General features: G+C 70.6%; 54 protein-coding genes and 2 tRNA genes (2 of these 56 only partly in view). 21 read left to right on the top strand and 35 right to left on the bottom strand.

Going from position 1 to position 55,126, the window contains the following annotated elements; all coding sequences use genetic code 11:
* Nucleotides 1–348 carry the 5' portion of a TetR/AcrR family transcriptional regulator gene (locus ACWH95_RS13160; protein WP_136037014.1) on the bottom strand. It extends 240 nt beyond the left edge of the window, so 348 of the gene's 588 nt are visible here — the first part of the coding sequence; the start codon lies at nucleotides 346–348; its stop codon lies off the left edge, out of view.
* 93 nt (nucleotides 349–441) lie between these two features.
* Here ACWH95_RS13160 and lipB point away from each other — a divergent pair, with 93 nt between their 5' ends.
* Both lipB and lipA read left to right on the top strand, forming a co-directional pair.
* Entirely contained in the window at nucleotides 442–1,095 is a 654-nt protein-coding gene (gene lipB, locus ACWH95_RS13155) for a lipoyl(octanoyl) transferase LipB (RefSeq protein WP_454120792.1), read from the top strand.
* On the top strand, nucleotides 1,092–2,081 hold the full coding sequence (gene lipA / locus ACWH95_RS13150; protein ID WP_454120791.1) for a lipoyl synthase: 990 nt from the start codon (nucleotides 1,092–1,094) through the stop codon (nucleotides 2,079–2,081). Before lipB ends, lipA begins: the two co-directional genes overlap by 4 nt.
* A gap of 20 nt (nucleotides 2,082–2,101) precedes the next feature.
* Here the strand turns inward: lipA and ACWH95_RS13145 are convergent, their stop codons facing one another.
* Genes ACWH95_RS13145 through smc form a run of 3 tightly spaced genes read right to left on the bottom strand, consistent with a single transcriptional unit; the run spans nucleotide 2,102 to nucleotide 7,102 of the window.
* The gene (locus ACWH95_RS13145; RefSeq protein ID WP_136034560.1) at nucleotides 2,102–2,602 is read right to left on the bottom strand and encodes a DUF2004 domain-containing protein; all 501 of its coding nucleotides are present in this window, start codon (nucleotides 2,600–2,602) and stop codon (nucleotides 2,102–2,104) included.
* Between the two features lie 43 nt (nucleotides 2,603–2,645).
* On the bottom strand, nucleotides 2,646–3,518 hold the full coding sequence (gene ftsY, locus ACWH95_RS13140) for a signal recognition particle-docking protein FtsY (protein WP_136034558.1): 873 nt from the start codon (nucleotides 3,516–3,518) through the stop codon (nucleotides 2,646–2,648).
* 35 nt (nucleotides 3,519–3,553) lie between these two features.
* Nucleotides 3,554–7,102 carry a chromosome segregation protein SMC gene (gene smc / locus ACWH95_RS13135; RefSeq protein ID WP_454120790.1) on the bottom strand — a complete coding sequence of 1,183 codons (3,549 nt, stop codon included), beginning with the start codon at nucleotides 7,100–7,102 and terminating at the stop codon, nucleotides 3,554–3,556.
* Nucleotides 7,103–7,652: 550 nt separating this feature from the next.
* On the opposite strand from smc, the gene ACWH95_RS13130 reads away from it, so the two are divergent.
* The 4 genes from ACWH95_RS13130 (at nucleotide 7,653) to ACWH95_RS13115 (ending at nucleotide 11,261) form a co-directional block, all read left to right on the top strand.
* On the top strand, nucleotides 7,653–7,937 hold the full coding sequence (locus ACWH95_RS13130) for a hypothetical protein (RefSeq protein WP_454120789.1): 285 nt from the start codon (nucleotides 7,653–7,655) through the stop codon (nucleotides 7,935–7,937).
* A 131-nt stretch (nucleotides 7,938–8,068) separates the two neighbouring features.
* Complete coding sequence (locus tag ACWH95_RS13125) at nucleotides 8,069–9,148, top strand: N-acetyltransferase family protein (RefSeq protein ID WP_454120788.1); 1,080 nt, start codon at nucleotides 8,069–8,071, stop codon at nucleotides 9,146–9,148.
* 98 nt (nucleotides 9,149–9,246) lie between these two features.
* Nucleotides 9,247–9,942, top strand: a complete 696-nt coding sequence (locus ACWH95_RS13120) for an ABC transporter ATP-binding protein (protein WP_136034550.1) — start codon at nucleotides 9,247–9,249, stop codon at nucleotides 9,940–9,942.
* Entirely contained in the window at nucleotides 9,939–11,261 is a 1,323-nt protein-coding gene (locus ACWH95_RS13115; protein WP_136037008.1) for an FtsX-like permease family protein, read from the top strand. Before ACWH95_RS13120 ends, ACWH95_RS13115 begins: the two co-directional genes overlap by 4 nt.
* Nucleotides 11,262–11,263: 2 nt before the next feature.
* On the opposite strand, the gene mutM is transcribed toward ACWH95_RS13115, so the two are convergent.
* From mutM to ACWH95_RS13085, 6 genes are all read right to left on the bottom strand, one after another.
* Nucleotides 11,264–12,130 (bottom strand): bifunctional DNA-formamidopyrimidine glycosylase/DNA-(apurinic or apyrimidinic site) lyase, encoded by an 867-nt coding sequence (gene mutM, locus ACWH95_RS13110; protein ID WP_454120787.1) that lies wholly within the window; start codon nucleotides 12,128–12,130, stop codon nucleotides 11,264–11,266.
* Complete coding sequence (gene rnc, locus ACWH95_RS13105) at nucleotides 12,123–12,815, bottom strand: ribonuclease III (RefSeq protein WP_136034544.1); 693 nt, start codon at nucleotides 12,813–12,815, stop codon at nucleotides 12,123–12,125. Before rnc ends, mutM begins: the two co-directional genes overlap by 8 nt.
* Before the next feature lie 10 nt (nucleotides 12,816–12,825).
* Nucleotides 12,826–13,035, bottom strand: coding sequence for a 50S ribosomal protein L32 (rpmF, locus tag ACWH95_RS13100; protein ID WP_050721097.1), 210 nt, complete (start codon nucleotides 13,033–13,035; stop codon nucleotides 12,826–12,828).
* Between the two features lie 2 nt (nucleotides 13,036–13,037).
* Complete coding sequence (locus ACWH95_RS13095) at nucleotides 13,038–13,532, bottom strand: YceD family protein (protein ID WP_136034620.1); 495 nt, start codon at nucleotides 13,530–13,532, stop codon at nucleotides 13,038–13,040.
* A 114-nt stretch (nucleotides 13,533–13,646) separates the two neighbouring features.
* Nucleotides 13,647–14,144 (bottom strand): pantetheine-phosphate adenylyltransferase, encoded by a 498-nt coding sequence (coaD, locus tag ACWH95_RS13090; protein WP_136034542.1) that lies wholly within the window; start codon nucleotides 14,142–14,144, stop codon nucleotides 13,647–13,649.
* Between the two features lie 30 nt (nucleotides 14,145–14,174).
* On the bottom strand, nucleotides 14,175–16,349 hold the full coding sequence (locus ACWH95_RS13085) for an ATP-dependent DNA helicase RecG (RefSeq protein WP_454120786.1): 2,175 nt from the start codon (nucleotides 16,347–16,349) through the stop codon (nucleotides 14,175–14,177).
* Nucleotides 16,350–16,410: 61 nt separating this feature from the next.
* On the opposite strand from ACWH95_RS13085, the gene rsmD reads away from it, so the two are divergent.
* Complete coding sequence (gene rsmD, locus ACWH95_RS13080; protein ID WP_454120785.1) at nucleotides 16,411–17,025, top strand: 16S rRNA (guanine(966)-N(2))-methyltransferase RsmD; 615 nt, start codon at nucleotides 16,411–16,413, stop codon at nucleotides 17,023–17,025.
* On the opposite strand, the gene thiL is transcribed toward rsmD, so the two are convergent.
* On the bottom strand, nucleotides 16,995–17,990 hold the full coding sequence (gene thiL / locus ACWH95_RS13075) for a thiamine-phosphate kinase (RefSeq protein ID WP_136034536.1): 996 nt from the start codon (nucleotides 17,988–17,990) through the stop codon (nucleotides 16,995–16,997). The two genes, rsmD and thiL, sit on opposite strands and share 31 nt — an antisense overlap.
* A 23-nt stretch (nucleotides 17,991–18,013) precedes the next feature.
* Between thiL and ACWH95_RS13070 the strand changes: the two genes are divergently transcribed.
* Nucleotides 18,014–18,496 carry a DUF3515 domain-containing protein gene (locus tag ACWH95_RS13070; RefSeq protein ID WP_454120784.1) on the top strand — a complete coding sequence of 161 codons (483 nt, stop codon included), beginning with the start codon at nucleotides 18,014–18,016 and terminating at the stop codon, nucleotides 18,494–18,496.
* A 19-nt stretch (nucleotides 18,497–18,515) separates the two neighbouring features.
* On the opposite strand, the gene ACWH95_RS13065 is transcribed toward ACWH95_RS13070, so the two are convergent.
* The 6 genes from ACWH95_RS13065 to leuC are packed head-to-tail and all read right to left on the bottom strand — an operon-like array spanning nucleotide 18,516 to nucleotide 24,861.
* Nucleotides 18,516–19,598, bottom strand: a complete 1,083-nt coding sequence (locus ACWH95_RS13065) for a D-alanine--D-alanine ligase family protein (RefSeq protein ID WP_136034531.1) — start codon at nucleotides 19,596–19,598, stop codon at nucleotides 18,516–18,518.
* Nucleotides 19,504–20,637 carry an NAD(P)H-dependent glycerol-3-phosphate dehydrogenase gene (locus tag ACWH95_RS13060; protein WP_454120783.1) on the bottom strand — a complete coding sequence of 378 codons (1,134 nt, stop codon included), beginning with the start codon at nucleotides 20,635–20,637 and terminating at the stop codon, nucleotides 19,504–19,506. The genes ACWH95_RS13065 and ACWH95_RS13060 overlap by 95 nt, the downstream gene beginning before the upstream one ends.
* Nucleotides 20,627–21,382, bottom strand: a complete 756-nt coding sequence (locus ACWH95_RS13055) for a lysophospholipid acyltransferase family protein (protein WP_136034526.1) — start codon at nucleotides 21,380–21,382, stop codon at nucleotides 20,627–20,629. The genes ACWH95_RS13060 and ACWH95_RS13055 overlap by 11 nt, the downstream gene beginning before the upstream one ends.
* Nucleotides 21,383–21,387: 5 nt before the next feature.
* Nucleotides 21,388–22,755 (bottom strand): UDP-N-acetylglucosamine 1-carboxyvinyltransferase, encoded by a 1,368-nt coding sequence (gene murA, locus ACWH95_RS13050; protein WP_136034524.1) that lies wholly within the window; start codon nucleotides 22,753–22,755, stop codon nucleotides 21,388–21,390.
* A gap of 60 nt (nucleotides 22,756–22,815) precedes the next feature.
* Nucleotides 22,816–23,412, bottom strand: a complete 597-nt coding sequence (leuD, locus tag ACWH95_RS13045; protein WP_136037000.1) for a 3-isopropylmalate dehydratase small subunit — start codon at nucleotides 23,410–23,412, stop codon at nucleotides 22,816–22,818.
* A gap of 3 nt (nucleotides 23,413–23,415) precedes the next feature.
* Nucleotides 23,416–24,861, bottom strand: a complete 1,446-nt coding sequence (gene leuC, locus ACWH95_RS13040) for a 3-isopropylmalate dehydratase large subunit (RefSeq protein WP_247638724.1) — start codon at nucleotides 24,859–24,861, stop codon at nucleotides 23,416–23,418.
* A gap of 187 nt (nucleotides 24,862–25,048) precedes the next feature.
* On the opposite strand from leuC, the gene ACWH95_RS13035 reads away from it, so the two are divergent.
* Both ACWH95_RS13035 and ACWH95_RS13030 read left to right on the top strand, forming a co-directional pair.
* Nucleotides 25,049–26,344, top strand: coding sequence for an O-acetylhomoserine aminocarboxypropyltransferase/cysteine synthase family protein (locus tag ACWH95_RS13035; RefSeq protein WP_136034517.1), 1,296 nt, complete (start codon nucleotides 25,049–25,051; stop codon nucleotides 26,342–26,344).
* Nucleotides 26,341–27,654: an LLM class flavin-dependent oxidoreductase gene (locus tag ACWH95_RS13030; RefSeq protein ID WP_454120782.1), complete on the top strand. Its 1,314-nt coding sequence runs from the start codon at nucleotides 26,341–26,343 to the stop codon at nucleotides 27,652–27,654. Before ACWH95_RS13035 ends, ACWH95_RS13030 begins: the two co-directional genes overlap by 4 nt.
* Nucleotides 27,655–27,670: 16 nt before the next feature.
* On the opposite strand, the gene ACWH95_RS13025 is transcribed toward ACWH95_RS13030, so the two are convergent.
* On the bottom strand, nucleotides 27,671–28,678 hold the full coding sequence (locus ACWH95_RS13025) for a TerC/Alx family metal homeostasis membrane protein (RefSeq protein WP_136046047.1): 1,008 nt from the start codon (nucleotides 28,676–28,678) through the stop codon (nucleotides 27,671–27,673).
* Between the two features lie 256 nt (nucleotides 28,679–28,934).
* On the opposite strand from ACWH95_RS13025, the gene ACWH95_RS13020 reads away from it, so the two are divergent.
* The 4 genes from ACWH95_RS13020 (at nucleotide 28,935) to ACWH95_RS13005 (ending at nucleotide 32,516) form a co-directional block, all read left to right on the top strand.
* Entirely contained in the window at nucleotides 28,935–29,492 is a 558-nt protein-coding gene (locus ACWH95_RS13020; protein ID WP_454120781.1) for an RNA polymerase sigma factor, read from the top strand.
* A complete protein-coding gene (locus ACWH95_RS13015) occupies nucleotides 29,489–30,637 on the top strand; it encodes a DUF4349 domain-containing protein (protein ID WP_454120780.1) in 1,149 nt (382 codons plus the stop codon). Before ACWH95_RS13020 ends, ACWH95_RS13015 begins: the two co-directional genes overlap by 4 nt.
* An 89-nt stretch (nucleotides 30,638–30,726) precedes the next feature.
* The gene (locus tag ACWH95_RS13010) at nucleotides 30,727–31,275 is read left to right on the top strand and encodes an ArsR/SmtB family transcription factor (protein WP_206251335.1); all 549 of its coding nucleotides are present in this window, start codon (nucleotides 30,727–30,729) and stop codon (nucleotides 31,273–31,275) included.
* The gene (locus tag ACWH95_RS13005) at nucleotides 31,275–32,516 is read left to right on the top strand and encodes an MFS transporter (RefSeq protein WP_454120779.1); all 1,242 of its coding nucleotides are present in this window, start codon (nucleotides 31,275–31,277) and stop codon (nucleotides 32,514–32,516) included. Before ACWH95_RS13010 ends, ACWH95_RS13005 begins: the two co-directional genes overlap by 1 nt.
* Before the next feature lie 60 nt (nucleotides 32,517–32,576).
* On the opposite strand, the gene ACWH95_RS13000 is transcribed toward ACWH95_RS13005, so the two are convergent.
* Nucleotides 32,577–32,649: transfer RNA gene (locus ACWH95_RS13000), tRNA-Glu, on the bottom strand.
* Nucleotides 32,650–32,801: 152 nt separating this feature from the next.
* On the opposite strand from ACWH95_RS13000, the gene ACWH95_RS12995 reads away from it, so the two are divergent.
* Both ACWH95_RS12995 and ACWH95_RS12990 read left to right on the top strand, forming a co-directional pair.
* Nucleotides 32,802–33,440 carry an MBL fold metallo-hydrolase gene (locus tag ACWH95_RS12995; RefSeq protein ID WP_454120778.1) on the top strand — a complete coding sequence of 213 codons (639 nt, stop codon included), beginning with the start codon at nucleotides 32,802–32,804 and terminating at the stop codon, nucleotides 33,438–33,440.
* Between the two features lie 68 nt (nucleotides 33,441–33,508).
* Nucleotides 33,509–33,979 (top strand): GNAT family N-acetyltransferase, encoded by a 471-nt coding sequence (locus ACWH95_RS12990; RefSeq protein WP_247638887.1) that lies wholly within the window; start codon nucleotides 33,509–33,511, stop codon nucleotides 33,977–33,979.
* On the opposite strand, the gene pepN is transcribed toward ACWH95_RS12990, so the two are convergent.
* The 4 genes from pepN to ACWH95_RS12970 form a co-directional block, all read right to left on the bottom strand.
* Complete coding sequence (gene pepN, locus ACWH95_RS12985; protein WP_247638718.1) at nucleotides 33,976–36,459, bottom strand: aminopeptidase N; 2,484 nt, start codon at nucleotides 36,457–36,459, stop codon at nucleotides 33,976–33,978. The genes ACWH95_RS12990 and pepN overlap by 4 nt on opposite strands.
* Nucleotides 36,460–36,665: 206 nt before the next feature.
* Nucleotides 36,666–37,700: a DNA topoisomerase IB gene (locus tag ACWH95_RS12980; RefSeq protein ID WP_378822755.1), complete on the bottom strand. Its 1,035-nt coding sequence runs from the start codon at nucleotides 37,698–37,700 to the stop codon at nucleotides 36,666–36,668.
* Between the two features lie 78 nt (nucleotides 37,701–37,778).
* Nucleotides 37,779–38,285 (bottom strand): hypothetical protein, encoded by a 507-nt coding sequence (locus ACWH95_RS12975; RefSeq protein ID WP_378822754.1) that lies wholly within the window; start codon nucleotides 38,283–38,285, stop codon nucleotides 37,779–37,781.
* Nucleotides 38,286–38,295: 10 nt separating this feature from the next.
* Nucleotides 38,296–39,567 (bottom strand): MFS transporter, encoded by a 1,272-nt coding sequence (locus ACWH95_RS12970; RefSeq protein WP_206251340.1) that lies wholly within the window; start codon nucleotides 39,565–39,567, stop codon nucleotides 38,296–38,298.
* Between the two features lie 85 nt (nucleotides 39,568–39,652).
* Between ACWH95_RS12970 and ACWH95_RS12965 the strand changes: the two genes are divergently transcribed.
* Together ACWH95_RS12965 and ACWH95_RS12960 are read left to right on the top strand one after the other, a co-directional pair.
* Nucleotides 39,653–40,492 (top strand): hypothetical protein, encoded by an 840-nt coding sequence (locus ACWH95_RS12965; RefSeq protein WP_454120777.1) that lies wholly within the window; start codon nucleotides 39,653–39,655, stop codon nucleotides 40,490–40,492.
* A 114-nt stretch (nucleotides 40,493–40,606) separates the two neighbouring features.
* Entirely contained in the window at nucleotides 40,607–40,966 is a 360-nt protein-coding gene (locus tag ACWH95_RS12960; protein ID WP_136034905.1) for a hypothetical protein, read from the top strand.
* Nucleotides 40,967–41,040: 74 nt separating this feature from the next.
* On the opposite strand, the gene ACWH95_RS12955 is transcribed toward ACWH95_RS12960, so the two are convergent.
* The 8 genes from ACWH95_RS12955 to ACWH95_RS12920 form a co-directional block, all read right to left on the bottom strand.
* Nucleotides 41,041–41,112: transfer RNA gene (locus ACWH95_RS12955), tRNA-Gln, on the bottom strand.
* Nucleotides 41,113–41,211: 99 nt separating this feature from the next.
* Nucleotides 41,212–42,717, bottom strand: coding sequence for a glutamate--tRNA ligase (gene gltX, locus ACWH95_RS12950; RefSeq protein WP_206251344.1), 1,506 nt, complete (start codon nucleotides 42,715–42,717; stop codon nucleotides 41,212–41,214).
* 47 nt (nucleotides 42,718–42,764) lie between these two features.
* On the bottom strand, nucleotides 42,765–43,325 hold the full coding sequence (locus tag ACWH95_RS12945) for a hypothetical protein (protein WP_454120776.1): 561 nt from the start codon (nucleotides 43,323–43,325) through the stop codon (nucleotides 42,765–42,767).
* 92 nt (nucleotides 43,326–43,417) lie between these two features.
* The gene (locus tag ACWH95_RS12940; protein ID WP_454120775.1) at nucleotides 43,418–44,677 is read right to left on the bottom strand and encodes an MFS transporter; all 1,260 of its coding nucleotides are present in this window, start codon (nucleotides 44,675–44,677) and stop codon (nucleotides 43,418–43,420) included.
* Nucleotides 44,674–45,453: a fumarylacetoacetate hydrolase family protein gene (locus tag ACWH95_RS12935; RefSeq protein ID WP_136034913.1), complete on the bottom strand. Its 780-nt coding sequence runs from the start codon at nucleotides 45,451–45,453 to the stop codon at nucleotides 44,674–44,676. The genes ACWH95_RS12940 and ACWH95_RS12935 overlap by 4 nt, the downstream gene beginning before the upstream one ends.
* Nucleotides 45,454–45,521: 68 nt before the next feature.
* A complete protein-coding gene (locus ACWH95_RS12930; protein ID WP_136034915.1) occupies nucleotides 45,522–46,622 on the bottom strand; it encodes a branched-chain amino acid aminotransferase in 1,101 nt (366 codons plus the stop codon).
* Between the two features lie 61 nt (nucleotides 46,623–46,683).
* A complete protein-coding gene (locus ACWH95_RS12925; RefSeq protein ID WP_136034918.1) occupies nucleotides 46,684–47,727 on the bottom strand; it encodes a 3-isopropylmalate dehydrogenase in 1,044 nt (347 codons plus the stop codon).
* Nucleotides 47,728–47,809: 82 nt separating this feature from the next.
* Nucleotides 47,810–49,345 (bottom strand): MFS transporter, encoded by a 1,536-nt coding sequence (locus ACWH95_RS12920; RefSeq protein ID WP_247638710.1) that lies wholly within the window; start codon nucleotides 49,343–49,345, stop codon nucleotides 47,810–47,812.
* A gap of 96 nt (nucleotides 49,346–49,441) precedes the next feature.
* Between ACWH95_RS12920 and ACWH95_RS12915 the strand changes: the two genes are divergently transcribed.
* Nucleotides 49,442–49,984, top strand: coding sequence for a TetR/AcrR family transcriptional regulator (locus ACWH95_RS12915; RefSeq protein ID WP_136034922.1), 543 nt, complete (start codon nucleotides 49,442–49,444; stop codon nucleotides 49,982–49,984).
* Nucleotides 49,985–50,045: 61 nt separating this feature from the next.
* On the opposite strand, the gene serA is transcribed toward ACWH95_RS12915, so the two are convergent.
* The 3 genes from serA to ACWH95_RS12900 form a co-directional block, all read right to left on the bottom strand.
* Nucleotides 50,046–51,650 (bottom strand): phosphoglycerate dehydrogenase, encoded by a 1,605-nt coding sequence (gene serA, locus ACWH95_RS12910; RefSeq protein WP_136034925.1) that lies wholly within the window; start codon nucleotides 51,648–51,650, stop codon nucleotides 50,046–50,048.
* Between the two features lie 148 nt (nucleotides 51,651–51,798).
* A complete protein-coding gene (locus tag ACWH95_RS12905; RefSeq protein ID WP_136034927.1) occupies nucleotides 51,799–52,134 on the bottom strand; it encodes a hypothetical protein in 336 nt (111 codons plus the stop codon).
* Entirely contained in the window at nucleotides 52,131–52,676 is a 546-nt protein-coding gene (locus tag ACWH95_RS12900) for a hypothetical protein (RefSeq protein ID WP_454120774.1), read from the bottom strand. Before ACWH95_RS12900 ends, ACWH95_RS12905 begins: the two co-directional genes overlap by 4 nt.
* 82 nt (nucleotides 52,677–52,758) lie before the next feature.
* On the opposite strand from ACWH95_RS12900, the gene ACWH95_RS12895 reads away from it, so the two are divergent.
* A complete protein-coding gene (locus tag ACWH95_RS12895) occupies nucleotides 52,759–53,700 on the top strand; it encodes a hypothetical protein (RefSeq protein ID WP_136036986.1) in 942 nt (313 codons plus the stop codon).
* A 3-nt stretch (nucleotides 53,701–53,703) separates the two neighbouring features.
* On the opposite strand, the gene ACWH95_RS12890 is transcribed toward ACWH95_RS12895, so the two are convergent.
* On the bottom strand, nucleotides 53,704–54,366 hold the full coding sequence (locus ACWH95_RS12890) for a GntR family transcriptional regulator (protein ID WP_378803651.1): 663 nt from the start codon (nucleotides 54,364–54,366) through the stop codon (nucleotides 53,704–53,706).
* A 74-nt stretch (nucleotides 54,367–54,440) separates the two neighbouring features.
* Here ACWH95_RS12890 and ACWH95_RS12885 point away from each other — a divergent pair, with 74 nt between their 5' ends.
* Nucleotides 54,441–55,126, top strand: partial view of an FAD-binding and (Fe-S)-binding domain-containing protein gene (locus ACWH95_RS12885; RefSeq protein WP_454120773.1) — the beginning only. Its footprint extends 2,149 nt past the window's final position; only the first 686 of its 2,835 coding nucleotides appear in the window; it begins with the start codon at nucleotides 54,441–54,443; its stop codon lies beyond the right edge, outside the window.

The raw sequence follows: 55,126 nt of genomic DNA, 5'->3' as shown, positions 1-55,126 counted from the left end.
CAGTCCCATCGCGCCGGCGTTGCGCAGAGCGAGCGCGAGCGGGTCCGGCGCGAAGTCCCGCACGATGCCCCGCAGGATCCCGCGCACGGCGTCGCCGTCCGCCTCGCGCCCGAGGCCCTGCAGGCGTTTGACGGCCTCCTCGATGCGCTCGTCCACGGCGGACCACAGCACGTCGCTCTTGGAGGTGAAGTAGTTGAAGAAGCTGGAGCGGCTCACCCCGGCGCGCTGCGTGATGTCGGCGACCGACGTGGCGTCGTACCCGCGCTCCAGGAACAGCTCGCACGCCGCCTCCGCGAGCGTCTCGCGCGACGACGCCTTGGGGCGGCCAGCGCGGCCGGTGGAGTTCATACCCTCACGCTACCGCGCGCGGCGAGTCGCGCTCGGGCGTCACAACAGGGCGTATTCTTAGACGCAATCCAACTATTTCGGAGGCGAGACTTCATGCTCGACATCCTCACCCCCGGGTTCTCCCCGACCCCCGTGCCGTACCTCGACGGCTGGGACCTGCAGCGCCGCGTGCACGCCGATGTGCTCTCCGGCGCGCGTCCGGACACGCTGATCCTGCTCGAACACGAGGCCGTCTACACGGCGGGCAAGCGCACCGAGCCGCACGAGCGACCGCAGGACGGCACCCCCGTGGTCGACGTCGACCGCGGCGGCAAGATCACCTGGCACGGCCCGGGGCAGCTGGTCGGTTACCCGATCGTCCGCCTCCCTGAGCCCATGGATGTCGTCGCGCACGTGCGCCGGCTCGAGCATCTGCTGATCGACGTCCTGCGACCGTTCGGCGTCGACGGCTACCAGGTGCCCGGTCGCAGCGGGGTGTGGGTTCGCCGCCCCCTCTCCGAGGACAAGGTCGCCGCCATCGGGGTGCGCGTGCAGCAGGGCGTGACCATGCACGGCTTCGCCATCAACTGCGCCAACTCGCTCGCACCGTTCCGCGACATCATCCCGTGCGGCATCACCGACGCCGGTGTGACCACGGTCAGCGAGGTCTCCGGGGCCGTCGTCGGACCCCGCGACCTCGTGGACGCCGTCCGCGCCGCCTTCCTCGCCGAATACACCGACATCGCACGGACGGGAGTCCCCGCATGACCGCCGCCCCCGAGGGCCGGAAGCTCCTCCGACTCGAGATCCGCAACGCCGAGACCCCCATCGAGCGCAAGCCCGAGTGGATCCGCACCAAGGCCAAGATGGGTCCGGAGTACACCGCCCTCCACTCGCTCGTGAAGAGCGAAGACCTCCACACCGTGTGCCAGGAAGCGGGCTGTCCCAACATCTTCGAGTGCTGGGAGGACCGCGAGGCGACCTTCCTGATCGGCGGATCCCAGTGCACTCGGCGCTGCGACTTCTGTCAGATCGACACCGGCAAGCCCGCGGACTACGACACCGACGAGCCACGCCGCGTCGCCGAGAGCGTCGTGCGCATGAACCTCCGCTACGCCACCGTCACGTGCGTCGCCCGCGACGACCTTCCCGACGGCGGTGCCTGGCTCAACGCAGAGACCGTCCGCCAGATCCATCGCCTCAACCCGAACACCGGCGTCGAACTGCTCGCCACCGACTTCAACGGCGACCCGGATCAGCTCGGTGTCGTGTTCGAGTCCCGGCCCGAGGTGTTCGCCCACAACGTCGAGACCGTCCCGCGCATCTTCAAGCGCATCCGGCCGGCCTTCCGCTACGAGCGCTCGCTGGGAGTGCTGACCCAGGCGCGCGACGCGGGACTCATCACCAAGTCGAACCTGATCCTGGGCATGGGCGAGGAGCCGGAGGAGGTCGTGCAGGCCCTGCAGGATCTTCACGACGCCGGCTGCGACATCATCACCATCACGCAGTACCTGCGGCCGTCGCCGCGGCACCTCCCCGTCGCCCGCTGGGTGAAGCCGGCCGAGTTCGTCGAGTTCAAGGAGGAGGCGGAGCGTATCGGCTTCCTCGGGGTGCTCGCCGGACCGCTGGTGCGCTCCTCGTATCGTGCCGGACGCCTCTGGGCGCAGTCCATGGTCTCGAAGGGGCGGGAGATCCCGCCGCACCTCGCGCACATCGCCGAGGGCGCCGACGTCGGGTTCGCCCAGGCCGTGTGATCCGCGGGGTGAGCGCCGGGTCAGTCAGCGCTCATCACGGACTGCACGCTTCCGTCCGAGCCGAGGTTCACGAGCAGCACGTCGTCGGTCGCACTGTCGTCGAGCGCGTACTCGAGCACCGCGAAGGGCTCGGACCCGCCATGCTCGTCCGCCAGGATCGTCATGCTCATCAGGCGTAGCGAGCGGATAATGTCCACCGCAGCATCGCCGGACACGTCCACCAGCACGTCCGGCAGGTCGTCGCCGAAGGCCTCCTGCTGCTGAAGGATGTACTCGGTCACCTCGCTCGTCCGGTCATCCACCTCGGACAACATGCCGCGGCGGGCCGTGGCGTCGACGTTCTCCAGTCCCGCGATCAGCGCGGCGGCGATGTCGAGGGCATCAGCGGACACGTCGTCCTGGTCCGGAGCGGTGAGGTCGACCGTCACGCTCTGGTCACCGAGCTCGACGGTCTCCGACCAGAAGATCGAGCCGTCGGGGCCCGACGACAGCAGTCCGAAGTAGTCGTGTTCGATCGCCATAACGCTATGAAACCAGCCTCGTGCTCAGGGCGGTAGCCCTGTGTCAGCCGACCAGCGCCTGCACGAACACGTGCGGGGTGAAACCGGTCAGATCGTCGATGCCCTCGCCCTGTCCGAGCAGCTTCACCGGGATCCCGGTGCGCTCCTGGACCGCGAGAACGAAGCCGCCCTTGGCCGACCCGTCGAGCTTGGTCAGCACGAGCCCGGTGACACCGGCGTGCTGCAGGAACGTCTCCGCCTGCATGACCCCGTTCTGCCCCGTCGTTGCGTCGAGCACCAGCAGCACCTCGCTGATCGGGGCCTGCTTCTCCACGACCCGGCGGATCTTGCCGAGCTCGTCCATCAGCCCGCCCTTGGTGTGCAGACGACCGGCCGTGTCGATGATCGCGATCTCCATGCCCTCGCGCTTGGCGTACTCCACGGTCTGGAACGCCACAGACGCCGGGTCCTGCCCCTCGTGCTGCGGGCGGACGATCGCCGCCCCTCCGCGCTGCGCCCACGTGGCGAGCTGGTCCACGGCGGCGGCACGGAACGTGTCGGCGGCCCCCACCACGACGCTGCGCTGGTAGCCGCGCAGGAACTTGGTGAACTTGCCGATCGTGGTGGTCTTCCCGACCCCGTTGACGCCGACGACGAGCACGACGGCCGGGCGCTCGGTGAGCTTGAGCGTCGTGTCGAACTTCGCGAAGTGCTCCTCGAGCGTCTCGCGCAGCATGCGCTGGAGGTCGCGCGGGTCGGTCGTGCGGTACTTCGCGACCTTGTCGCGGAGCTCGTCGACGATGCGCTCGCTGATGTCCGGCCCGAAGTCGGCCGTGATCAGGGCGGTCTCCAGGTCTTCCCACGTCGTCTCATCGATCGTGGGCTTGACGAACATGCCGCGCAGGGCGCGACCGAGAGACCAGGACTTCTCTGCCATCCCCCCAGCCTACGGGTAGCCGTTCGCTACGCCGGTCAGCTCGCCGCGGCGGCGGCGCGGTCACCGACGCGCTGACCGACGACAGCGGACACGCCGTCCTGGCGCATCGAGACGCCGTACAGCGCGTCGGCGATCTCCATCGTGCGCTTCTGGTGCGTGATCACCAGGAGCTGAGATGTCTCCCGCAACTGCTCGAACACGGTGAGCAGCCGGCCGAGGTTCGCATCGTCGAGGGCCGCCTCCACCTCGTCGAGGATGTAGAACGGGCTGGGACGCGCCTTGAAGATCGCCACCAGCAGCGCGACAGCGGCCAGCGACCGCTCCCCTCCGGAGAGCAGCGACAGGCGCTCGATCTTCTTCCCGACGGGCCGCACCGAGACCTCGATGCCGGTCGTGAGCATGTTGTCCGGGTCGGTCAGGGAGATGCTCCCCGTCCCACCGGGGAACAGCAGCGGGAAGACCTGACCGAACGCCTCCTTGGTGTCCTCGAACGCACTGGCGAAGATGGTCTGCATCCGCTCGTCGAGGTCCGCGATGATCGTCAGCAGATCCTGACGGGTCTGGGTCAGGTCGGCGAGCTGCTCCGTCAGGAAGGCGTGGCGCTGCTCGAGCGCGGCGAACTCCTCCAGAGCGAGCGGATTGACGCGGCCCAGCTGGGCGAGCTTCCGCTCGGCCTCGGCCAGCCGGCGCTGCTGGATACGACGATCGAACGGGATCGCCGTGTCGTCGAGCAGTTCGTCCGCAGGGGGCTCCACTCCGGGATCGCGCGGAACGAGCTGATCAGGTCCATATTCCGCAACGAGAATATCTTCGTCGAGCGACAGCTCGGAGGACACACGCTCCAGCAGGCTGTGCAGGTGGAGCTTCTTCTCGTGGATCTGCAGCTCCAGGCCGTGCACGCTCTCGGTGAGGCCGGCGAGCCGCTCGCGCAGCGACGTCTCCTGCTTCCGGAGCGCCACCAGCTCCTCGTTCTGCGCTGCTCTGGCGGCCTCCGCCTCGGCGAGAGCCACACGGGCCTCGGTCACCGAGCGGTCGAGCGAGTCGAGGATGCGCGGAAGCTCCTCTGCCACCCCGGAGGCGGCCTCCCGCTGTGCCCGACGGATCACTGCACGGCGGGCGGCCTCGGCGGCGGCGTCCCGCTCCTGCTCGCGCTGCCGTTCGAGCGTCGCGACCCTCGCCTGCGCCGCACGCACCCTCTCGCGCAGCGTCTCGACCTCGAGCCGCGCGCGCACCTCTCCCTCGCGGGCGAGCTCGAGCGCCTCGAGCAGACCGTCGCGGGCAGACGCGTCCAGCACGGGACGCGGCGCGGCCACGGCCTCGTCGAGCTCCGCACGGGCCGACTCCGCCTTCGCCTCGGCATCCGCGACTGCAGCCTGGGCCTGCGCGAGCCCCGACTCCAGGCGCTCGCACTCGGCCACGGCGGACTCGTGCCGCACCGTGACGCGGTTGACCTGCTCGGCGTGCGTGGCCAGGGCGGCATCGTGCTCGCGCAGCGCCCGCAACGCGTCCTTGGCCTGACGCCGTGTGGCCTCCACCTGCTCGTCCGCCTCGATCCGCGCCTCCCGGAGCGAGTCGACGACGATCTGGATCTCGGCGAGCCGCTCCGTCGCCGCGTCGCGCTCGGCCGCGAGCTCGAGACGCGACCGCTCACCACCGGAGCCCGTGCGCAGCGTCTGCGCGGTGATCACCTCGCCGCTGGTCGTCACGATCGTCGTCCGCGTGTCGGACAGCGCATCCAGAGCGGCTCGCGCCGAGCGCGCCGCATCGAGGTCTTCGGCGATCAGCACATGCGACAGGATGCCCAGGACGCCGTCGGGTGCGGTCACCACGTCGATCGCGGACGTGACACCGTCAACGGGATGCGCGGTCGACTCGGGGCGCAGAGCATTCGCCACCACGAAATCCACGACCCCACGGCGCTCCGCCGCAGCCAGGGCAGCCAGCGTGAACGCGACGTCCGCGCTGTCGATCAGCACGCCCTCCGCGAGCGGACCGAGGACCGCGGCGATCGCCGCCTCGAACCCCGGCCTGACCTGCACCGCGTCGCCGACCAGTCCGCGGACTCCCGCGCCACCGGCCTTCACGATCTCGGCGGCACCACCGGACAGCGACAGCGCGCTGCTCAGCGCCGCCGCCTTCGCCGTGAGCGAGTCGACCTCGCGCTCCGCGGCGTGGAGCCGTTCGCGCAGCGTCTCGCGCTCGGCCTCCGCCGCCGTCGCCGCCCGCTGCGCGCTCTCATAGGCGGCAGCGTGCTCGACGGCTGTGCCCTGCGGTGCCTCGGCGTCCTCGATCGCCTCCAGTGCCTCCGCCGCCTCCCGCCGCCGTTCGTTCGCCGCTTCGAGCGCATTCTCCTGGCGCAGCACGGCACCACGCACCGCGGCAAGGGCCGACGCCGCCGCATCAGCCGTACCGCGCAGGGCCGTCAGGCGCATGTCGTACTCCGACACGAGCGCGCTCTGCTCCGCGATGTCGACGTCGAGCGTGTCGAGCTCCGCCCTGGCGTGCACGACCTCGCGGCTCGCCGCGACCGCGGCATCCTGCGCATCGCCCAGGCCCGAGGAGATCGTCTCGATGTCGTCCTTCGCCTCGTCGATCGTCGCCTGCGTCACCGTGACCGCGGTCACGGCGGCATCGTCCTCCTCCGAGCCGAGCAGAGCGAGACGCTGATTGGCGAGGGTGTACAGCCCCCGCATGCGCTCCTGGACCTGCTCGAGCCCGAAGGCCACGCCGCGCGCCGCATCGACGGCGACGGAGTTCTGGTCCTTCTCGAGCCGCGCGATGCTCGCACGCACCGCCTCGGCCTGATCCGACAGCACGAGGCGCTCCGTGTGACGCTCCTGCTCCGTGCGGGTGTGGTCGGCCAGGGCCGTGCGCAGGGCGACTACGTCGTCCGCGAACAGCCGGGCCTTCGCATCTCGCACCACGGCCGCGATCGTCTGGGCCTCCCTGGCGATCTCGGCCTGACGGCCCAGCGGCTTCAGCTGCCGCCGGATCTCACCGGCCAGGTCGCTCAGACGCGTCAGGTTGGCCTCCATGGCGTCGAGCTTGCGGAGGGTCTTCTCCTTGCGGCGTCGGTGCTTGAGGATCCCCGCCGCCTCCTCGATGAAGCCACGGCGATCCTCCGGCGAAGCCTGCAGCACGGTGTCGAGGCGCCCCTGACCCACGATCACATGCATCTCGCGGCCGAGACCCGAGTCGCTCAGGAGCTCCTGCACGTCGAGCAGTCGGCAGCCCTCGCCGTTGATCGCGTACTCGCTCGATCCGTTGCGGAACAGCGTGCGGCTGATCGTGACCTCGGCGTACTCGATCGGCAGTGCTCCGTCGGCGTTGTCGATCGTGAGCTGCACCTCGGCTCGCCCGAGGGGCCCTCGCGTAGAGGTGCCGGCGAAGATGACGTCCTCCATCTTGCCGCCGCGGAGGGTCTTCGCGCCCTGCTCCCCCATGACCCAGGCGAGGGCGTCGACCACGTTGGACTTGCCGGAGCCGTTCGGACCCACGATGCAGGTCACGCCGGGCTCGAAGACGAAGCTCGTCGGCTGGGCGAACGACTTGAACCCCTTGAGCGTCAGGCTCTTCAGATGCATGCGGGCACCGCTCGTCGGGGGAGAATCACGTCGCTACGCTACCGGAATCGCGCGGATTCCCACGGATCCCGCGCGGGTCTCGGAGCGAGCTCCTCCGGCAGCGACACGCCGGCGCTAGCACGAAATGCTTGACGATCGGCTGAGAGTTTCGCTACGGTTGGCCTCCGGATCGCCACACGAAAGGAGGTTACCGATGATGATCACTCAGCACACCGCGAAGGCCAACGGCCGCACCGCGCCCGCGCACACCGCGCCGAACCGTGCGTACTCGGTAACCGCCGGCGACCGCCTCGGCACGATCTGCTAGAACCGTCGCCCGGGATGTGACGCCTCTCCGAGGCCATCCGTCCTGCCGGTTCCCCCGCGCCACCACCCTCTGACCCGCACCGCGGAGTCATGGATTCCCCGCCACCCTCGGCACGTGCTCTCGCTTTCTCGCATCAGCGCATCCCCGAGCGGTCGCCACCGTCCGCACCGTCTCCGGCCGGATCCTCGGCCTGCGCCGGTGCTTCCGCACCCTCTCCCATCACGCAACCTCGAAGGAATCATCGTGAACACCACGCTGTACCGCAGCACCACCCACCCGCCCGATATCGAGGACCGTGAGGTCCTCCCCCTCCCCCGCGACGACGAACGGCGACAGCTCCGTCTGACCGACCGCCTGTCCCTCCGGATCGGCCTCTGGCTGCTCCAGCGGGCTCAGCGGCCGCGGCGGCCGCGCCGAAGGCTGACCCTCGACCCGGCCGACCTGTTCCTCGTCGGAGAGCAGCGTCACCGCTCCGCAGCGGAGTCGAACGCCATGCTCATGTTCGACATGCAGCGGGGAATGCGCTGATCCGCATGACCGCATCGCACGCCGTCGACACCGCACCATCGGTCTCCTCCGCCCCGTCCGTGGGCGGAGGAGACCGTGGACGGCCCTTCGCCGTCTCCCCCGCAGCCGCCCGCCACCCCGAAGGAACCGACATGACCATCGCGGAACTGACCATCTCACCGCTGACCGTCCCCGCCGCGCTCGACGCTGACGACGCCGCCGACTTCCGCGCGTACGGCGAACTCAACCGGCAGATCTGCGACGAGCAGGTCGGTATCCCGGATCTCGCGCCGGATGCCGCGCAGATGCTCCCGGGCTGGCAAGACGACACCGACTCCCTCGACCTCGGCTTCGTCGCCCGCGACGGTGCCGACATCGTGGGCATGGTGACGGTGTCCTTCGCGCAGGAGGCGGACGCGAACGCTGCCGAGGTCGACCTGCTCGTGTCTGACGCACACTGGGGCCGAGGCATCGAGGACGCGCTCCTCGCGCGAGCCGAGAGCGAGGCACGGGCCCGCGGGCGCAGCGTGCTGCAGATCTGGAGCCTGCATCGTCCGGAGGAGACATCTCGCATGCTGGTTCCTCGGACCGGATGGGGCCGCATTCCGGCGACGCCGCTGAGCGACCTCGTCGACGCCCACGGGTTCACACTGGAGCAGGTCGAGCGCAACAGTGAATTCGACCTGCGCGCGGACCCCGCTCCCCTGGAGGCCGCTCTGGCCGAGGCCACGCAGGCCGCAGGACCCGACTACCGCGTGGTGGAGTGGCTGCTGCCCACACCGCCCGAGCTCCGCTCCGGGTACGCGGCGGTGCTGGCGCGGCTGTCGACGGACGCTCCGAGCGGCGACATGGACTTCGTCGCGGAGGTCTGGGACGCCGACCGGGTGGCCCGGCGAGATGCACGGTTGACGGGCGCCGGGCAGACGGTGTCCGTCGTCGCCGTGGAGCACGTGCCCACCGGCGACATCGTCGCGTACAACGAGCTGGTCATCGGAGCGGAGCGCACCGGCGTCACGCATCAGTTCGGCACCCTGGTGTCCAAGGACCACCGCGGGCATCGTCTGGGCATGATCGTGAAGTGCGCGAACCTGCTCCGCTGGCGTGAGCTCGTGCCGGATGCCACCGTGGTCTCCACCTTCAACGCGGAGGAGAACCGGCCGATGCTCGACATCAACGAGGCGATCGGGTTCCGCCCGGTCTCGTACGCGGGCGCGTGGCAGAAGAAGCTCTGATCCCGCGGGAGCGGAGTCATCCTCCTGGATGACTCCGCTCCCGGACGGTCATCCGGACGGCCGACGACGTGGGGGCCGCGCGCGGGAAGGCTGGAATCATGAACGCATTCGTGATCGAAGCTCACGCTCTCACCAAGACCTTCGGGGCCACGCGCGCCCTCGCCGGCATCGACCTCGCCGTGCAGCGCGGAGAAGCCGTGGCCATCATGGGCGCCTCCGGATCGGGCAAGACCACTCTGCTGCACGTGCTCGCGGGCATCACGGCCCCCGACGCCGGCAGCGTCACGTTCCACCCGTCCGCCGGCGGACCCGTCGAGGTCACCGCACTCGGGGAATCCGCGCGCTCGCGCCTGCGGCGCGAACGATTCGGCTTCGTGTTCCAGCAGGGACTCCTCATCCCCGAGCTCACCGCGGTCGAGAATGTGGCCCTGGCCTCCATGATCAACGGCGTGGCGAAGAAGGATGCCATCCCGCACGCCGCCTCCTGGCTCGCCGCGCTCGGACTGGCGGGAATGGAGGATCGACGCATCGGCGAACTCTCCGGCGGTCAGGCGCAACGTGTCGCGATCGCGCGCGCGCAGGCGACGGGGGCGGAGATCGTCTTCGCGGACGAGCCGACCGGCGCGCTCGACTCGCACACCTCCGCAGAGGTGATGGATGCACTGCTGTGGTCGACCACCGGCCAGGGACGCACGCTGGTGGTGGTCACGCACGACGCCGACGTCGCGGCACGCTGCACCCGTACGGTCGCCGTGCGTGACGGGCGCGTCGTCTCCTCGGCGGTGGACGCATGAACGCCGGCGTGCTGACGCTCCTCCTGCGGCCGGCCCGCGGAGAGAACAGCGTCCTCGTGCTCCCCGTCGTCGCCTTCGGCATCGTCACCACCCTGGTCCTCACGGTGATCGGCGGTGCGCAGTCGTTCTGGCGGTGGTCCGATGACAGTGCTGCCCTCTACCAGGCACTCGCTGGCATCGCTCTCGTCCTCCTCGTCGTGCCGCTCATGTCCCTCGGCGGTGCGGCCGCCCGACTGTCAGCGCGCCGTCGCGACGAGAGGCTGTCGACACTCCGCCTGCTCGGTGTCACACCCGCGGGGGTGACGGTCGCCACCGTGGCCGAGTCGCTGCTCGTGGCAGCCGTCGGCGCCGCGATCGGGGTGGCGGGTCACCTCGCGATCAGTCCGCTCATCGGCTTGATCCCGTTCCGCGGCGCACCGCTCGGGTTCGATGCTGTGCTCCTGCCACCCGTTCCGATCCTCCTCGTGGTCGCCGTGGTGCTGCTGCTGGCCGTGGTGAGTGCCTCCATCGGTCTGCGCCGCGTGGTGATCTCGCCGCTGGGAGTGCGCACTCGCGCCGTCGTCACCAAGATGCACTGGATCCGTGCGGTGATCGCCGTGGGGGGATTGGCGATCGCCTTCGTGCTCATCAAGGCGGTTCCCGCCATCGCCGGCGGGATGATCGCCGTCATCGTGCTGTGTGGCCTCTACGCCGCGGCGCTCGCTGTGCTGAACCTGGTCGGCCCCTGGGCACTGTCGATCTGGGCACGCACGAGCCTGCGCCGGGCACAGGAGCCCGACCGCATGCTCTCGGCCCGCATCGTCCTGGATGCGCCGAAAGCTGCGTGGCGTCAGGTCGGTGGCATCGCGATGGCGAGCTTCATGGCCGTCTTCGCGGGGACCGGTGTCGCGCTCATGGCGGAGATCGACGGTCCTGGTGCATCCGGGGCCGACGCGACGCTCGCCGCCGATATCCGCACCGGACTCATCATCACCCTGATCGGATCGTTCCTCATGGTGGCGGCATCCGTGGGCGTCAATCAGGCTGCGGACGTGATCGATCAGAGAGATCTCCACCGAAGCCTGCACCAGCTGGGGATGCCGATGGAGATGATCGATCGCGCCCGCCGACGCTCCATCGTCGCCCCGGTGCTCGTGACCTCTCTCGGCTCCGCCCTCTGCGCCGCGTTCCTCGTGTTCCCCCTGCTCGGAATCGCACTGATCACGGCGCCCGTCTCGATCGCCACCATCGCCGTGGTTCTCGTCACCGGGATCGGGCTGGTGTGGGCGAGCACCTGGGCGACGCGGCCGCTCCTCGGGCGAGCCTTCCAGCCGGTGTGACCTCAGCGGCGGCGCTGGCAGGTCGGGCAGAAGTGGGACGACCGGTTCATGAACGACACCCGCCGAATGGCGCCGCCGCACCGCGGACACGGCTCCCCGCCGCGGCCGTAGGCATTGAGGGAGTGGGCGAAGTACCCCGCCTGGCCGTTCACGTTGACGTACTGCGCATCGAAGCTGGTCCCGCCCTCGGCGAGGGCTTTCGCCAACACGGTGCGGACCTCGGTGAGCAGACGGTGCACGGCCGGAGTCGAGAGTCGATCGGCCGGCGTCTCGGGGTGGATACGCGCGGCCCACAGCGACTCGTCGGCATAGATGTTGCCGATACCGCTCACGACGCCCTGGTCGAGCAGCACCCGCTTGACCGCGCTGTGCCGGCGAGCGAGAGCCAGTCGGAACGCGTCGTCGTCGAAGAACGGGTCCATCGGATCGCGCGCGATGTGCGCCACCTGCGTCGGTACGCGCGAGGGCCCGTCCTCCACCAAGGCGTCGACGGCGAGGGAGCCGAACGTGCGCTGATCCGCGAACACGACCGCGAGCTCACCGTGAACGGGATGCTCGATCCCGAGGCGCACGCGTTCATGGCGCTCGGACGGAGCGTCGGGACCCCGCAGCAGCAGCTGTCCGCTCATACCGAGGTGCGCGATCAGCGCCGACTCCCCGTCGTCATCGAGGGGAAGCCACAGGAACTTGCCGCGACGCATCGCCGCCGTGAAGGCACGCCCCTCGAGGCGCTGCACGAAGTCGGCAGCACCCGCCGTGTGCCTGGTGAGGGCGCGCTCGTCGAAGACGCTCACGGCCGTGATCGTCGCGCCGACCGCGGCCGGGGCGAGGCCCGCGCGGACGACCTCGACCTCGGGAAGCTCAGGCACGCTCGTTGAGCACGCGCCAGGCGCTGAGCGCGGCCGCCATCTCCGCGGTCTTCTTGCTGCTTCCGGTGCCGGTCATCTCGACGTCTCCGACGGCGACCGTGGCCGTGAAGCGACGGTCGTGGTCCGGTCCGCTCGCCTCGACCGAGTACTGCGGCGGCGTAGCACCCACCCGGGCGGCAAGCTCCTGCAGGCTGGTCTTCGGGTCCATCGCGGCGCCGTAGCGCTCCGGGTCCGCCAGCAGAGGCTCGGTCAATCGCAGCACCAGCTCGGTCGCCGCCTCCGGCCCCGCGGAGAGGTAGGTGGCGCCGATCACGGCCTCCATGGTGTCGGCCAGGATGGAGTCCTTGTCGCGACCGCCCGTCTGCTCCTCACCGCGACCCAGCAAGAGATGACTTCCGAGGTCGATACCGCGGGCCACCTCGGCCAGGGCCACCGTCGAGACGACGCTTGCCCGCCGCTTGGCCAGTTCGCCCTCGTCGAGGTCGGGGTGCGTGGTGAACAGCATCACCGTCACCGCCTGCCCCAGCACCGAGTCGCCGAGGAACTCCAGGCGCTCGTTGTGCGGGATGCCGCCGTGCTCGTAGGCGTAGGAGCGATGGGTGAGCGCCAACTCCAGAAGCTCCGCGTCGATGTCGACGCGGAGCTTTGCTGGGAGAGGTCTCGTCCCCCCGGGGACCTCCGTCACGGTACGCGACTCAGACGTCGGCGACCTTGCGGCCCTTGTACTCCAGGAAGAGCTCGGTGCCCTGCGAGTCGGTGACGACCTTCGCCTGGTGCGGACGGCTGTAGACGACCTTGCCGTTCTCGACGGTCTTGACGAGCGCCGGAGCCTCCGCCTTCCACTGCGCGCGACGCGAGCGGGTGTTCGAACGGGAGACCTTGCGCTTCGGGGGGTTACCAGCCATGACTAGCTCTCTTCTTTCTCGGCGGCACGGCTCTCTGCCGTGCCGTCTTGGTCTGTGATCTGCTGGAGCGCACTCCATCGAGGATCGATGGGAGCGGCCTGCTCCGTCCCGGTGCTCTCGGTCAGCCTCTCGCCTGTGACCGGGTCGAGCCCGAGGCAATCCGGCTGACACACCGGCTGAAATGGAAGCGACAATACGGCCGCATCCCTGACGAGAGTTTCAAGATCCACGTGGTCGTCTTGAACCTCGAAGTCAGTTTCTTCCTCACCAGGATACGCGAAAAGCTCCTGGAACTCGACTTCGACAGGCTCGGAGATGTCGGTGAGGCAGCGTCCGCAGACGCCGACGTACTCTCCATCCGCGGAACCGGACACGAGAATGCCCTCGTGAACCGACTCCAGACGCACGTCGAGATCCAGCTCGGAGCCTGACTCGAAGGTCACGATGCCCTCCCCCCACTGCTCGGGGAGCGTCACCGTGAAGGTGTGCTCGCGCATCTCCCCCGGACGCCGGACGATGTCACGGACGGGGAGCACGAAGGGGCTGTTGAGTCGGGAACGCACCCCTCAATGCTACCGGGGTCTCCCTGCGACCGGGCCGGACGGGCGGCCTCAGAGGCCGCGCGCACCGGTGTCGAGGAACGACGCGACGGCCGGCGGAACGAACGGCGCGATGTCTCCCCCCAGCGACGCGACCTGGCGCACGAGCGAGCTCGACACCATGGCGTGCGCGGGATCGGGCAGCAGGAAGACGGTCTCGATGTCGGCCAGGTGACGGTTCACGATCGCCATCGGCGACTCGTACGCGACATCGACCTGCGAGCGGATGCCCTTCACCAGCACGCCCGCGTTCACGTCGCGCGCGTAGTCGACGAGGAGACCCATGCTCCAGGAGCCGATCACGATGTTGCCCTGCATGCCGTCCTCGGCGATCGAGCGCTCGAGCAGGGACAGCCGCTGCGCGATCGGCAGCATCGCCTCCTTGCCGGGGTTGTGCACCACCAGCACGTGCAGCTCGTCGTACAGGGCGGCCGCGCGGCGGATCACATCGAGGTGACCCAGGGTCGGCGGATCGAACGAACCCGGGACGACGGCGATCCTGCTGCTCATGCATCCAGCCTAGGGCACGGCCGAACGGCGTCAGTTCTTCGCCAGCGCCGCGCGGTCCTCGTCCGTCACGCGGCGACCGATGGCGTCGCGGAGACCGGGGTGGCGCGCGAGTTCCGGGTCGTCGGACAGGATCCCCTCCGCGAGCTCCCTCGCGCGGGTGATCAGCGCCGCATCCTTCACGACCCTGAGCAGCTTGAGCGACGAGCGCACGCCCGCCTGCGCGGCACCGAGCACGTCGCCCTCCCCCCGCAGCTCCAGATCGACCTCGGCCAGGGCGAACCCATCCAGGGTCGCGGCGACCGCATCGACCCGCTCCCGCGCGACGGAGCCTTCCTCGGCCTCGGTGACCAGCAGGCACAACCCCGGCACGCCGCCACGACCCACACGTCCGCGCAGCTGATGGAGCTGCGACACCCCGAAGCGGTCGGCATCGAGCACGATCATGGTCGAGGCGTTGGGCACGTCGACCCCGACCTCGATCACGGTCGTCGCCAGCAGCAGGTCGATGTCGCCGCGGGCGAAGGACTGCATCACCGCATCCTTCTCCTCCGACGGCATGCGCCCGTGCAGCACCGCGCGCCGGAGGCCGCCGAGCGTCGGATGCGTGGCCAGCGCCTCGTCGAGCTGCACGACGCCCCAGCGCGGCCCCTTCCCGCCCTCCGGCGCCAAAAGCTCCTGCTCGCCCGCCTCCGCCGTCTTCGCCGCCGTGTCGATCGCCGCGCATACCGCGAACACCTGTCGACCCTGCGCGATCTCCTCCGCCGCCCGCTCCCACACGCGGTTGAACCAGCCGGGATGCTCGGCCAGCGGAGCGACGTACGACTCGATGCCGGCGCGACCGGCGGGCATCGTGCGGATGACCGAGGTGTCGAGGTCGCCGAAGACCGTCATCGCGACCGTGCGCGGGATCGGTGTCGCGGTGAGGACGAGCGCGTGCGGACTGGATCCTTTCGCGCGCAGCGCCTCGCGCTGCTCCACACCGAAGCGGTGCTGCTCGTCGACAACGACGAGCCCGAGGTCGGCGAACGTGGTCTTCTCCCCCAGCAGCGCGTGCGTCCCGACCACGATGAGCGACTGCCCGGAGGCGACCCGGAGCGCAGCCCTACGCCGCTCGGCCGCGGGGAGCTGACCCGTGAGCAGCGTCGGCATCAGCAGCGGGGCGAGCTGCGGGCCCAGCATCTTCGTGATGGAGCGCAGGTGCTGGGCCGCGAGGACCTCGGTCGGGGCGATCAGGGCCGCCTGTCCCCCGCTCTCGGCCACCTGCAGCATGGCGCGCAGCGCGACGAGGGTCTTTCCCGAGCCGACCTCGCCCTGCACCAGTCGGTTCATCGGCCACGCACCGACCAGGTCGTGCGCGATCTGCGCGCCCACGGTCTCCTGGTCGGGGGTCAGCGTGTACGGCAGCGCAGCGTCGAACCGTTCGAGGAGCCCACCGGGGTGAGCCGGGCGCGACGTGGCCGCCAGGGCGCGCACCGCCTGGCGCTGCTGCAGCAGCGCCGTCTGCAGGGTCAGCGCCTCGTGCATGCGGAGGGTGCGCACCGCGGGGTCGATGTCGTTGCGCATGCGGGGGCGGTGGATGCGCTCGAGCGCCTCCCGCGCCGTGAGCAGTTCTTCGCCGCGACGCACCTCTTCGGGCAACGGCTCAGGCACCTCGGTCAGCCCGTCCAGCACGCGGCCGACCAGGCGGGCGATCTGCCACGTCTGGATCGCCGACGTCGCCGGGTAGATGGGAATGGGCACCGCCGCCCGCGCGTCGGCCCGACGGCGCGCCGCATCCTCATCATCGAACAGCTCGTACTCGGGATGCGCGAACTGCGTGACGCCGTTGAACTCGCCCACTTTGCCGGAGAAGACCCCGCGACGGCCGACCGCGAGATCGTTCGACCGCCACTCGGCCGCACCGATGTTCTTCGCGAAGAAGGTCAAGGACATGCGACCCACCCCGTCGCCGATCACCACGTCCACCATCGCGCCGGGTCGGTTGCGCATACGACGGAAGCTCGACGACAGCACCTCGGCGACGATCGTGACCGTCTCGCCGATCGGGAGATCGCGGATCGGCGTGAGCTCACCCGGATCCGCATAGCGCCGCGGATAGTGGCCGAGCAGATCGCCCACGGTCTTCATGCCGAAGGCGCGACCCAGCGTCTTGGCCGACGCCGCGCCAATGGCCTCCTCCAGCGAGGATTCGAGCGTGAGCGACATGCTCCGAGTCTAGAGAACGCGACCGACACGACGTCGTCGCCCCCTGTCGTATCGTGAACGAGTGACCAGGATCATCGCAGGCCGCGCGCGCGGCATCCGTCTCGAGGTTCCTGGGGCGGGGACGCGGCCCACGAGCGATCGCGTGCGGGAGTCGCTGTTCGCCGCGCTCGAGTCGCTCGATGCGATCGACGGCGCGCGGGTCCTCGACCTGTACGCCGGCTCAGGGGCCCTCGGGCTCGAGGCGCTCAGCCGCGGAGCGTCGACCGCAGACCTGGTCGAGCGGGGTCGCCCCGCCGCGGCCGTCGTGCGCCGTAACGCGGGAGCGGTCGCCAGGGCGAGCGGCCGGCCGCCGGCACGGGTGCACGAAGCGAGCGTCCGCTCCTACCTGGCCCGCGCCACGGGGCCCTACGACCTCGTGTTCACGGACCCGCCGTACGACCTCGATGACGCCGCCATGACCGCGGACCTGATCGCCCTCGCGCCGCTCCTGAGCGACGACGCCGTGCTGATCGTCGAACGTGCCCGTCGCTCCACCCCTCCGGACGTCGAGGCGGCGGGACTGCACGTGTTCCGCGAGAAGACCTATGGCGACACCGCGCTCTGGTGGTGCGAACGCGCGGGCGAGGCCGCGCTTGCGGAACAGGATCAGCCCGCCACGGAGTCCCAGTCGCGATAGGGGTCCCAGCCGCTGACGTCGACCGGGAGGTCGTCGCAGAGCAGGTTCTCGTCCGCGCGCTCCCGCACGGTGCCGATCGCCCGGAACCCCGGCGGCAGGATCCCGTCCGGGAAGCTCGCCAGCAGCGCATGATCCTCCCCGCCCGCCAGCGCCCGCTCCGGGAAGTCACCGAGCTCGGCGCGCTCCAGCGCGATCGTCACACCCGAGGCATCCGCCATCCGCCGCGCGTCGAGCGCCAGCCCGTCGGAGACGTCCATCATCGCGGTCGCCCCGGCCGCCGCGGCCACCACGCCCAGCCCGATCGGCGGCGACGGACGCAGCTGCGCAGCCACCGCCGCGCTCTCCCCTGGTCCGAGCAGGGACGGGTCGACCGGAATCGGCGCGTCGCCGTCGCGGAAGCGCCCGAACAAGATCGCGAGCCCATGCGCGGCATGACCGAGCTCGCCGGCGACCGCGACCACGTCACCGGGTCGCGCACCCGCCCGCGTGACGGGAGGGCGCCCTTCCAGGTCACCGAGAGCGGTCACCGCCACCGTCAGCACATCGGACACCGTCAGGTCGCCGCCCACCACCGCACACCCCGGCGCCAGGGCCGCGCACGCATCGCGGAATCCGTCGGCCAGCCGTTCCACGAACGACAGCCGCAGATCGCGCGGCACCGCCAGGGCCACCAGCAGCGCGGTCGGACGCGCCCCCATCGCCGCGACGTCCGCGAGGTTCACGGCCGCGGCCTTCCAGCCGAGATCGTGCCCGCTGGACCACGCCAGTCGGAAGTCGGGACCGTGCACCAGCGTGTCCGTCGTCGCGACGACCGAGCCCGACGGCGCCGCGATCACGGCCGCATCATCACCCGGCCCGAGGAGCGTGTGCGCTCCCGGGGTCGTGCGGCTCAGGATCGACCGCAGGATGCGTCCCTCCGAGAGCTCTGCCAGGCGCGGGTCGTCGGCATCGGGTCGGGAGTGCATGTCGTCAAAGGTAGCCTGGATGCATGCCCCGTTCTCGTCGTATCGCCGCCGTCGCCGGGGCGATCGCCCTCGCCGCCGTCGTCACCGGATGCTCGACCACCGTCCACCTGGAACCCGCGGACGACGCCAACGATCCGGGCTGCGCCTCCGTCTCCGTGCTGCTCCCCGACAGCGTCGACGGGTTCGACCGGGTGTGGACCGACGCGCAGGCCACGGGCGCCTGGGGCGACCCCACGATCGTGCTGCGCTGCGGCGTGGAGCCCCCCGCGCCATCCGCGCTCGTCTGCACGACGCTCGGCGGCGTCGACTGGCTGGTGCTCGATCAGGAGGAGGAGCGGCAGCGCCTCGTCACGTACGGGCGCGAGCCCGCGGTGGAGGTCATCATCCGCCGCGGCGAGCAGATCGACTTTCAGTCGATCGTGAACACCCTCTCGTCGAGCATCCAGTCCGGCCTGTCGCCCGCGACCGCGCAGTGCACGGACCGCGTGGAGTTCCCCGCGGGCTGAGCGCCGCGGAGAACCCGGGTCAGCGGCGCAGACCCGCCTCCACCAGCTCCGTGATCAGGTCGCGGTAGCTCAGCCCGGAGGCCACCCAGCACTTGGGGAACATCGAGATCGGCGTGAACCCGGGCATCGTGTTCAGCTCGTTCACCACGAGCTCGCCCGACGGCGTGAGGAACATGTCGACCCTGGCGAGGCCCCGGCCGTCCACCGCCTCGAACGCGCGGACCCCGGCCTCCTGCACCGCCGACACCTCCGCGTCGCTCAGCTCCGCCGGGCACACGACGTCGACCCCGTCGCCGCCGAGGTACTTGCCCTCGAAGTCGTAGAAGCCGCGCGACGTGAGGACGATCTCGCCCGGGAGCGAGGCGCGGACACCCTCCGCCGCCTCCAGCACCGCGACCTCGATCTCGCGCCCGGTGACCCCCGACTCGATGAGGACCTTGTCGTCTTCCGCGAACGCCACAGCGAGAGCCGCATCGAGCTCCTCCGGGGCGCTCACCTTCGACACCCCCACGCTCGAGCCCGCCCGTGCGGGCTTCACGAACACCGGGAGGCCCAGACCGGCCGCCTGCTCGCGTACCGACGACGGGTCGCCGTCCCACGCCGCGCGCCGCACCGTGACCCACGGCGCCACCGGGATGCCCGCGGCCTGCAGGGCGATCTTCATGAAGTGCTTGTCCATGCACAGCGCCGAATCGAGCACGCCGCCGCCCGCGTACGGCACCTCGAGCGTGTCGAAGTACCCCTGGATCGTGCCGTCCTCGCCGTGCGGTCCGTGCAGGATGGGCAGGACCACGTCGATCTCGCCGAGACCGTCGACGGCGCCGCCGGGGTGCACCACGCGGAGCGTGCGGTCGCCGCCCGGCTCCGGCCACAGGATGCGCGTGCCATTGTCGACCACTTCGGGCAGGTGCGCCGCATCGAGCGGGAACTTCGCCGGGTCGTCGTCCTCCAGCACGAAGGCGCCCTCGCGCGTGATCCCCACCGGGATCACCGCGTAGCGGTCGCGGTCAATCGCGCCGAGCACTCCCCCCGCCGTTGCGGAACTGATCGAATGCTCGCTGGAGCGCCCTCCGAAGAGCACCACCACCGTCTGCTTGTCCATGGTTGGTCCTCTCCCCCTGCGGGGTGTCGTCGTCCGTCGTGAGATGCGGGGCGATATCCCGGGGATCCATCTTGCCGTCGAGCACCATCTTCACCTGCTCGACGATCGGCATGTCGACCCCGGCCTCGCGGGCAAGCTGCAGCACGGGGGCGACCGAGGCCAGCCCCTCCGCGGTCTGCTGCATCTGCTTCACGACGTCCTGGAACGAATAGCCCTGTCCGAGCAGCCGCCCGGCCGTGTTGTTCCGGCTCAGCGGCGACTGGCACGTCGCGATCAGGTCGCCGAGCCCCGCGAGCCCCTGCAGCGTCTCCGGCTGCGCGCCGTTCGCGACCGCGAAGTCGGTCATCTCGACCAGGCCACGCGTGATGATCGAAGCCTTGGTGTTCTCGCCGTAGCCGACGCCGTCGACGATGCCGATCGCGACGGCGATGAGGTTCTTCAGCACCCCGCCGAACTCGGTGCCGATCACGTCGGTGTTCACGAACGTGCGGAAGTAGCCGTTGCGCGCGGCCCGCGCCACGACCTCCGCCGTCTCCTGGCTCAGCGACGAGATGACGGCCGCGGTGGGCTGCTCGCGCGCGATCTCCAGCGCCAGGTTGGGGCCGGACGCCACCGCGATGCGCTCCGGGTCGCAGCGCACCTCCTGCTCGATCACCTGACTCATGCGCAGACCCGTGCCCCGCTCGACGCCCTTCATGAGGCTGACGATCCGGGCATCGCCGGACGCGATCAGCGGTCGCAGCGCCTTGAGGTTCTCGCGCAGCGATTGGCTCGGCACCGACAGGTACACCTGCTCCGCCCCGTCGAGCGCCGAGGAGAGCTCGTGCGTGGCCGCCATGGTTCGCGGGAGGTTGATGCCCGGCAGGTAGCGCGAGTTGCGCTTGGCCTCGTCGATCTCGTGCGCCAGCTCGGCGCGGCGGGCCCACATCGTGACCTGCGCTCCGCCATCGGCCAGGATCTTCCCGAACGTGGTGCCCCAGCTGCCCGCGCCGATCACGGCGACCCGGGGTCCCGCTGGTGTGTTCCTCTTAGGAGTCAAGTCGACCGGTCTCCTTCTGGCCGTGGCTCGCGGGGTTCCACCGCTCCGCTGGCGCCTTCTCCTCGCGCAGCTCCTCGAGCAGCGCCGTGATCGCGTTCATCAGACGGCTCGTCGCCTCCGTCAGCGCGGCGGGCTCGGTCGCACGCCCGCGCAGATCCTCGACGTCGATCGGGTCGCCCACCAGCACGCGGACCGGCTTGCGCAGCGGCCACAGGCTCAGGCCCTTCTGATAGCGACCCATGATCTCCTGAGTACCCCACTGAGCCATCGGGATCAGCGGGATCCCGTCGGCGAGGGCAAGGCGGACCGCGCCGGACTTGCCGCGCATCGGCCACAGATCCGGGTCGCGCGTGAGCGTGCCCTCCGGGTACACGATCACACCGCGGCCGTGCTCGACGAGCTCCGCCGACTGCGCCATGGTCTGCTTGGCCGCGGTCGCCGACGACGTCCGCGCGACCGGCACCATGCCCGTGCGACGCAGCACCCATCCGAGCACGGGGACACGGAACAGGCTCTCCTTCGCCATGAACCGCGGGGCTCGTCCGATGCGCCACACGGCGACCGCGACGATCAGCGGGTCGAACTCGGAGTAGTGGTTCGGGGCGAGCACGAACGCGCCGTCGCGCGGCAGCTTCTCACCACCGGTGACACGGATCTTGGCGAGCAGCGACACGAGCGGGATGACGATCGCCGCGAGGGGCCAGAACAGACTCGGACGCGTCTTCTCCGGCGACCGGGAAGCCATCGGGCTCACCGGAGGACGTCGAAGTCGGCGCCGAGCGCGTCGAGCTTGGCGAGGAACTTCTCGTACCCGCGGGCCAGGATGTCGACGCCCGACACCTTCGACTCGCCGGAGGCCGTGAGCGCCGCGATCACGTGGCTGTAGCCGCCGCGCAGGTCGGGCACGACGATGTCGGCGCCGTGCAGCGGCGTCGGGCCGGTGATGACGGCGGCCTGCTCCAGGTCACGGCGCGGCACACGGCGAGGGCCGTCCTGCAGCCCGCGCGGGTGCACGACGATGTCGGCGCCCATCTTCACGAGGGCCTCCGTGAAGCCCATGCGGTTCTCGTACACGGTCTCGTGCACGACCGAGCGGCCGTGCGCCTGGGTCAGTGCGACCACGAGGGGCTGCTGCCAGTCGGTCATGAAGCCGGGGTGCACGTCGGTCTCGATCACGACCGGCTTGATGTCGCCGTCGCGCCGGAACAGGATGCCGTCCTCCTGGATGTCGAACCAGCCGCCCGCCTTGCGGAACACGTTGAGGAACGTCAGCATCTCCTGCTGCTTGGCGCCGCCGACGAAGATCTCGCCGTCCGTCGCCAGAGCGGCCGACGCCCACGAGGCCGCCTCGTTGCGGTCGAAGATCGACCGGTGGTCGTAGCCGCGGAGCTTCTCGACGCCCTCGATGAGGATTACGCGGTTCGGCTCGTAGGAGATGATCGCGCCCATCTTCTGCAGCACGGCGATCAGGTCCATGATCTCGGGCTCGATCGCGGCGTTGCGCAGCTCCGTGACGCCCTCGGCGCGCACCGCCGTCAGCAGTACCTGCTCGGTCGCCCCGACGCTCGGGTACGGCAGGTGGATGTTGGCGCCGTGCAGGCGGGTGCCGCCGGTCGAGAGGCGGATGCCGCTCGGCAGCTTCTCGACGATCGCGCCGAACTTGCGCAGCGCGTCCAGGTGGAAGTCGATCGGGCGATCGCCGATGCGGCAGCCGCCGAGGTCGGGGATGAACGCCTGGCCCAGCCGGTGCAGCAGGGGCCCGCAGAACAGGATCGGGATGCGGGACGCGCCCGCGTGGGCGTCGATCTCCTCGAAGTGCGCCGACTCCACGTCGCTCGGGTCGAACACGAGCGAGCCCGGCTCATCGCCCTCCGACACCCGGACACCGTGCACCTCGAGAAGGGAGCGGACCACGGCCACATCGCTGATCGCCGGCACGTCGCGCAGGACGCTCGTCGTCTCTCCCAGGAGCGAGGCCACCATCGCCTTGGTGGCGAGGTTCTTCGCGCCCTTGACGTCGACCCGGCCGCGCAGCGGTCGGCCTCCTCGGATGGCGAGGACGTCTCCGGTGAGCGCAGGGACGTCGTCGGGAAGAGCGTCGCGCACGGGTGTCGTCATTGGGGCCTCACTTCGTTCATCGGGGGCGGGGTTACCCCTGGCTCCCCCGCCCCCTCCGTCTCACTGAACGGGGAGGGTCCGCGGCCGCCACGACTCGCGACGGGCCTCGAACTGCGCGATCTTGTCTTCGTTGCGCAGCGTGAGCCCGATGTCGTCGAGCCCTTCGAGGAGCCGCCATCTAGTGTAATCGTCGATGCCGATGTCGGCCTGGATGCCGCCGACCGACGCAGTGCGCGCCTCAAGGTCGACGGTCATCTGCGCCCCGGGATTCCGCTCGATCTCGGCCCAGAACCGCTCGAGGTCGTCCTCCGAGATCGTCGCGGCGAGCAGGCCCTGCTTACCGGAGTTGCCGCGGAAGATGTCGGCGAACCGCGGGCTGAGCACGACCTTGAAGCCGAAGTCGCGCAGCGCCCACACGGCGTGCTCCCGGCTCGAGCCGGTACCGAAGTCGGGACCGGCGACGAGGATCGACGCGCCCTGGTACACCGGCTGGTTGAGCACGAACTCCGGGTCCTGCCGCCATCCGTGGAACAGCGCGTCCTCGAAGCCGGTCTTGGTGACGCGCTTGAGGAACACCGCGGGGATGATCTGGTCGGTGTCGACGTTCGACCGCTTCAGCGGAGCGGCGATGCCCGTGTGGGTCGTGAACTTCTCCATGGGTCAGGCCTCTTCCGTCAGGTCGCTCGGGCTGGACAGGGTGCCGCGGATCGCCGTGGCGGCCGCCACGAGCGGAGACACCAAGTGCGTCCGGCCGCCCTTGCCCTGTCGTCCCTCGAAGTTGCGGTTCGAGGTGGACGCGCACCGCTCACCGGGGGCGAGCTGGTCGGGGTTCATCCCCAGGCACATCGAGCAGCCGGCGAAACGCCACTCGGCACCGAAGTCGGTGATGACCTTGTCGAGGCCCTCAGCCTCGGCCTCCAGCCGCACGCGCGCGGAGCCCGGCACGACCATCACGCGGACCCCGTCGGCCTTCTTCTTGCCCTGGATGATCGACGCGAAGGCGCGCAGGTCCTCGATCCGGCTGTTGGTGCAGGAACCCATGAACACGGCGTCGACCGGAACCTCCTTGAGCGGAGTGCCGGGCGTCAGAGCCATGTACTCCAGCGCGCGCTCGGCGGCAGCGCGCTCGTTCGGGTCGGCGATCTGCGCGGGGTCCGGCACCGCGGCGGAGAGGGAGCTCCCCTGTCCCGGGTTCGTACCCCACGTGACGAACGGCTCGAGCTCGTTCGCGTCGATGAAGACCTCCGCGTCGAACTCGGCACCCTCGTCGGTCGGCAGCGTGCGCCAGTACGCGACCGCGTCCTCCCAGTCCTGGCCCTTCGGTGCGTGCGGCCGCCCCTCCAGGTACGCGAAGGTCGTCTCGTCGGGCGCCACCATGCCCGCGCGGGCTCCGGCCTCGATCGACATGTTGCAGATCGTCATGCGGCCCTCCATCGAGAGGGCGCGGATCGCGCTGCCGCGGTACTCGAGCACATAGCCCTGCCCGCCGCCCGTGCCGATCTTCGCGATCACCGCGAGGATGATGTCCTTCGCCGTGACCCCGGGGCGCAGCGTGCCCTCGACCGTGATGGCCATGGTCTTGAACGGCTTGAGTGGCAGGGTCTGCGTCGCCATGACGTGCTCGACCTCGCTCGTGCCGATGCCGAACGCCATCGCGCCGAACGCGCCGTGGGTCGAGGTGTGCGAGTCGCCGCACACCACCGTGATGCCGGGCATCGTCAGGCCCAGCTGCGGCCCCACCACGTGCACGATGCCCTGCTCGGCATCGCCCAGCGAGTGCAGGCGCACCCCGAACTCGGCCGCGTTGCGGCGCAGCGTCTCGATCTGCGTGCGACTGGTGAGGTCGGCGATCGGCTTGTCGATCTCCCACGTCGGGGTGTTGTGGTCCTCGGTCGCGATCGTCAGGTCGAGGCGGCGCAGTGGGCGGCCCTCGCTGCGCAGACCGTCGAAGGCCTGCGGGCTGGTGACCTCGTGCACGAGGTGCAGGTCGATGTAGATGAGGTCGGGCTGGCCGTCTTCGCCCTTCACGACGAGATGGTCGTCCCAGACCTTCTCGGCGAGGGTCCTGCGGCGTGCGGAAGGGGCTCCGGAATCGGGGCTGGTCATGGCGTGTCTCCTGTGGCTGGCGGTTCGGCCCACGATGGACTCCGCGACGAGGAGGGGCTCAGATCGAGGTCTCGCCGCGGCCGCTAAGAAGGAGCACGGTCCGCATGACGTCAGGTTACCACCGCTCGGACACGCCGCGACGCGCCGTGACACTCTGTTGCTCACCCGCCCGATCGAGAGGCCCCGCATGACCGTCGACACCGCCCGCTTCGCCACCCGTGCCGTCCACGCCGCACGCCGTCGCGAGACCGCTGCGTCGCGCGCGACCCCGATCTACCTCACGGCCGGCTTCGAGTTCGACGACTTCGACCACGCCGCCGACCACTTCGGCACGGGGACGGGATTCGGCTACACCCGCACCGGGAACCCGACGGTGCGCGCGGTCGAGCGCCAGCTCGCCTCGCTCGAGTCGGGGGCGGACGCGGTGCTCGTGGCGAGCGGTCAGGCCGCTGTGACCGCCGCGGTGCTGTCGGTCGTCGGAGCCGGCGACCACATCGTGTCGTCGACCCACATCTACGAGGGCACCCGGGGGCTCTTCCTCGACAACCTGGCCCGCCTCGGCATCGAGACCACGTTCGTCGACGACATCGCCGATCCAGACGCCTGGCGCGAGGCCATCCGTCCCACCACCCGCGCGCTGTTCGCCGAATCGCTCGCGAACGCCCGCAACGACGTGCTCGACGTCGCCGCAGTGAGCGCGATCGGCGACGAGTCCGCGATCCCGCTGATCGTGGACAACACCCTCCCCACTCCCGCCCTGCTGCGCCCGCTCGAGCACGGCGCAGCGATCGTCGTGCATTCCGCCTCCAAGTTCCTCGCCGGGCACGGCTCCGTGCTCGGCGGCGTGATCGTCGACGACGGCCGTTTCGACGCCGACCGCGCCGGACACAACGCCCCGCACCTCGTGCTCCCCGGCCGCGGCGGACTGCCGAGCGTGTACGCCCGCCACGGCGGCAACGCCCGCATCGCGTACGTGCGGGAGTCGGTCGCGCCGCGCTTCGGCGCCTCCCCCTCCCCGCTCAACGCCTTCCTCATCGGGCAGGGCACGGAGACGCTGGGGCTGCGGGTCGAGCGGCAGTCGCGCAACGCGCTCGCCGTCGCGCGCTGGCTCGCCGCGCACGACGCCGTTGAGAGCGTGGACTACGCCGGCCTCCCGACCCACCCGCACCATGCGACCGCACGACGCTACCTGGACGGCGGCTTCGGCTCGATCTTCACCGTCACGCTGCGCGGCGGCCTCCCCGCCGCGCGTCGTTTCGTGGAGGAGGTCGAGGTGTTCACGCACATGACCCACATCGGCGACGTGCGCTCGCTCGTGCTGCACCCGGGCACCACGAGCCACGCGCAGCGCACGGACGAGGAGCGCCGCGTGCTCGGCGTCGCACCGGGGACGCTGCGCCTCTCGATCGGCATCGAAGACGTCGACGACCTCGTGGCCGACCTGGCACGCGTGCTCGAGTCGGTGCGGGAGACGGTGGCATGACCCGGCCGCAGCACTTCGGCTGGTTCCTCGCCCGCGGCTTCGGCCCGCAGGGGTGGGGCTACCCGTCCCTCGACTGGGACTACGACTGGACACGGCCCGAGGTGTACCAGGAGGCCGCCCGCACGCTCGAGCAGGCGGGATTCGACCTCGTGATCATCGAGGACAGCCCCTCGCTCGGCTCGCCCGAGACCATCGACCTCCGGGTGCGCCACGCGTTCGGCGGCCCGAAGCACGACCCGCTGCTGCTCGCGCCGTACCTCTTCCAGGCCACGCGGCACCTCGGCGTGGTCCCCACCGTCAACCCCGCCGCATCGCTGCCGTACACGTCCGCGCGGCAGTTCGCCACGCTGCACCACCTGAGCGGCCATCGGCTCGGCCTCAACGTGGTCACTGACACCGGGAGCGCGCGGCACTTCTCCGACGCCCCGCAGCTCGGGCACGACGAGGCGTACGACCGCGCCGAGGAGTGGCTCGACGGCATCCGGTCGCTGTGGCACAGCTGGGACGACGGGGCGCTCGTCGCCGACCGCGCCACCGACGTGTACGCCGACGGCACGCGTCTGCGACCCGTCGGGCATCGCGGCCGCCACTACGCGTTCGACGGACCGCTGAACGCCCTGCCCTTCACGGACGGGGAGCCCGCGATCGTCTCGCCCGGGGGCTCCGGACGCGGCCTGGGCTTCGCGGGAGCGAACTCGGACGTGCAGCTCGCGCTCGCCCCGCTGCACGAGAAGTCGGTGCGCGACTATCGCGCGAGAGTGCACGAGGCCGCGGTCGCGAAGGGCCGACGCCCCGAGGACATCACGATCCTGTTCGCCATCCAGCCCGTCATCACGTCGTCGAGCGAGGAGGCCGACCGCATCGTCGCCGCCTCCGCGCGCCCCGACGACGCCGCGCTGCAGCAGATCGCCCGCAAGCAGTCGAGCGATCTGGAGACCGACCTCACTACGCTCGACCTCGACCGACCGCTCGACCTGTCGATCTTCGGTGCCCACGTGTCGCGCGGCAGCATCCAGCGGCTCGTCGGAGACCGCGGCGAGGACGCCCCGCTGCGCGCTCACCTCACCGCTCTCGCGCGGGCGGGACGCCTCTCCGACCGGACGGGATTCGTGGGCACCGCGGACGAGTTCGCCGACCTCGTCGAGGAACTCGGCGACTGGGGCAACGACGGCGTGCTCCTGTGGGGAGACTTCCACCCCGTCACCCTGCACCGTACCCTCGACGAGCTCGTGCCGATCCTGCGCCGACGCGGGCTGCTCCGGCGCGAGTACGCCGACGGCGGGCTGCAGGCGAACCTGCGATCGTTCTGACGGGCCTCCCGGCCGCTCACTCCCCGACGGGGGCGCTGCGCCGCTCCGCGCGCTTCTCCCGCGAGGACGCCACGAGGCTGGCCACCGTGGCGACCGTCATCGACACGAGGATGACGCCCAGGGACACCATGTTGTCGATGTCGGGCACCCACTCCACGTGCTGTCCGCCATTGATGAACGGCAGCTCGTTCACGTGCAGCGCGTGCAGGATCAGCTTGATGCCGATGAAGCCGAGGATCACGGCGATGCCGTAGTGGAGGTACCGCAGGCGGTCGAGCAGATCGCCGAGGAGGAAGTACAGCTGCCGCAGCCCCATCAGCGCGAAGATGTTCGCGGCGAACACGAGGAAGCCGTTCGTGGTGATCTCGAAGATCGCCGGGATCGAGTCGATCGCGAAGATGAGGTCGGTCACGCCGATCGTGATGAACACGATCACCATGGGCGTCCACATGCGCTTCCCGTCGACGGTCGTGCGGATCTTCGAGCCGTCGTACGTCTCGCTGATGTCGATGCGGCGACGCAGCAGTCGCACGATGAAGTTCTCGCGCTTGACCTCGTCCTCGTGGTCGCCCTCCGGCATGGCCTGGCGGATCGCGGTGTAGACCAGGAAGGCGCCGAACACGTAGAAGATCGGCGAGAAGTTCTCGATCACCGCGACGCCGACCAGGATGAACAGTCCGCGCAGGATCAGCGCGATGATGATGCCGACCATCAGCACCTGCTGCTGCAGCCGACGCGGCACGGCGAACTGCGCCATGATCAGCACGAACACGAACAGGTTGTCGACCGAGAGACTGTATTCGAGCGCCCAGCCCGTGATGAAGTCGCCCGCGTTCTGCCAGCCGCCGACGTTTCCCAGCAGCACCGCGAACAGCAGCGCGAGCCCGACGTAGAACACCACCCAGAGGGTCGACTCCTTCGTCGAGGGGATGTGCGGCCGCAGCCGGATGAGCAGGAGGTCGCCGATCAGGATGATCGTGAGCACGACCATCGAGGTGATCTCGAACCAGACGGGGATGTCCAACGGCGCACTGCACCTTTCGCGAGGGGTCGGTGATGTCCGAAAGTCTCTCCCCCGCACCGAAGTGCGTCGCGCGCCCGGAGCAGCGGTGTCGGTGCTCGTGATGACGTTACGCGCGGGTCCGGGATACTCCCTCTCGCCGGAGCCATGCTACCGGAGCATCCGACCTGCGGCGTGAGCGATCGCGTCGGGAATCCGGGTCTGAGACGATGGGCCCGATCGTGACACTCACCGGTGAGAGACACCGAACGGAAACCCGATGCCTTCCCAGACGACTGATCAGAGGTGGGCGGCCCAGGCCGCAGCCGGCGACGAGGGCGCCTTCCGCGAGCTCTACCGGGCCCATGTGCGGCCCGTGTACTGGATCGCGCAGGGCATCCTCGTCTCCCCCGCCGATGCCGAGGACGTGACCCAGGAGACGTTCGTGGTCGCGTGGCGCAAGCTCCCCGGCCTGGAGCTGCAGGGCGAGTCGATCCTGCCCTGGCTCGCGACGATCTGCCGGTTCCAGGCGGCGAACCGCCTGCGCCAGCGTCGCCGCGACCGGGCGCACACGGCGGACGCGGTCGACGAGGAGCTGGCGAGCACGGTCAGCGTGGAGGAGCAGGTCATCACGGCCGCGCTCGCCGCGCGGATCGCTGCCGAGGTGGGCACGCTGAGCGAGCTCGACCGGGAGATCTTCCGGCTGTGCGCGGCGGAGGGCTACGCCTATCAGGCCGCAGCGGAGGAGCTCGGGGTCACGCACGCCGTCGTCCGGAACCGTCTCTCGCGAGTGCGCACGCAGTTGCGCGGCGCCGTGAAGGAAGTGAGAGACGCATGAACGCACAGACTCCCGCCGAGCAGCTCCCCGAGCTGTCGGACGAGGCCATCGCCCGCATCGAGCACGCGGTGTTCGCCGAGATCGCCGAGGAGCGCGCCCCGGCGCGGCCGGCGGAGGGGAAGGCCCGTCGGCGCCGCCGCGCCTGGCTCACCGGGGGCGGGATCGCCGCCGCGTTCGTGATCGGCGTGCTCGTCACCCCGCCGATCCTGCACAGCGTCGGGGGCTCCGCGGTGTCGACGGTCGAGGGACTGAGCCTCCCGGGCGACGCGGTGACCGAGTCGTCGACCGACTCCGCGCCGGAGGGCACCACCGCGGTCCCGCCCGGTTCGGTGCCCGGCGACGGCGCGCGCTCCGACACGAGCGGCGGGATGCTGCCCGGAGTGACGCTGCCGGGGGCCGCCACGGCGGACGCCGGCCGCGACATCATCGCGACCGCGCAGGCCACGGTGCAGGTGAAGAGCATCCCCGACGCGGCGGACGCCATCGCCGCGCTGGCCGAGGAGCACGGCGGCTACGTCGAGAGCACCGAGGTGGGCAAGGCGCTCGCGGCGGACGACACTCGCGCGCCCGCGCCCGCCGACTCCGCGTACGGCTGGATCAGCATCCGCGTTCCCTCCACCGACCTCACCGCCGTGATCGCGGCGCTCGGCGACACCGGCGAGGTGCTGTCGTCCTCCACGTCGAAGCAGGATGTGACGTCGACCGCGATCGACCTGCGGGCACGCGTCGACTCGACCAGGGCGTCGGTCGACCGGCTCACGCAGCTCATGGCGCAGTCGGGCAGCGTGTCGGAGCTCATCGAGGCCGAGGTGGCTCTCACCGACCGGCAAGCGCAGCTGGAGTCGTACGAGCAGCAGCTCGCTGCCCTCGACGATCAGGTGGCGATGTCGTCGCTGCAGGTGCAGCTGACGAAGGCCACCGCGCCGAGCACGGCTGACCCCGCTGGTTTCGGCGACGGTCTCCTTGCGGGGTGGAACGGCCTCGTCGTGTCGCTGAACGCACTGGTCATCGCGGTGGGCTTCCTGCTCCCCTGGCTGGCGGTCGCCGCAGTGGTCGTGCTCGTGGTCTGGCTGATCCGTCGGTCGCGTCGCACCCGCCGGAAGCACTCCGAGGCACCGGCCGCGCGCACGGGCGACGAGGGCTGACGGCGAGAGGGACCCGACTCGCAAACCTGATTTCCCGGGGTATACAAGAACTCTTGTGCACCCGCGGACCCCGCCCTAGCGTGATGCCCGTGGAAGACATCTCCGTGATCACCGCCGTGCACCACCCGCTGCGCCGCCGCATGTACGACTACCTCCTGCTCTACGGCACGTGCCAGGTAACCACGCTCGCGCGCGCCCTCGACAGTCAGGTCGGCAGCATCAGCCATCACCTGCGCATGCTCGAACGCGCGGGCGTCGTCGAACGCGCGCCCGATGAGTCGGACGACCGCCGCACCAGCTGGTGGCGGGTGGCCCGACGAGGGCTCACCTGGTCGGTGGACGACTTCGCCGACTCCCCCGCCGATGCGCTGCTCGCCCGCGAGGCGCAACGCCAGGGCATCCGCATGCAGATCGACCGGCTCCAGCGCTGGCACCGGCACCGGGACGACCCCGCCTATGCCGGGTACGACGCATCCAACACCGAGACCACCGCGTGGGCCTCCCCCGACGAGCTGCGGGACCTCTCCGCGCGGCTGCTGCAGACCATCCGCGAGTGGCAGGGCGGCATCGCACTGGACGACGGCCAGGAGCGCGTGCCGGTTTTCGTGTTCGCCCACGCATTCCCCACGGAGCCCTGATGACCGCGGTCGAGGAGCCGGTCGAGCTCGCGCCGCCTCCGCCGTTCCGGCGCGACCGCCTGGTCCATGCCTGGATCGGCGTGAAGGCCCTCTCCGACGCAGGGGATGCGCTGTGGACCATCGCCCTGGCGTGGACGGCGGTGCAGATCGCGTCCCCCGCGGTCGCCGGGCTCATCGTCGCCGCCGGAACCCTCCCCCGGGCACTGATCCTGCTGTTCGGCGGGGTGCTCGCGGACCGCGTGGACGCCCGCCGCGTGATGCTGCTGTTCACCGTGGCCCGCGTGGCCGTTCTCGTCGCCGTCGCCCTGTGGGTGCTGGCGACGCCCCCCACCGTCGCCGTGCTGGTGTTCGCCGCGGTCGCGTTCGGCGTGTGCGATGCGTTCTACGAGCCGTCGGCGGGCACCATCGCCCGGCAGCTCGTGCGCACGTCCGACCTGCCATCGTACGGGGCCGCCGCGCAGACGGCCTCGCGACTCGGGACGATGGGCGGTGCCGCCGCCGGTGGCCTGGTGGTCGCGCACACCGGGCTGGTGGGCAGCGCCTCGGTCAACGCGCTCACGTTCACGGTCGTCCTGGCGTTCCTCGCCCTCTGGCTGCGCCCCCGGTTCCGCCTGGCGCGTGCCGCCCGGCAGTCGACTCTGCGCGGCATCGGCTCCGGCTTCGCGCACCTGGCCGCGAACCGCACCACGCGCACCCTGGTGATCGCGCTGTCGGGGTTGAACCTCGCCGTCGGGCCGGCCGTGGGCATCGGGCTGGCGCTGCGCGCGCACGACGAGGGCTGGGGCGCTCAGGCCGTCGGACTGTTCGAGGCGCTGCTGGGCCTCGGTGCCGCGCTCGGGGCGGTCTCGGTCGCGAAGTGGCGTCCGCGGCGCGAGGCCTACGGCGGATTCTGGGCGCTGGTCGTCCAGGGGGCGGGGATCGCGGCACTGGGCGTGGGACCGGCCTGGACGGTGGGAACGGCGGCTTTCGTGATCGGCGCCACCGCAGGGTTCGCCTCGGTGCTGCTGAGCGCGACGTTCTCCGCGACGGTCGACACCGCCTACCTCGGACGGATGGGCGCGCTCACCCGCCTCGGCGATGACTGCCTGATGCCGGCGGCGATGGCCGGATTCGGGGCGCTCGCCTCGGCGACCGCGGTCTGGGTGCCGTTCGCGGTGTTCGGCGGTGCGATGATGGCGCTCATGATCGTGCCCCTTCGCACCCCGGCGTTTCGCACCATCTCGCTGCGATCCGCGGGGTGAGCACCTGCCGCTCACGACGAAAGCCCCCCGGGCAAACCGGAGGGCTTTCGTCGTGTTGTGTGACCCCAGCGGGATTCGAACCCGCGTTACCGCCGTGAGAGGGCGGCGTACTAGGCCGCTATACGATGGGGCCGTCTGGCGGAGCGTTTCCGTCCCGCGACAACCGTTCAAGTATGGCACGGCCGTTATCCACGCGCCAAATCGGCGCCGCGTCCGCGCGACACCCGGGCGTGGCGCGCCGTCGCGGTGATTGCCGCGACCGCCGCGGAGCGGTTGACTCGTGTCATGCGCGTCTCCAAGTTCGAACATGCCGCCCTCCGCCTCGACCTCAACGGTCAGACCCTCCTGGTCGATCCCGGCTCCTTCACCACGCCGCCCGACGACCTCAGCGGGCTCGTGGGGGTCGTGCTCACCCACGAGCACCCCGACCACTGGACGCCGGAGCAGCTGGACCGGATCCTCCGTGCCGCGCCCGGCACCCCCGTCTACGGCCCGGAAGGGGTCGCCCGGGCGGCAGACGGATACGACATCACGGTGGTCTCGCCCGGCGACACGATCGAGGTCGGACCGTTCACACTGCGGTTCTTCGGCGGCACCCACGCCGTGATCCACTCCTCGATCCCGACCATCGACAACGTCGGCGTGCTCGTGAACGACGAGCTCTACTACCCCGGCGACTCGTACGCAGTACCCGAGGGTGTGGACGTGCAGACCCTGGCCGCACCGCTCGGCGGCCCGTGGCTCAAGATCGGCGAGGCGATGGACTACGTGCTCGCCGTCAAGCCGCGCCGGGCGTTCGGCACGCACGACATGACGCTGTCCGTGATCGGCAGGAACATGCACCGGCAGCGGCTGCAGTGGGCGACGGAACAGAACGGCGGCGAGTTCTTCGTGCTCGACCCCGGCGACACGCTCGACCTGTGAGCACCCCACCGCGGTCGGCCCCGCGACGGCTCCTGCCCCGCCCCACGGAGCGGCTCGTGTTCCGCGAGATGATCGACGACGACCTCGACGACCTCGCCGCGCTCCTCGGCGACCCCGCGGTGATGACCTACTATCCCGCACCGAAGACCCGCGCCGAGAGCGCCGCGTGGATCGTCCGCATGCGCGAGCGCTACGCGCAGGACGGGCACGGCCTGTGGACCCTGGAGACCCACGACGGCGCGTTCGTTGGTGACTGCGGTCTCACGTGGCAGTCGTCGAACGGGCAACCCGTGCTCGAGGTCGGCTACCACGTGCGCGCGGAGCTCCAGGGGCGCGGCTACGCCACGGAGGCCGCACGCGCCTGCGTCGAGCTCGTCGGGCGCGAGCTCGCGCCGACGCTGCTGACCGCGATCATTCACCCCGACAACACCGCGTCCCGCCGGGTCGCCGAGAAGCTCGGCATGCGCCACATCGACGACGACCGAGCGCACCCGTGGATCGTGCGCACGGTCATGGGGATGAGCGTCGAGCCGATCTAGGCCTGGCCGGCGCGGACCCGGAGATCCCGCGCCAGGTGGTCGCGCTGCTCCACCACGAGGCGACGCAGCGCCGCCGGGGCGTCCGCGTTCGCGTCGAGCCACGCGTCGACGGGGTCGAGCGTGTCACCGGCCGGGAACAGCCCGATCACCAGGCGCTGCGCCAGCTCGATGCTCCGCTCGCTCCACGCGTCGCGGATGCGGGAGAAGTACTCGGCGTCGAAATCGGAGATCAGGTCGCGACGGCCGCCCGCGCGGAATCCGGCGATCTCGGCGTCCAGGTGGTCGTTCGTCAGCGAGCGGTCATCCCAGGCAGCCGCCCAGGCCGCGGCGCGCACGGGCGCCTCCGGGCGCGACGCGCGGGCACGGCGGGCGGCCGTGCGTCCGTCGCCGGTGTCGTCCCGCTCCTCCTCCGCCGCGATGTCGGCACCGTCGGCGTGTCCGGTGGTGACGAGCGCGGTCAGCAGCTGCCACCGCAGGTCGGGATCGATCACGAGACCGTCCGGACCCCGGCCGTCGAGCATGTCGCGCAGGTCGGCGTGGTGCACATCGTCGAACGCCGAGGCCGTCGCCAGTGCGCGCGCCCACGACAGCTGCGCGTCACTTCCCGCCTCCGCGGCCTGCAGCGCCGACCAGGCGGCCTCCGTCCAGGCGCGCTGCTCCTCGACCCGGCGTTCGTCGGCCACGAAGTGGCGCACGGTGAACGCGGCGTTCTGGATCGCCGCCCCCAACAGTCCGCCGTTCGGCTCGGCCGGGGCGTGAGCACGGGCGATGCGCAGGAAGCGTCCCGCATCGAGCTCACCGTCGCGGGTCGCGTTCCACAGCGACGACCACACGAGCGCCCGCGCCAGGGGGTCCTCGATGGCCGAGAGCGACTCCTCCGCGGTCGCCAGCGAGCGGTCGTCCATCCTCGCCTTCGCGTAGGTGAGGTCGTCGTCGTTCAGGAGCACGAGGTCCGCTTCGGGGACGTCGAGCTCGACCCGCTCGCCGGGAAGGTCGAGCTCCCGCTGCTCGCGGCGGACGATCCGACCGTCGACCCGGTCGTAGAAGCCGATGCGGAGGCGATGCGGACGGGTCCCGCTCTGCACGAGGGTGCGGCGGCCGTCGTCGTCCGCCTCGATCCACAGCGTCGAGACCCCGGTGGTCTGCAACCACGCCGCCGCCCAGTCGCTCATGTCGCGCCCGGACGCCTCGCTCAGCACCACGAGGAAGTCGTCGAGCGTGGTGTTGCCGAAGGCGTTCGCCGCGAAGTAGCGTCGCGCGCCCTCGAAAAACGCCTCGTCGCCGACGTAGGCGACCAGCTGCTTCAGCACCGAGGCACCCTTGGCGTACGTGATGCCGTCGAAGTTGAGCTTCGCCGCCTCGAGATCGGGGATGTCGGCCACGATCGGGTGCGTCGTCGGCAGCTGATCCTGCTGATATGCCCACGACTTGCGCCGCATCGCGAACGTGACCCAGGCGTCGTGGAAGCGCGTCGCCACCGCGGACGCGTGCGAGCCCATGTAGTCGGCGAACGACTCCTTGAGCCACAGGTCGTCCCACCAGGTCATGGTCACGAGGTCGCCGAACCACATGTGAGCCATCTCGTGCAGGATCGTGTTGGCCCTGGCCGCCCGCTGTGCGTCGGTGGCGGCACCGCGCGAGAGGTAGGACTCGGTGAAGGTCACCAGCCCGGGGTTCTCCATCGCGCCGAGGTTGTACTCGGGTACGAAGAGCTGGTCGTACTTGCCCCAGGGGTACGGATAGGCGAAGGCCTCGGTGAAGAAGTCGAGCCCCTGCCGCGTGACCTCCAGGATCTCGTCCGACTCGAGGTGCTCGGCCAGCGAGCGTCGCACGAACAGTCCGAGGGCGATGCGCTGCTCGTCGCGCGTCCACTCCCCGTCCACACGGGTGTACGGTCCCGCGGCCACCGCGGTGATGTAGCTGGAGATCGGCAGCGTAGGGGCGAACTCCACGCGCTGCACGCCCACGCCGAGGTCCACATGGGCGGGCGACTGATTGGACAGCACTTCCCACCCCGACGGCGCATCGACCACGAAGGTGTATTCGGCCTTGAGGTCGGGCTGCTCGAAGCACGCCATCACGCGGCGGGCGTCCGCCGGCTCGTACTGCGTGTACAGGTAGGTGCGGTCGTCGGCGGGGTCGTGGAAGCGGTGCAGCCCCTCCCCCGAGCGGCTGTAAGCGCCGACCGCCTCGACCCGCACCACGTTGGACGGTGCCAGACCGGTGATCGCGATCCGTGCTCCGTCGTAGTCGACCTCGCGCTCCTCGCCGTTCACCTCGACGCGGCGCACCTCCTCGCCGATGAAGTCGAGCCAGGTCGCGTCGGTCGTCGCGTCGAACTCCAGCGTGGTCGCGGTGGGGAATCCGGTGCGGGCCCGCTCCGGCGCTCCGGTCAGGTCGAGCTCGACGCGGATGCGGTGGAGGGTGACGGCCGCGGATCGCGCGGCGGTCTCCTCGCGGGTCAGGTTGGCGGTGTCCATCCTTCCATCCTGGCATCCTGGAGCCGTTCGCACGGCCTCGGCGAGGTTCAGACCTGGACGAGCCGATGCCCCCGGTTCCGCGGAGAGCCCCCGGGACGCGGCCTGCCGGGCCGACGCGACGGCCTCGTCGCCGCGCGACCGGGTCTCGGCCGCGGTACGCGGCGTCGAGACGCGCGCGCAGTGCTGGCCGGTGGTCGCGGCCGTGCTCACGCGGCTCGTGCCGCTGCTGATCGCCGCCCTCTGCTCGTCCCTCGCCGGTTGACCTTGCGGGAGGTCTCGGGACCGCCGAGGAGGCGACGGATCGCGGTCTCGGGGGTCACGTCGAGGTCGAGGGTGCGTCCGCGAGCGTACTGCCGGAACACCCGCGGGTCGATGTAGCTGTTGCGGGCGACGGCGGTCGTGTTCCCGAGCGCGGTCGCGGCGGCCTGCACAGCCAGCCGCTCGGCCTGAGCGCGCTGACCCTTGCGGTCGAGGGCCCCGATGCGGGCGAGGGCGTCGGCGGCGATGATTGTGCCGTGCAGCGTGCGGAAGTCCTTCGCCGTGAAACTCGCCCCCAACACGTCCTTGAGGTACGCGTTCACCTCCGCGGGCGTGATCTTCACACGCCTCCTCCCCTTGCGGTACGCGAGCAGGAACGCATTCGAGGCTCCCGCCGCGAAGTCCGTGAGCGCCTCCGCGAGGGCCTCGTCGGTGATCTCGATCGAGGCGGTGCGACCGCTCTTGGCGGGGAACGACAGTGCGACGTCGCGGCCGCTGAGGCGCACGTCGCGGCGCCTCAGCGTGGTCAGTCCACGGCTGCCGTGACGCGCGAGGTACCGCTCGGATCCGATGCGCAGGGCCGCGTCGTCGAGCAGTCGGAACGCGATCGCGAGGGCCCTGTCCTTGGTCTGCCCCTCTTCGCGCAGCGCCCTGGTCACCTGCGCCCTCGCGCTCGGGAGCGCGGAGGCCAGATCGAGGGCGCGCACGAACTTCCGGCGGTCGCGGGAGACGCGCCACAGCGGGTGGTAGAGGTACTGCTTGCGGTCGGCCTGGTCGATGCCGACGGCCTGGATGTGCGCGAGCGGATCCGCCGCGATCCACACGTCGCGCCACGCGGGCGGGATGACCAGGTCGTTGATGCGCTCCCGGTCGGCCTCGGGCGCGGGTGCGCCGGTCGGGTCGACGTAGCGGAACCCGGAGCCCGACCGCTGTCGACGGAACCCCGGGTCGACGCCCGGCACCACCCTGATCAGCCGCGCCATCCCTGCTCCTCCCGCCGTCGTCGTTCCGGTCCCCTGAAGCCTGCCTCGGGTGCGACCGGACGAAAAGGGAGTGGCGCGTCACCCGGCCGAGGTGCTATCCGCGGGCGGATCCTTCGCGAAGACGGAGCGCATGTGGTCGCTGGTGAGGAAGTCGGCGATGCCGATCATGATGAGGCTGAACACGATCTGCTCGGTCACCATCCACACCGGGTACAGCCCGGGGATGGCGGCCATGACGAGCGTGATGACCGGGAAGATCTGCGCGAAGAGGCGCAGGCGCTGGTAGGCCCAGCGCCAACCACGACGGGCCCGCCAGGCGAAGTAGAACAGGGTCGCCGTCATCGCCAGCACGATGAGCGTGCGCATCCACACGGCGAACGGCACCCTCTCGCCGTCGACGGCGAGGATCAGCGCGACGACGACGGCGCCGACCCCGAGCACCAGTTCCGCGACCAGCAGCCAGAGGATCCAGGTGAAGGCGCGCACGGTCTTCGGATGCGTGCGTCCGGCCTCGCTGATCGCGACGCCGGCCTGCCGCCCGCCGGCGATCCGATCGAGGCGGAGGAAGAGCGATTCGAGTGCCATGCTCCGGAGCCTAGACCGCGGCCTCGCCCGCGACCTCCTCCGTTCGATGGAGGGGGACGCCGTTCGCCTCCGAAGGCACCACGCGCTCGAGCACGAGAGCCAGAACGCCCACCGCCAGACTTCCGGCCACCATCACGCCGATGAACCAGCCCTGCGCCCCCGCGCCGAGCAGCAGACCGGCCACCAACGGCCCGGTGATCGCTCCACCCTGGAACGCCGCCGAGTTGATCGCGTTGTAGCGGCCCCGGGTGCGGTCGGTGGCGAGGTCGTTGTAGATCGCGGGCACCGTCGGCTGCAGCATCGTCTCCCCGAATGCGAACACCCCCATGAACGCGATCACCCCGATCGCGGCCGCGAGCGAGTCGGGCAGCAGCCCCGCAGCTCCGAGCGCGACCCAGGACAGGGCCCAGATGAGCGCCATCACCTGCATCACCCGCGTGCGACGCTTGCCGGAGATCAGCCGGAGCACCGCGAACTGCAGCAGCACGATCACCGCGGTGTTCACGGCGAAGGAGATGCCGACCACCTGTGTCGACACCTCTGCCACCTGTCGCGCGAACGCCGGGAAGCCGGCCTCCAGCTGTCCGTAGCCGATGAAGACGGAGAGGAAGGTGAGCAGCGTCAGCCACAGCACCGCGGGCCGGCGCACGATCTCGCGGTAGCCACCCGCCGTCTCGTCGGCCGGGTCGTGGTCGGGCTGCGTGCGCACACGTCTCAGCGGCCCGAGGAGCAGCGCGAGTGGGATGAGACTGGTCGCCGCGTCGATGAGGAAGATCGTGGTGAAGGTCGCGGGATCGTCGACGTTCACGAAGAACCCGCCGACGATGCCGCCGACGCCGATGCCCAGGTTCACCAGCGCGAAGTTCACGCCGAAGTACTGCTGGCGGAGCTCACCCTCGACCACCGAGGCGATCAGGGCGTTGAACCCCGGCCAGGAGACGCCGAAGTTCACGCCGATCAGCACCACGGCCACGGTGGCCACGGCAGGATGCGTCGCGTACGCCAGGAGCGTGCACCCCGCGATCATCGCCAGCAGCCCCGTGATCAGCACGCGGCGGGCACCGAAGCGATCGATGAGTGTGCCTCCCGGACCGGTCACGACGAGCCCGGTGATGGCGATCAGGCTCATCAGCGCGCCCGAGAGCCCCAGGTCGAACCCGCGGACCTCGTGCAGGTAGATGATCGTGAACGGCAACGTCATGCCCCGCCCGAGCGTCTGGATGGCGACGGTGGACAGCAGCCAGCGCCCCTCGGTGGGCAGCGCTTTCCAGAAGGAGCTCATTCCGATCACCTCGGTAGTGTTCCAGGGTCTTCCGACATCGGCCGCGCGGCCTGCCGATCCGGCGTCGAACCGATATTCTGCGACCATGCCGCTGTCATACGAGGAGTTCCGATCGTCCCTGCTGAGCGACGAGGGGCTGCAGGCCCTCGGCCTCCCGCTGACCGCCGCCGAGGCCCAGCGCGTGCAGGCCGACGACCAGGCGAGCCGCAGCTGGTACGACTACTGGCTCACCGTCAGCGGCCAGGCCACGCCGCCCGCCGCGACCGTCGCCGCGACGATGCCCCTGGGCGGCCATGACCTCCCCACGTCCGCGCCGACCGCGTACCCCGCGGCGTACGGCGCGACCACCGAGGCGTACGCGACCGGCGCCGCTCCGTTCGCCACCCCGCCGCTCGACCCGAACGCCCCGCCCGCCGACGGCACCGGCCGCAAGAGTCGTGCGGGGCTCTGGATCGCGCTGTCGATCGTCGGCGCCCTGCTGCTCATCGCCGCGATCGTCACGGTCTACGCCGTGGTCACGGCGCGCCACTGGACCAAGGTCGACGTGCCGGAGAAGCCCGAGACCTTCCACAGCGAGGAGTACGAGACCGGCGCCTACCTCGTCGCCGACGACGGGGTGAGCCCGTGCTACGTCGACCAGGACTGGACCGACTGCATCGCCGCGATGGAGGCCCAGTACGCGGGGGCGTGCGCCGGCGTGGAACTGGTGCCGACCGCGGCCGACCTGTGCGCACAGCACCGCGCCGAGATCGACCGGATGATCGCGGAGGATGTCGACGGCACGTACGTCGCCTCCCTGGGCGACTTCGGACACCTCACCCGCACGCCGGAGACCGCGACCCGCCAGGTATCCAACGACGACTACGAGCCCGCCGTGACCCACGAGGCCGTCTGCTACCTCGGCTTCCTCGGGGAGTGCAAGTAGCAGCGACCCCGGTCCACGCGCGCTGACGTCCTCATATGCGGACACCCCGACAGATCTGACGTACCCTCACTCCGTCGGGAGCGGCCCATGCTCCCGGGTCACTGAGGAGCACTGATGCACGCCTTCTATCGCGAAACCCGCCGCGTCGCGGCTTCCGTCCTCGCCGGAGCGCAGCTCTACTTCGCGGTCTGGAACGCGGCGAACCACCACGGCGTCGCCGCCGTGCTGACCACCGGGGCACCACTGATCGCCGCGGCGCTGCTCCTGGCCGCCGTCTTCGTCAGGAAGCGCGGTCCCCTCGACATCCTCGCCTTTTTGGTGTCCGCACTTGCCGCCGCGGTGTGCTGGGGCGCCTCGACGGTCACGCCCGACATCCTGACCTATCTCCCCGCCGTCGCCGCATCGATCGCGTTCGCCACCATCGCCCTGGTGCTCCGCGCGGAGCGGACGGGCCCGCCGGCGAACACCCCGTAGCGTGCCCGCCCTCGCCCGAGAACGACAGAAGCCCGGAGCCGCATTCCTGCGGATTTCCGGGCTTCTGTGAAGTGCTGGGGTACCTGGACTCGAACCAAGAACAACTGAACCAGAATCAGCCGTGTTGCCAATTACACCATACCCCAAGGGCGAAACCGGAGCCTCGCACCGAGAGTCAAGCTTACCCGAGCGGCGACCGATCGCCAAAACCACCGGCGTGTGCCGCCGCTCGGGCGCGTCGCGGCTCAGTCGGCCAGGAACGCGGCCAGGGCGCGCAGTCGCCGCAGCGACTCGTCCTTGCCGAGCAGCTCCATCGACTCGAACAGCGGCGGCGAGACGCGGCGCCCGGTGATGGCGACGCGCGGCGGCCCGTAGGCCACGCGGGGCTTGAGCCCGAGCTCGTCCACGAGCGCCGTCGACAGGGCCTCCTGGACGTTCTCCGGGGTGAAGTCCTGCACGGGCTCGAGCGCGGCGACGCAGGCCTCGAGCACCTCCGCGGCGTTCGCCGGCAGACCCTTGAGGGCGTCCGCGTCGTATGACACCTCGTCGCGGAAGAGGAAACCGAGCATGCCCGGCACCTCACCCAGCAGCTGCACCCGCTCCTGCACGAGCGGCGCGGCGCGGAACGCCAGCACGAGCTGCTCGTGGGTCGGCTCGTCGAACAGCCCAGCGGCGGCGAGGTACGGCACCGAGCGCTCGGCGAAGTCCTTCACGTCGAGCATGCGGATGTGGTCGCCATTGATCGACTCCGCCTTCTTCTGGTCGAAGCGGGCCGGATTCGGGTTCACGTTCTCGATGTCGAACGCGGCGATGAACTCGTCGAGCGAGAACACGTCACGGTCGGGGCCGATCGACCAGCCCAGCAGCGCCAGGTAGTTCAGCAGCCCCTCGTGGATGAAGCCGCGCTCCCGGTGCAGGAAGAGGTCGGCCTGGGGGTCGCGCTTGGAGAGCTTCTTCGTGCCCGTCTCCCCCAGCACCAGCGGCATGTGCGCGAAGCGCGGGACGAACGTCGTCACCCCGGCGTCGATCAGCGCGGCGTAGAGCGACAGCTGACGGGCGGTGGAGGGCATGAGGTCTTCGCCGCGCAGCACGTGGGTGATGCCCATCAGCGCATCATCGACCGGGTTCACGAAGGTGTACAGCGGCACGCCGTTCGGACGCACGACCACGAAGTCGGGGAACGATCCGGCCGGGAAGGTGACCTCGCCGCGGATGAGGTCCACGTACGTGAGGTCCTCGTCCGGCACCCGCAGGCGCAGGGCCGGCTGGCGACCCTCGGCGCGGAACGCCGCCTTCTGCTCGTCCGTGAGGTCGCGGTCGAAATTGTCGTAGCCGAGCTGCTTCGCCCGACCGTTGGCCTCGTTGCGGGCGTCGATCTCCTCCGCCGTCGAGTAGCTCTCGTAGAGCGCGCCCGTCGCGAGCAGCTTGTCGATCACCCCGCGATAGATGTCGTGCCGCTCGGACTGGCGGTACGGCGCGTGGGGGCCGCCCACCTCGACGCCCTCGTCCCAGTCGATCTCGAGCCAGGTGAGCGCGTCGACCAGCTGACGGAAGCTCTCCTCGCTGTCCCGCGCGGCGTCGGTGTCCTCGATGCGGAACACCATCTTCCCGCCGTTGTGGCGCGCGTACGCCCAGTTGTACAGAGCCGTGCGGACCATGCCGACGTGCGGCAGCCCCGTCGGAGAGGGGCAGAAGCGGACGCGGATGTCGGCGCCGCTGGCGGTCGTGGTGAGGGGGTGAGGAGTAGCCATAGCCTTTCGATTCTACGGGTGCGCGGGGCTCAGCCCGCGGCGCTCGCTCAGCCTCCTGGGCAGTCGCAGTCGCCTCCGCTGTGGCACTGGCAGATCGGTGGCGGGTAGTCCGCCGCCGTCACCGACTCCCGAACGTCTAGGTCCCTGAATGGGACGACCTCGTCGTACCTGTCCGCGTCCGGGATGTCTCCGCACACGGCGTCCTCCGCACGGATCTCGGCGGCGGCCTGCGGGAAGACGAAGTCGACGCACGTCGCGGCGCTCGCCTGCTGATACCAGTGCCCGCCGCCGGTCGTCGCGCCGCCACCAACGACGAGAGTGAGGGTCACGGTGTCGTCGGCTTGGTCGAGGGCGACCAGGGTGTATAGACCGGATCCGTCGTCGGCACCCTCACGCGCGTCGTGGACGAAGCCGAGTCCGGCGACGGCCGCTTCCGGGTCGCTGACGATCTGGTCGCGGTACTCCCACAACGAGTCCTGCGCGTCTTCCACGGACTCGGCGAGGCTGTCCCTCACCAGCGTCCCGATGCTCGGTGCACACCCGGTGAGAGCGCCGACGATGACGACGAGCACAGCACCTGCGGCGACTCGTCCGGCCTGGGAGGACATGGCTCGACCGTAGCGCAGCGCACACCGCCTCCGGGTGACCTCAGCGGATGGCGCGCAGGCCAACCGCGGTGTGACGACTCCTCCGCCGTCCGTCACCGCGCAGTGGCCCGCGCGAGCGGCGAGAGCACCACGATCGCGAGGACGAGCACCGAGGCGGCGATGCCGAGGCCCGCGTACTGGAAGTTCGACAGCACGATGCCCGCGAGCACGGAACCGGCGGCGGCCGAGAGGCTCATGAGCGAGTCGCTGCGACCCTGACGGCGCGTGCGCAGCTCGGGTGCGGAGGCTTCGGTCAGGAGGGCGGCGCCCGCCACGGTCGCCGCGCTCCAGCCCAGGCCCAACAGGATGAGCGCGACCATCACGCCCCACGCCTCCGTTCCCGTGAACACCGCGAACGCCAGCGCGCCGCCGAGGAGCACCTGCCCCAGCAGCACCACGCGCAGCCGTCCCCACCGGTCGGCCAGCACACCGAACACGGGTGACAGCGCGTACATGCCGCCCACGTGCAGCGCGATCGTGATCCCCACCAGGGCCGAGACGTCGGCCGGAGTCGCCGCAGCGCCGTGCGCGCCGTGCGCCATGTGCGACAGGTGCACCGGGGTCATCGCCATGACCGACGCCATCACCACGTGCGAACCGGCGATGGCGAAGATGGCGTAGCGCGCGACCCGCGGACGGTCCACCGCCGTCACCCCGGTCGCCGCAGCAGCCTGCGTCGCGAGGCGCTGCGCCGCGAGGAGCGGATCCGGGCGCAGCGCCACGAGGTAGAGCACGAGCGCGGCACACTGCGCCACGAACGAGAACACGTACGACCCGGTCTGCGGCGGCATCCCGATCGCATGGCCGATGACCTCGCCGGGGCCGAGCAGCAGCGGTCCCGCGACGCCGCCGATCGTCGTCGACCACACCACGATGGAGAGGTCGCGGCCGCGGTGCTGCGGGGCGGCGAGGTCGGTCGCGGCGAACCGCGACTGCAAGTTGCCCGCGTTGCCCGCACCGATCAACAGGATGCCGACGAGGAGCAGCGGGAACACCCGGACCGACGCGGCGAGGATCACCACGGCGATGCCGACCAGGGCGAAGAGGTTGCCGAGCGTGAGTGCACGCCGTCGCCCGAGCCGCGCCGCCAGCCGCGCGAGCGGGATCGCACACAGTGCCGCGCCGAGCGTGACGGAGGCGGTCGCCAGCCCGGAGAGCGCGTCGCTGCCGGAGATGTCGGCCGCGAGCAGAGCACCGAGCGAGACGGTCGCCCCGAACGCGATGCCCCCGAGGACCTGCCCGAGCGACAGCACGAGGACGGTGCGCCGCTGCACCGCCGTCTGCTGCGCCGCCGTCAGGGCGCCGGAGGTCATGTCGCGGGAACGGCGTCGCGCGCGGTGTTGCGGAGGATGCCGAGGCCGGAGATCTCCACCTCCACGACGTCGCCCGCCGTGAACGTGCCGACACCCGCCGGGGTCCCCGTCATGATCACGTCACCGGGGAGAAGGGTGAAGACGGCCGAGGCGTACGCGATGATGTCCGCCACCGAGTGGATCATGTCGGTGAGCGGCGCGTGCTGCCGCACCTCGCCGTTGACCCTGGTCTCGATGGTCGCCGTCGACGCGTCGAAGTCGGTCTCGATCACGGGGCCGAGCGGGCAGAAGGTGTCGAAGCCCTTCGCCCGGGACCACTGTCCGTCCTTGCGCTGCAGATCGCGCGCGGTGACGTCGTTGCCGATCGTGTAGCCGAGCACGTAGTCGAGGGCGTTCTCCGCCGTGACGTTCTTGGCGATCTTGCCGATCACGACCACCAGCTCACCCTCGTACTCGGTGCGCTCGGACAGGGCGGTGGGACGCACGATCGCGTCGTCCGGGCCGATGACGGCCGTGTTCGGCTTGAGGAACAGCAGCGGCTCCTCGGGCGCGACCCCACCCATCTCGGCGGCGTGGTCGTGGTAGTTCTTGCCGACGCACACGACCTTGGAGCGCGGGATCACGGGGGCGAGGAGCTTCGCCTCGGCGAGCGGCACCCGGTCGCCGGTGGTCTCGTACCCGGCGAACATCGGGTCCCCGGCCAGCACCACGAGCTCGCGCTCGTCGATGATCCCGTACATGATGGCGTCGTCGTGGCTGAACCGGGCGATCTTCATGCGTCCAGCCTAGCGACGACGAAGACCCCGGACCGGGCGAGCCGGCGCGGGGTCTTCGGAGGTGGGGATCAGGCGTCGAGGCGCACGAGCCAGCCGTGCTTGTCCTCGCGGCGGCCGTACTGGATGTCGGTCAGCTCCTCGCGCAGCGACAGGGCCAGCTCGCCGAGCGGCTGCGGCTCGTCGAAGCCGTCGCCGACCAGCGCACCGATCGGGGTGACGACGGCGGCCGTGCCGCATGCGAAGACCTCGACGATGTCGCCCGAGGCGACGCCCTGACGCCACTCGTCGATCGAGATCGGTCGCTTCTCGACCGTGTAGCCGCGGTCTTCCGCGAGCTGCAGCAGCGAGTCGCGCGTGATGCCCTCGAGGATGCTGTCGGACTCCGGGGTGACGACGCGGCCGTCCTTGAAGACGAACACGACGTTCATGCCGCCGAGCTCTTCGACGTCGCGCTTCTCGTTGAGGAACACGACCTGGTCGCAGCCCTTGGCGGCGGCCTCGGCCTGCGGGAGGAGGCTCGAGGCGTAGTTGCCGCCGGTCTTCGCCTTCCCGGTGCCGCCCTTGCCCGCGCGAGCGTAGTCCTCCGAGAGCCAGATGCGCACCGGCTTCACCCCGCCGCTGAAGTACGCGCCGGCGGGGCTCGCGATCACGTAGTACGCGACCTTCTGCGCCGCGCGCACCCCGAGGAACGCCTCCTTGGCGAACATGAACGGCCGCAGGTACAGGCTCTGGTCGGCGCCCGACGGCACCCACCGACCGTCAACGGTGATCAGCTCGCGCAGCGACTGGATGAAGTACTCGGTGGGCAGCTCCGGAAGCGCCAGGCGGCGCGCGCTCGCCTGCAGGCGGGCGGCGTTGCGGTCGGGACGGAAGGTGTGGATGGACCCGTCGGCGTGACGGTAGGCCTTGATGCCCTCGAAGATCTCCTGCGCATAGTGCAGAACCGAGGCGGCGGGGTCGAGCGGGATCGGGCCGTAGGGCTGCACGCGCGGACGGTGCCAGCCGCCCTTGGCCGACCAGCAGATGTCGACCATGTGGTCGGTGAAGACGACCCCGAACCCGGGGTTCTCCAGCACCTCGGCGAGCCGCGTCGGGCTCGCGGCGTTCAGGTTCTTCGTCACGGCGAACTCCAGGGGAGCCACGCTCGTCTCGGCGTCGATCGTCGTCATGTCGTCATCCAATCCTCGTGGGTGGGCGCATCCTCGCGCCCTGTCAGCCTACGCCCGCCGCTCAGAGGCGGGCAGTGATCGCGGAGCCGATCTCCGCGGTGGTGCGGGCACCGCTGCGCGCGGCGATGTCCGCCTCGACCGCGGCGCTCACACGCGCCGACTCGGCCGCGAAGCCGAGGTGGTCGAGCAGCAGCGCGATCGAGAGGATCGCGGCGGTCGGGTCGGCCTTCTGCTGACCCGCGATGTCCGGAGCCGAGCCGTGCACGGGCTCGAACATCGACGGGAAGGCGCCGTCGGGGTTGATGTTCCCCGAGGCTGCGAGGCCGATGCCGCCCGTGACGGCGCCGGCGAGGTCGGTGAGGATGTCACCGAAGAGATTGTCCGTCACGATCACGTCGAAACGCGAGGGGTCCGTGACCAGGAAGATGGTGGCGGCGTCGACGTGCAGGTAGTCGACGGTCACATCGGGGTGTTCGGCCGCGACCTCGTTCACGATGCGCTGCCAGATCGCCCCGGCGTGCACGAGCACGTTGGTCTTGTGCACGAGGGTGAGCTTCCGGCGCCGACGCTCGGCGAGGTCGAACGCGTAGCGCACGACGCGCTCCACACCGAAGGCGGTGTTGACCGAGGTCTCGTTGGCGACCTCCTGCGGCGTGCCGACGCGGATCGCGCCGCCGTTGCCGACGTAGGGCCCCTCGGTTCCCTCCCGCACCACGACGAAGTCGACCTCCCCCGGGTCGGCGAGCGGACCAGGGGCACCCGGGAAGAGCTTCGACGGGCGGAGGTTCACGTAGTGGTCGAGCGTGAAGCGGAGCTTCAGCAGCAGGCCGCGCTCGATGTTCGCGTTCTTCAGGCGCGGGTCGCCCGGCGTGCCTCCGACCGCGCCGAGCAGGATCGCGTCGTGCGCCGAGATCGCCGCCAGGTCGTCATCGGTGAGCGTGTCGCCGGTCTCGAGGAACCGGCCGGCTCCGAGCGAGAAGCGGGTCTTGTCGAACGTCACGTCGCTGTCTGCGGTGACGGCGTCGAGCACCTTCTCCGCCTCCGCGATGACCTCGGGACCGATGCCGTCACCGGGGATGACGGCCAGCTTCACGACACGCGACATGAGACTCCTTGCGCACTGCACGGGGGTGGACCGGCCGCGGCGCGACCGCGGGTCGTACAGGCCGGTCCCCCCAGCGTAGTGGTCAGTGCGTGGGTGCCTTGCGCAGTGTGACGGCGGCGATCACCGCGGCGATGACCACGAGCCCGGCGCCGATCAGCGAGGTCACCGTCACCCCGGAGCCGAACGCGTCGGCGGCGGCCTGCCACAGCGCGTCTCCGAGCTGCGACGGGAGCTGCTGCGCCGCGGTGTACGCGCCGGCCAGCGTCTCCTGCGCCGCATGCGCGACGTCGGCGGGCAGCCCCTCCGGAAGCACGAGCGCTCCGCGGTAGAACGCCGTGATGAGGCCGCCCAGGATGGCGGTGCCGAGCACGGCGCCGAGCTCGTACGCGGTCTCGGACACGGCGCTGGCCGCGCCGGCCTTCGCGGCCGGAGCGCTGGAGAGGATGAGCTCGTTCGAGATCGTCTCCGCGGCACCGATGCCGATGCCGAGCACCGCGAACGCGAGGATCAGCGGCACGACACCGTGGTCGTGCGTCGTCATCGCCACGATCAGGTAGCCGACCACGGAGAAGACCAGCGCCGCGGGAATCAGCACGTGCGGCGGCACGCGACGCGAGATCGGCACGACCGTGAGGCCGGCCACGATCATCGCCGCCATGCCGGGCACGAGTGCGAGCCCGGCCATCATGGGCGACAGCCCGAGCACGAGCTGCACGTGCTGCGACACGAAGTAGAGGAAGCCCACCAGGGCGACCACGCTGAGCAGGTTCACCAGGATCGCCCCGGAGAAGGAGCCCCGCCGGAACAGCGCCATGTCGAGCATCGGGACGTCGGAGCGGAGCTGACGCCGCACGAACAGCGCGCCCATCGCGAGGCCCAGCACGGCCCATCCCCCCGCGTACAGCGAGGGCCCGTCCACCGCGAACGACTTGATCGCGTAGACGACCGGGATCATCGCGGCCATCGACAGGGCGATGCTCAGCGGGTCGATGCGACCGGGGTGCGGGTCACGGCTCTCGGGCACCAGCAGCGGTGCGCCGATCAGCAGCGGGATCAGCACCGGTACAGCGAGGAGGAACACCGAGCCCCATGCGAAGTGCTCGAGCAGGAACCCGCCGACGATCGGCCCCAGGGCCGCACCGGCGGAGAACGCGGACGCCCAGACCGCGATCGCCATGCGCCGCTGATCGCGGTTCTGGAAGATCGAGCGCAGGAGCGACAGCGTGGAGGGCATGAGCATCGCACCGAAGAAGCCGAGCAGGGCGCGGGCGGCGATGAGGAGACCGGCCGTCGGAGCGAACGCGGCGAGGGCCGAGACCACGGCGAACCCCGTGGCTCCGATGAGCAGCAGCTTCCTCCGCCCGAACCGATCACCGAGCGTGCCCATGGTCACCAGCAGTCCGGCCAGCACGAGCGGGTACACGTCGATGATCCACAGCTGCTCGGCACCGGTGGGTGCGAGCGAGATCGAGATCTCGGGCAGGGCGAAGCTCAGCACCGTGTTGTCGACCGACACCAGCAGCACGGGGAGCATGAGGACGACGAGCGCCGCCCACCCTCTGGCGCCGACGCGCGGGGCTTCCGTCTCTGTCGTCGGGATCGACGCAGTACGGCTCATGGAACACCTCTCAGACTCTCGGCGGCTCCGTTAGTAAACCGTCCGGCTGGTATAGTAACCGAGACCGGCCTCCCGTTTCCGAACAGAGGATGAACGATGCCCCGACCTCCCCTCGCCCGCGAGAAGGTTCTCGACGCCTTCGAGGCGATCCTCATCGACGAGGGCGAGCGCGCGGCCACGCTCGACGCGACAGCCAAGGCCGCGGGCGTCTCCAAAGGCGGGCTGCTGTACCACTTCCACTCCAAGGACGACCTCGAGGCCGGACTCGTGGAGCGGCTCGACCACCTCACCACCCTCGACCTGGAGCGCATGAACGCGGCGGAGGAGGGCCCGGTCGCCTACTACGTCCGCACGTCGGTCATGGAGGACGACGCCCTCGACCGCGCCCTGATCGCCACGACCCGCCTCGCCCAGGGCGGCTCGGCCCGCGCGGCCGACATGCTCCGCGAGACCCGGCGCCGCTGGGCCGACACCATCCGCCCGCACGTGCGCGACACCGCCAGCCTCGACCTGGTGATGCTGGTCAGCGACGGGCTCTACTTCAACAACTCGCTCGACGTGCACGGACCCGAGCGGCTCGTCCCCCGCAGCGATGAGCTCGCCGACCTGATCGCCCTGGTCCTGCGCGCGACCGCCTGACTCGCGAACCGAAGAGGGGCGGGAGCGTCACGCTCCCGCCCCTCTTCCGTGGTGCTGCGGCTCAGACCTCGGTGATCTCGATCTGCCGGAACAGGTCGGCGTCGATCGCGTCGCGCACGTCGTCGAGCAGTTCCTCCGACACGGGCGAGTCCAGCGTCAGCACGCTGAGCGCCTGGTCGCCGGCCGCGCGGCGCGCGATCTGCATGCCGGCGATGTTGATGCCGGCCTCACCGAACTTCTGGCCGTACACGGCCACGATGCCCGGACGGTCGGTGTAGAGCATGACGACGTGGTGCTTCTCGATCGGCAGCTCCAACGCGTGGTCGTTGATGCCGACGAGCTTCTCCGCCTGCTTCGGGCCGGTCAGGGTGCCGGACACCGAGAGCTGCGATCCGTCGGACAGGGCCCCCGTCAGGGTGATGACGTTGCGGTACTCCTCGCTCACGTCGTCCTTGAGCAGACGGACCGCGATCCCCCGCTGCTCGGCGAGGAGCGGAGCGTTCACATACGACACGGTCTCGCTGACGATGTTCGTGAACACGCCCTTGAGCGCCGCGAGCTTGAGCACGCTGACGTCGTAGTCGTTGAGCTCGCCGTGCACCTCGACGTCGAGGCTCGTGAGCGGCGAGGTCGCGAGGGCCGCGAAGATCTGGCCCAGCTTCTCCACGAGCGAGATCCCCGGACGCACATACGGGTCGATCACGCCGCCGGCCACGTTGACCGCGTCGGGCACCAGGTCGCCGCCCAGCGCGAGTCGCACCGAGCGGGCGACCGAGACACCGGCCTTCTCCTGCGCCTCCTCCGTGCTCGCACCGAGGTGCGGCGTGACGACCACGTTCGGCAGGTCGAGCAGCGGACGGGCACTGCCGCCCTCCGCCGGCGGCTCGGACGTGAAGACGTCGAGACCGGCACCGGCGATCTCGCCAGCGACGAGCGCCTCGTGCAGCGCCTCCTCGTCGATCAGCCCGCCGCGCGCGACGTTGACGACGAAGGCGGTCGGCTTCATCGCCGCGAACTGCTCCGCGCCGATCATGCCCGTGGTCTCCGGAGTCTTGGGCATGTGGATCGTCAGGAAGTCGGACTCCGCCACCAGCTCGTCGAGCGACAGGAGCTGCACGCCGAGCTGCTGGGCACGGGCGGACGTGACGTAGGGGTCGTACGCGACGACGCGCATGTCGAACGCCGCGAGGCGGGCGGCGACGAGCGCGCCGATACGTCCGAGCCCCACGATGCCGACCGTCTTCTCGAAGAGCTCGGCGCCCGTGAACGAGCTGCGCTTCCACTGCCCGGCGGCGAGCGAGGCGTGCGCGGCCGGGATGCGCCGAGCGAGGCTGAGGATGTGACCGACCGTGAGCTCGGCGGCCGAGACGATGTTCGACGTCGGAGCGTTCACGACCATGACGCCCGCCGTGGTCGCGGCCTTGATGTCGACGTTGTCGAGGCCCACGCCCGCACGCGCGACGACCTTCAGCTTCGGCGCGTGCGCCAGCGCCTCCTCGTCGATGCGGGTCGCCGAGCGGATGAGCACGGCGTCGGCCTCGGCCAGCGCGGCGAACAGGGCCTCGCGGTCGGTGCCGTCGACGTGGCGGACGTCGAAGTCGGGGCCGAGCGCCTCGATCGTGGCGGGAGAGAGTACTTCGGCGATGAGCACGACGGGCTTCGGCACAGTGGATCCTTCGGGGCAGCGCGACAGGCGGGAGGGGCCGATGCGCCGCACACCGTCGGGGGCGCGATCGCGACAACTCTACCCGAGCCGCCATGCCGCTCCGTGCCGTGTGACGCCGCGCGGTCCGGCTCGACCGGTGGCGTCCGGGTCAGGCGCTGGGGAGCGTGAGGCTGAGCGCGAGCAGACTCATCCAGAAGACGGCGACGATGCCCAGCCCCGCGAGGAACACGAGGGCGAGCTCGCCCACGCGACGGCGACGCCCGATCGCGGAGGCGAAGCCGAACACGATCAGGGGGAAGACGACACCGAACAGCAGCACGGCCCAGCCCGCACCCGTCAGACCGGTCTGCGCCATCGTGATCAGATGCGCGACCGCGTTCCACACCGCGTAGGCGTAGAACAGCCCGGCGAGGACGATGACGGTGCCGGCGAGCCAGCGCGGCGATCCGGACGACACCGCCGATGCGTTCTCCGACGAGCTCATGATCCGACCACCCCCACCGTCACGAACGGCCACGGCACCAGGAGCACGACCCCGGCGAGCAGCAGGGCGACCCGCACCCACGCGGCCCTCCCCCGCGTGAGAACCCACGTCGCGAGGAACCACAGCGCGGGCGCCGCGATCGCGAGCACGAACCAGGGCAGGAACATCGCGTCGGCGACCAGGAACGAGGCGAGCGGTTGCAGCCGCAGCCCACCGACGACCCAGCCGACCGAATAGAGGAGATACACCCCGCCGACCACCCCGACGAGCAGGAGCATCGCATTGCTGAGTCCCGCCGGCGCCTCGTCGTCGGCGGCGACGGACGCCGCGGGCGCCGACGGCGGTGCCGCCTCGGTGGGCGGTGGAGACGCGGGGGGTCGCGTCGTGGGCGCGACCGCGGCGCTCTCCGTGGTCGTGGCGTCGTGAAGAGGCGGCTCGACGGGCGGGGCCGCGTTCTCACGTCGCCGCGGGCGACCGGTGCGATGCGACGCCGTGTCGTCGTCGCCCTCCCAGCTCAGGGCGTCGTCGGAGTCGGAGGTCATGCCTCCAGCGTAGGACACCCCGTCCACTAGGATCTTGCGTGCCCTGGCCGGTGCGGTCGGGCCTTCGGGGGAAGGGATCAACGTGGCCGAGAGCGACGACAGGACCGCCGGCAGGGACAGGAACACCGCCGCGAGCACGGAGCCACCGGCGGGGTGGACGCCGAGCGCCGCGGCGAAGACGACGGCGATGCGCTTCCGCTGGATCGCGGGCGCGCTGTGGGCCCTCGCGATCATCGGCGAGGGCGTCGGGATCTTCTGGCTGCTCCGCCAGCGCGTCTACGTCGGCGAGGACGGCACGCTCGTGCGCGACCCCGACACGGGTCTGCTCGAGGAGCAGGGCGTCACGGCACAGTTCCCGCAGTGGGCGTTCATCGCCCTGCTCGTGCTGCTCGTCGTGATCGCGGCCCTGTCGATCACGGGCTCCGTGCTCTGGAAGAAGGCGAACCGGCTCGATCCCGCGCGGAAGGCGGACAAGACCCGCTTCTTCGTGCAGAACCAGCTCGGCGCGATCATCGCGATCGTCGCCTTCCTCCCGCTCGTGATCCTGATCTTCCTGAACAAGGACATGGACAAGGGGCAGAAGACGACGGCCGGCATCGTCGGCGTCGTCCTGGCCGCACTGGCCGTGTTCGTCGGCGTGGACTTCGCCCCGCCGTCGGTCGAGCAGTACACGGCCGATCAGTCGACCGTGATCCAGCTGCTCGGCAAGGACGAGGTGGTCTGGGTCGACGGCGGCAAGGTCTATCACGTGTGCGACGAGGTGCCGGCGATCCAGACGGGCAGTGAGATCCGCACCGGCACGACGGCGCAGGCGATCGAGGCGGGCAAGATCCGCCTCACGCTGCAGTTCGCCTCGGAGCTGCGCACGTGCGGCCTCGCGGTGCCGGAGAACGCGGACGAGATCACGGAGGCGCTGCGCGCGATCCAGGACGGCGCAGTGGACACGCCGCTGCCCGCGCCGGTGTGGGCGGACCCGGCGGATGCGCCCATCCAGATCGAGGACGCCCCGGCGAACGTGGGCTGACGCTCAGTCGCGCCCGAGCGCCTCGACCAGTCGCTCCTCCGCGGACGCGAGGTGCGCCCGCAGCAGCTCGGCGGCTTCGTCCTCCGCACCCGCGGCGACGGCATCGAGCATCTCCCGATGCTGTGCGGCGATCTCCTCCGCGTTCAGCAGGCGCCGCCCCTGCACCTGCGCCATGCACAACCGGACCTCGTCGAGCACGCTCCGATACATCCGTCCGGTCCGCTCGCTGTGCAGCGCATCGATCAGCGCCGTATGGAAGCGCAGATCGGGGCCCACGGTCGCCGGGTCGGGCCCCGGTCCCATCGCGAGCAGCTCCGCGTTCGCCTCGACCGCGGCGGCGGGCACTCTGCGCGCCCGTGCCAGCTCCCGGAGCGCGGCGCTCTCCAGGCGGGTGCGCGTGCGGTAGACGTCACGCACCGTCGCCTGATCGATACCCACCACGCGTGCGGTGCGATGTGCTGTGCGCACGAGCAGGCCGCTCGCGACCAGCTGTTCGATCGCCGCCTTCGCGCTGGGCCTGGCCACACCGAAGGACTGCGACACCGCGGCCTCGGTGAGCGGCTCGCCCGATCGGATCTCACCGCCGAGGATGCGCGCGCGCAGCTGGGCGGTCACCGCATCGACCACGCCGACGACGCCGAGGCCGCGGTCCGTGAGGGTGGTCATGGCCGTCAGCCTAGCGAAGCATCTGGTCATCGGTACACTTGTCAGACAATCTTGACCCGGAGCAGAGGAGCACCGTGCCGACCACCATCGCCGAACCGCTGGACCACGAGCTGCTCGGGCCGGACACCGAGGTGCATGCCCGGTCGATCGACCGGTTCGCCCGCGCCCACGACGCCTCCCACTATCTGCTCGTCCCCGATGCCGTGCTCTCCCCCGCCGATGCGGCCGGCGTGGCCCGCGCGTTCGGCGCCGTGCGCGCCGCCGGACGCACCCTCACCTTCCGCTCCGGTGGCACGAGTCTCTCCGGACAGGGGGTGAGCGGCGACATCCTCGTCGACACCCGCAGCCACTTCCGCGACATCCGGGTGGAGGACGACGGCGCCGCCGTCCGCGTCGGCCCCGGCGCCACCGTGCGGCAGGTCAACACACGGCTCGCCCGGTACCGCCGCAAGCTCGGGCCCGACCCGGCGAGCGAGATCGCGTGCACGATCGGCGGCGTCGTGGCGAACAACTCCAGCGGCATGGCCTGCGGCATCACCGAGAACTCGTACCAGACGATCACGTCGATGACGCTCGTGCTGCCCAGCGGAACCATCCTCGACACGGGCCGTCCCGACGCGAACGAGGTGCTCCGCGCCGCCGAGCCGGCGATCGCCGACGGCCTGCTCGCCCTGCGCGCGCGGTTGCTCGCCTCCCCCCAGCACGTGGCCTTCCTCCGCCAGCAGTTCTCCATGAAGAACACCATGGGCTACGGCCTCAA

It is taken from the genome of Microbacterium sp. NPDC055502, assembly GCF_053643635.1.
This window is presented reverse-complemented; position numbering and strand designations above follow the sequence as displayed.

Coding starts and splice junctions, on each gene's coding strand:
- lipB (WP_454120792.1), top strand. CDS start 442: ATGCTCGACATCCTCACCCCCGGGTTCTCCCCGACCCCCGTGCCGTAC.
- lipA (WP_454120791.1), top strand. CDS start 1,092: ATGACCGCCGCCCCCGAGGGCCGGAAGCTCCTCCGACTCGAGATCCGC.
- ACWH95_RS13145 (WP_136034560.1), bottom strand. CDS start 2,602: ATGGCGATCGAACACGACTACTTCGGACTGCTGTCGTCGGGCCCCGAC.
- ftsY (WP_136034558.1), bottom strand. CDS start 3,518: ATGGCAGAGAAGTCCTGGTCTCTCGGTCGCGCCCTGCGCGGCATGTTC.
- smc (WP_454120790.1), bottom strand. CDS start 7,102: ATGCATCTGAAGAGCCTGACGCTCAAGGGGTTCAAGTCGTTCGCCCAG.
- ACWH95_RS13125 (WP_454120788.1), top strand. CDS start 8,069: ATGACCATCGCGGAACTGACCATCTCACCGCTGACCGTCCCCGCCGCG.
- ACWH95_RS13120 (WP_136034550.1), top strand. CDS start 9,247: ATGAACGCATTCGTGATCGAAGCTCACGCTCTCACCAAGACCTTCGGG.
- ACWH95_RS13115 (WP_136037008.1), top strand. CDS start 9,939: ATGAACGCCGGCGTGCTGACGCTCCTCCTGCGGCCGGCCCGCGGAGAG.
- rpmF (WP_050721097.1), bottom strand. CDS start 13,035: ATGGCTGGTAACCCCCCGAAGCGCAAGGTCTCCCGTTCGAACACCCGC.
- ACWH95_RS13095 (WP_136034620.1), bottom strand. CDS start 13,532: ATGCGCGAGCACACCTTCACGGTGACGCTCCCCGAGCAGTGGGGGGAG.
- coaD (WP_136034542.1), bottom strand. CDS start 14,144: ATGAGCAGCAGGATCGCCGTCGTCCCGGGTTCGTTCGATCCGCCGACC.
- ACWH95_RS13085 (WP_454120786.1), bottom strand. CDS start 16,349: ATGTCGCTCACGCTCGAATCCTCGCTGGAGGAGGCCATTGGCGCGGCG.
- thiL (WP_136034536.1), bottom strand. CDS start 17,990: ATGCACTCCCGACCCGATGCCGACGACCCGCGCCTGGCAGAGCTCTCG.
- ACWH95_RS13070 (WP_454120784.1), top strand. CDS start 18,014: ATGCCCCGTTCTCGTCGTATCGCCGCCGTCGCCGGGGCGATCGCCCTC.
- ACWH95_RS13065 (WP_136034531.1), bottom strand. CDS start 19,598: ATGGACAAGCAGACGGTGGTGGTGCTCTTCGGAGGGCGCTCCAGCGAG.
- ACWH95_RS13055 (WP_136034526.1), bottom strand. CDS start 21,382: ATGGCTTCCCGGTCGCCGGAGAAGACGCGTCCGAGTCTGTTCTGGCCC.
- murA (WP_136034524.1), bottom strand. CDS start 22,755: ATGACGACACCCGTGCGCGACGCTCTTCCCGACGACGTCCCTGCGCTC.
- leuD (WP_136037000.1), bottom strand. CDS start 23,412: ATGGAGAAGTTCACGACCCACACGGGCATCGCCGCTCCGCTGAAGCGG.
- leuC (WP_247638724.1), bottom strand. CDS start 24,861: ATGACCAGCCCCGATTCCGGAGCCCCTTCCGCACGCCGCAGGACCCTC.
- ACWH95_RS13035 (WP_136034517.1), top strand. CDS start 25,049: ATGACCGTCGACACCGCCCGCTTCGCCACCCGTGCCGTCCACGCCGCA.
- ACWH95_RS13030 (WP_454120782.1), top strand. CDS start 26,341: ATGACCCGGCCGCAGCACTTCGGCTGGTTCCTCGCCCGCGGCTTCGGC.
- ACWH95_RS13020 (WP_454120781.1), top strand. CDS start 28,935: ATGCCTTCCCAGACGACTGATCAGAGGTGGGCGGCCCAGGCCGCAGCC.
- ACWH95_RS13015 (WP_454120780.1), top strand. CDS start 29,489: ATGAACGCACAGACTCCCGCCGAGCAGCTCCCCGAGCTGTCGGACGAG.
- ACWH95_RS13005 (WP_454120779.1), top strand. CDS start 31,275: ATGACCGCGGTCGAGGAGCCGGTCGAGCTCGCGCCGCCTCCGCCGTTC.
- ACWH95_RS12995 (WP_454120778.1), top strand. CDS start 32,802: ATGCGCGTCTCCAAGTTCGAACATGCCGCCCTCCGCCTCGACCTCAAC.
- ACWH95_RS12990 (WP_247638887.1), top strand. CDS start 33,509: ATGATCGACGACGACCTCGACGACCTCGCCGCGCTCCTCGGCGACCCC.
- pepN (WP_247638718.1), bottom strand. CDS start 36,459: ATGGACACCGCCAACCTGACCCGCGAGGAGACCGCCGCGCGATCCGCG.
- ACWH95_RS12980 (WP_378822755.1), bottom strand. CDS start 37,700: ATGGCGCGGCTGATCAGGGTGGTGCCGGGCGTCGACCCGGGGTTCCGT.
- ACWH95_RS12975 (WP_378822754.1), bottom strand. CDS start 38,285: ATGGCACTCGAATCGCTCTTCCTCCGCCTCGATCGGATCGCCGGCGGG.
- ACWH95_RS12970 (WP_206251340.1), bottom strand. CDS start 39,567: ATGAGCTCCTTCTGGAAAGCGCTGCCCACCGAGGGGCGCTGGCTGCTG.
- ACWH95_RS12965 (WP_454120777.1), top strand. CDS start 39,653: ATGCCGCTGTCATACGAGGAGTTCCGATCGTCCCTGCTGAGCGACGAG.
- ACWH95_RS12960 (WP_136034905.1), top strand. CDS start 40,607: ATGCACGCCTTCTATCGCGAAACCCGCCGCGTCGCGGCTTCCGTCCTC.
- gltX (WP_206251344.1), bottom strand. CDS start 42,717: ATGGCTACTCCTCACCCCCTCACCACGACCGCCAGCGGCGCCGACATC.
- ACWH95_RS12945 (WP_454120776.1), bottom strand. CDS start 43,325: ATGTCCTCCCAGGCCGGACGAGTCGCCGCAGGTGCTGTGCTCGTCGTC.
- ACWH95_RS12940 (WP_454120775.1), bottom strand. CDS start 44,677: ATGACCTCCGGCGCCCTGACGGCGGCGCAGCAGACGGCGGTGCAGCGG.
- ACWH95_RS12935 (WP_136034913.1), bottom strand. CDS start 45,453: ATGAAGATCGCCCGGTTCAGCCACGACGACGCCATCATGTACGGGATC.
- ACWH95_RS12930 (WP_136034915.1), bottom strand. CDS start 46,622: ATGACGACGATCGACGCCGAGACGAGCGTGGCTCCCCTGGAGTTCGCC.
- ACWH95_RS12925 (WP_136034918.1), bottom strand. CDS start 47,727: ATGTCGCGTGTCGTGAAGCTGGCCGTCATCCCCGGTGACGGCATCGGT.
- ACWH95_RS12920 (WP_247638710.1), bottom strand. CDS start 49,345: ATGAGCCGTACTGCGTCGATCCCGACGACAGAGACGGAAGCCCCGCGC.
- ACWH95_RS12915 (WP_136034922.1), top strand. CDS start 49,442: ATGCCCCGACCTCCCCTCGCCCGCGAGAAGGTTCTCGACGCCTTCGAG.
- ACWH95_RS12905 (WP_136034927.1), bottom strand. CDS start 52,134: ATGAGCTCGTCGGAGAACGCATCGGCGGTGTCGTCCGGATCGCCGCGC.
- ACWH95_RS12900 (WP_454120774.1), bottom strand. CDS start 52,676: ATGACCTCCGACTCCGACGACGCCCTGAGCTGGGAGGGCGACGACGAC.
- ACWH95_RS12890 (WP_378803651.1), bottom strand. CDS start 54,366: ATGACCACCCTCACGGACCGCGGCCTCGGCGTCGTCGGCGTGGTCGAT.